This is a genomic window from Variovorax fucosicus (assembly GCF_030316825.1).
GTDB lineage: Bacteria > Pseudomonadota > Gammaproteobacteria > Burkholderiales > Burkholderiaceae_C > Variovorax > Variovorax fucosicus.
Genome location: NZ_JASZYU010000001.1, coordinates 1,242,162 through 1,297,066, shown reverse-complemented (window position 1 = coordinate 1,297,066; position 54,905 = coordinate 1,242,162). Strand labels below are relative to the sequence as shown.

Annotated in this window: 52 protein-coding genes (2 of these 52 cut by a window edge); 22 read left to right on the top strand and 30 right to left on the bottom strand. The window is 65.2% G+C overall.

Going from position 1 to position 54,905, the window contains the following annotated elements; all coding sequences use genetic code 11:
- On the bottom strand, positions 1-938 hold the 5' portion of the coding sequence (locus QTI05_RS06030) for a cytochrome P450 (RefSeq protein ID WP_286623398.1). The gene continues 223 nt to the left of window position 1, outside the view; 938 of the gene's 1,161 nt are visible here — the first part of the coding sequence; the start codon lies at positions 936-938; its stop codon lies beyond the left edge, outside the window.
- A gap of 51 nt (positions 939-989) precedes the next feature.
- Here QTI05_RS06030 and QTI05_RS06025 point away from each other — a divergent pair, with 51 nt between their 5' ends.
- From QTI05_RS06025 to QTI05_RS06015, 3 genes are all read left to right on the top strand, one after another.
- Positions 990-1,688, top strand: coding sequence for an ArsR/SmtB family transcription factor (locus QTI05_RS06025; RefSeq protein ID WP_286623397.1), 699 nt, complete (start codon positions 990-992; stop codon positions 1,686-1,688).
- 64 nt (positions 1,689-1,752) lie between these two features.
- Positions 1,753-3,018 carry a D-amino acid dehydrogenase gene (locus QTI05_RS06020; RefSeq protein ID WP_286623396.1) on the top strand — a complete coding sequence of 422 codons (1,266 nt, stop codon included), beginning with the start codon at positions 1,753-1,755 and terminating at the stop codon, positions 3,016-3,018.
- Positions 3,015-3,491, top strand: coding sequence for a hypothetical protein (locus tag QTI05_RS06015; RefSeq protein ID WP_286623395.1), 477 nt, complete (start codon positions 3,015-3,017; stop codon positions 3,489-3,491). Before QTI05_RS06020 ends, QTI05_RS06015 begins: the two co-directional genes overlap by 4 nt.
- Before the next feature lie 2 nt (positions 3,492-3,493).
- Here the strand turns inward: QTI05_RS06015 and QTI05_RS06010 are convergent, their stop codons facing one another.
- Together QTI05_RS06010 and QTI05_RS06005 are read right to left on the bottom strand one after the other, a co-directional pair.
- Positions 3,494-3,706 (bottom strand): DUF3820 family protein, encoded by a 213-nt coding sequence (locus QTI05_RS06010; RefSeq protein ID WP_286545359.1) that lies wholly within the window; start codon positions 3,704-3,706, stop codon positions 3,494-3,496.
- A gap of 7 nt (positions 3,707-3,713) precedes the next feature.
- Positions 3,714-4,079 carry a translation initiation factor Sui1 gene (locus QTI05_RS06005; protein WP_444812889.1) on the bottom strand — a complete coding sequence of 122 codons (366 nt, stop codon included), beginning with the start codon at positions 4,077-4,079 and terminating at the stop codon, positions 3,714-3,716.
- Positions 4,080-4,096: 17 nt separating this feature from the next.
- On the opposite strand from QTI05_RS06005, the gene QTI05_RS06000 reads away from it, so the two are divergent.
- The 3 genes from QTI05_RS06000 to QTI05_RS05990 all read left to right on the top strand — a co-directional run bounded on the left by QTI05_RS06000 (position 4,097) and on the right by QTI05_RS05990 (position 7,407).
- Complete coding sequence (locus QTI05_RS06000) at positions 4,097-5,350, top strand: DEAD/DEAH box helicase (protein WP_286623393.1); 1,254 nt, start codon at positions 4,097-4,099, stop codon at positions 5,348-5,350.
- The gene (locus tag QTI05_RS05995; RefSeq protein ID WP_286623392.1) at positions 5,350-5,661 is read left to right on the top strand and encodes a hypothetical protein; all 312 of its coding nucleotides are present in this window, start codon (positions 5,350-5,352) and stop codon (positions 5,659-5,661) included. The genes QTI05_RS06000 and QTI05_RS05995 overlap by 1 nt, the downstream gene beginning before the upstream one ends.
- A gap of 381 nt (positions 5,662-6,042) precedes the next feature.
- Positions 6,043-7,407 (top strand): homoserine dehydrogenase, encoded by a 1,365-nt coding sequence (locus tag QTI05_RS05990; protein WP_286624622.1) that lies wholly within the window; start codon positions 6,043-6,045, stop codon positions 7,405-7,407.
- A gap of 22 nt (positions 7,408-7,429) precedes the next feature.
- Here the strand turns inward: QTI05_RS05990 and QTI05_RS05985 are convergent, their stop codons facing one another.
- From QTI05_RS05985 to QTI05_RS05975, 3 genes are read right to left on the bottom strand one after another with little or no spacing between them, the layout of a single operon-like run.
- On the bottom strand, positions 7,430-8,947 hold the full coding sequence (locus QTI05_RS05985) for an AMP nucleosidase (RefSeq protein WP_286623390.1): 1,518 nt from the start codon (positions 8,945-8,947) through the stop codon (positions 7,430-7,432).
- Positions 8,948-8,962: 15 nt separating this feature from the next.
- Positions 8,963-10,333: a glutathione-disulfide reductase gene (gene gorA, locus QTI05_RS05980; protein WP_286623389.1), complete on the bottom strand. Its 1,371-nt coding sequence runs from the start codon at positions 10,331-10,333 to the stop codon at positions 8,963-8,965.
- Between the two features lie 57 nt (positions 10,334-10,390).
- Positions 10,391-12,397 (bottom strand): DUF6600 domain-containing protein, encoded by a 2,007-nt coding sequence (locus tag QTI05_RS05975; protein WP_286623387.1) that lies wholly within the window; start codon positions 12,395-12,397, stop codon positions 10,391-10,393.
- A gap of 158 nt (positions 12,398-12,555) precedes the next feature.
- On the opposite strand from QTI05_RS05975, the gene QTI05_RS05970 reads away from it, so the two are divergent.
- Entirely contained in the window at positions 12,556-14,577 is a 2,022-nt protein-coding gene (locus QTI05_RS05970; RefSeq protein WP_286623385.1) for a PEP/pyruvate-binding domain-containing protein, read from the top strand.
- A 4-nt stretch (positions 14,578-14,581) separates the two neighbouring features.
- Here QTI05_RS05970 and QTI05_RS05965 read toward each other — a convergent pair whose 3' ends face one another.
- The 5 genes from QTI05_RS05965 to QTI05_RS05945 all read right to left on the bottom strand — a co-directional run bounded on the left by QTI05_RS05965 (position 14,582) and on the right by QTI05_RS05945 (position 20,040).
- On the bottom strand, positions 14,582-15,727 hold the full coding sequence (locus tag QTI05_RS05965; RefSeq protein WP_286545350.1) for an extracellular catalytic domain type 1 short-chain-length polyhydroxyalkanoate depolymerase: 1,146 nt from the start codon (positions 15,725-15,727) through the stop codon (positions 14,582-14,584).
- Positions 15,728-15,740: 13 nt separating this feature from the next.
- On the bottom strand, positions 15,741-16,166 hold the full coding sequence (locus QTI05_RS05960) for a ribbon-helix-helix domain-containing protein (RefSeq protein ID WP_286623383.1): 426 nt from the start codon (positions 16,164-16,166) through the stop codon (positions 15,741-15,743).
- A gap of 46 nt (positions 16,167-16,212) precedes the next feature.
- A complete protein-coding gene (locus QTI05_RS05955; RefSeq protein ID WP_286623382.1) occupies positions 16,213-18,159 on the bottom strand; it encodes a TRAP transporter large permease in 1,947 nt (648 codons plus the stop codon).
- Positions 18,156-18,815, bottom strand: coding sequence for a TRAP transporter small permease subunit (locus tag QTI05_RS05950; protein ID WP_286623381.1), 660 nt, complete (start codon positions 18,813-18,815; stop codon positions 18,156-18,158). Before QTI05_RS05950 ends, QTI05_RS05955 begins: the two co-directional genes overlap by 4 nt.
- A 115-nt stretch (positions 18,816-18,930) precedes the next feature.
- A complete protein-coding gene (locus QTI05_RS05945) occupies positions 18,931-20,040 on the bottom strand; it encodes a TRAP transporter substrate-binding protein (RefSeq protein ID WP_286545344.1) in 1,110 nt (369 codons plus the stop codon).
- 179 nt (positions 20,041-20,219) lie between these two features.
- Here QTI05_RS05945 and QTI05_RS05940 point away from each other — a divergent pair, with 179 nt between their 5' ends.
- On the top strand, positions 20,220-20,636 hold the full coding sequence (locus tag QTI05_RS05940) for a rhodanese-like domain-containing protein (RefSeq protein WP_286623379.1): 417 nt from the start codon (positions 20,220-20,222) through the stop codon (positions 20,634-20,636).
- A gap of 19 nt (positions 20,637-20,655) precedes the next feature.
- On the opposite strand, the gene lysM is transcribed toward QTI05_RS05940, so the two are convergent.
- Both lysM and QTI05_RS05930 read right to left on the bottom strand, forming a co-directional pair.
- Complete coding sequence (gene lysM, locus QTI05_RS05935; RefSeq protein WP_286623378.1) at positions 20,656-21,126, bottom strand: peptidoglycan-binding protein LysM; 471 nt, start codon at positions 21,124-21,126, stop codon at positions 20,656-20,658.
- Positions 21,127-21,243: 117 nt separating this feature from the next.
- Positions 21,244-22,221, bottom strand: coding sequence for a zinc-binding dehydrogenase (locus tag QTI05_RS05930; protein WP_286623376.1), 978 nt, complete (start codon positions 22,219-22,221; stop codon positions 21,244-21,246).
- A 47-nt stretch (positions 22,222-22,268) separates the two neighbouring features.
- On the opposite strand from QTI05_RS05930, the gene QTI05_RS05925 reads away from it, so the two are divergent.
- Positions 22,269-23,042: a type III pantothenate kinase gene (locus tag QTI05_RS05925; RefSeq protein WP_286623374.1), complete on the top strand. Its 774-nt coding sequence runs from the start codon at positions 22,269-22,271 to the stop codon at positions 23,040-23,042.
- A 406-nt stretch (positions 23,043-23,448) separates the two neighbouring features.
- Here the strand turns inward: QTI05_RS05925 and QTI05_RS05920 are convergent, their stop codons facing one another.
- The 3 genes from QTI05_RS05920 to argE form a co-directional block, all read right to left on the bottom strand.
- Entirely contained in the window at positions 23,449-23,769 is a 321-nt protein-coding gene (locus tag QTI05_RS05920) for a hypothetical protein (protein ID WP_286541509.1), read from the bottom strand.
- Between the two features lie 85 nt (positions 23,770-23,854).
- The gene (locus QTI05_RS05915; protein WP_286623315.1) at positions 23,855-25,084 is read right to left on the bottom strand and encodes a DUF445 domain-containing protein; all 1,230 of its coding nucleotides are present in this window, start codon (positions 25,082-25,084) and stop codon (positions 23,855-23,857) included.
- Positions 25,084-26,295 (bottom strand): acetylornithine deacetylase, encoded by a 1,212-nt coding sequence (gene argE / locus QTI05_RS05910; protein WP_286541513.1) that lies wholly within the window; start codon positions 26,293-26,295, stop codon positions 25,084-25,086. The genes QTI05_RS05915 and argE overlap by 1 nt, the downstream gene beginning before the upstream one ends.
- Positions 26,296-26,451: 156 nt before the next feature.
- On the opposite strand from argE, the gene QTI05_RS05905 reads away from it, so the two are divergent.
- From QTI05_RS05905 to QTI05_RS05895, 3 genes are all read left to right on the top strand, one after another.
- Entirely contained in the window at positions 26,452-27,657 is a 1,206-nt protein-coding gene (locus QTI05_RS05905) for a glycerophosphodiester phosphodiesterase (RefSeq protein WP_286623314.1), read from the top strand.
- 115 nt (positions 27,658-27,772) lie between these two features.
- Positions 27,773-28,975, top strand: coding sequence for a M20 aminoacylase family protein (locus tag QTI05_RS05900; protein WP_286623312.1), 1,203 nt, complete (start codon positions 27,773-27,775; stop codon positions 28,973-28,975).
- The gene (locus tag QTI05_RS05895) at positions 28,972-30,072 is read left to right on the top strand and encodes a M14 family metallopeptidase (protein ID WP_286623311.1); all 1,101 of its coding nucleotides are present in this window, start codon (positions 28,972-28,974) and stop codon (positions 30,070-30,072) included. Before QTI05_RS05900 ends, QTI05_RS05895 begins: the two co-directional genes overlap by 4 nt.
- Here the strand turns inward: QTI05_RS05895 and QTI05_RS05890 are convergent.
- A complete protein-coding gene (locus QTI05_RS05890; RefSeq protein ID WP_286541518.1) occupies positions 30,062-31,186 on the bottom strand; it encodes an ABC transporter substrate-binding protein in 1,125 nt (374 codons plus the stop codon). The genes QTI05_RS05895 and QTI05_RS05890 overlap by 11 nt on opposite strands.
- Positions 31,187-31,236: 50 nt before the next feature.
- Between QTI05_RS05890 and QTI05_RS05885 the strand changes: the two genes are divergently transcribed.
- The 3 genes from QTI05_RS05885 to QTI05_RS05875 are packed head-to-tail and all read left to right on the top strand — an operon-like array spanning position 31,237 to position 34,692.
- Positions 31,237-33,300, top strand: a complete 2,064-nt coding sequence (locus QTI05_RS05885) for a molybdopterin-containing oxidoreductase family protein (RefSeq protein WP_286623309.1) — start codon at positions 31,237-31,239, stop codon at positions 33,298-33,300.
- Positions 33,297-34,406, top strand: coding sequence for an aminopeptidase (locus QTI05_RS05880; protein WP_286623307.1), 1,110 nt, complete (start codon positions 33,297-33,299; stop codon positions 34,404-34,406). Before QTI05_RS05885 ends, QTI05_RS05880 begins: the two co-directional genes overlap by 4 nt.
- A complete protein-coding gene (locus QTI05_RS05875) occupies positions 34,399-34,692 on the top strand; it encodes a polyhydroxyalkanoic acid system family protein (RefSeq protein WP_286541521.1) in 294 nt (97 codons plus the stop codon). The genes QTI05_RS05880 and QTI05_RS05875 overlap by 8 nt, the downstream gene beginning before the upstream one ends.
- On the opposite strand, the gene QTI05_RS05870 is transcribed toward QTI05_RS05875, so the two are convergent.
- From QTI05_RS05870 to QTI05_RS05850, 5 genes are all read right to left on the bottom strand, one after another.
- Positions 34,689-34,943 (bottom strand): acyl-CoA-binding protein, encoded by a 255-nt coding sequence (locus QTI05_RS05870; RefSeq protein WP_286541522.1) that lies wholly within the window; start codon positions 34,941-34,943, stop codon positions 34,689-34,691. The two genes, QTI05_RS05875 and QTI05_RS05870, sit on opposite strands and share 4 nt — an antisense overlap.
- 26 nt (positions 34,944-34,969) lie before the next feature.
- On the bottom strand, positions 34,970-35,806 hold the full coding sequence (locus tag QTI05_RS05865; protein WP_286623306.1) for a tetratricopeptide repeat protein: 837 nt from the start codon (positions 35,804-35,806) through the stop codon (positions 34,970-34,972).
- A gap of 2 nt (positions 35,807-35,808) precedes the next feature.
- Positions 35,809-36,480, bottom strand: a complete 672-nt coding sequence (locus QTI05_RS05860) for a TetR/AcrR family transcriptional regulator (protein WP_286623304.1) — start codon at positions 36,478-36,480, stop codon at positions 35,809-35,811.
- 67 nt (positions 36,481-36,547) lie between these two features.
- Entirely contained in the window at positions 36,548-37,045 is a 498-nt protein-coding gene (locus QTI05_RS05855; protein ID WP_286623303.1) for a phasin family protein, read from the bottom strand.
- A 72-nt stretch (positions 37,046-37,117) separates the two neighbouring features.
- Complete coding sequence (locus QTI05_RS05850) at positions 37,118-38,944, bottom strand: hypothetical protein (protein ID WP_286623302.1); 1,827 nt, start codon at positions 38,942-38,944, stop codon at positions 37,118-37,120.
- 217 nt (positions 38,945-39,161) lie between these two features.
- On the opposite strand from QTI05_RS05850, the gene rfbB reads away from it, so the two are divergent.
- The 6 genes from rfbB (at position 39,162) to QTI05_RS05820 (ending at position 44,438) form a co-directional block, all read left to right on the top strand.
- Positions 39,162-40,241 carry a dTDP-glucose 4,6-dehydratase gene (rfbB, locus tag QTI05_RS05845; protein WP_286541530.1) on the top strand — a complete coding sequence of 360 codons (1,080 nt, stop codon included), beginning with the start codon at positions 39,162-39,164 and terminating at the stop codon, positions 40,239-40,241.
- Positions 40,238-41,128: a dTDP-4-dehydrorhamnose reductase gene (gene rfbD, locus QTI05_RS05840; protein WP_286623301.1), complete on the top strand. Its 891-nt coding sequence runs from the start codon at positions 40,238-40,240 to the stop codon at positions 41,126-41,128. Before rfbB ends, rfbD begins: the two co-directional genes overlap by 4 nt.
- A 16-nt stretch (positions 41,129-41,144) precedes the next feature.
- Positions 41,145-42,032 (top strand): glucose-1-phosphate thymidylyltransferase RfbA, encoded by an 888-nt coding sequence (gene rfbA / locus QTI05_RS05835; RefSeq protein WP_286623299.1) that lies wholly within the window; start codon positions 41,145-41,147, stop codon positions 42,030-42,032.
- Positions 42,029-42,577, top strand: coding sequence for a dTDP-4-dehydrorhamnose 3,5-epimerase (rfbC, locus tag QTI05_RS05830; protein WP_286623298.1), 549 nt, complete (start codon positions 42,029-42,031; stop codon positions 42,575-42,577). The genes rfbA and rfbC overlap by 4 nt, the downstream gene beginning before the upstream one ends.
- A 23-nt stretch (positions 42,578-42,600) precedes the next feature.
- A complete protein-coding gene (locus QTI05_RS05825; protein ID WP_286623296.1) occupies positions 42,601-43,665 on the top strand; it encodes a class I SAM-dependent methyltransferase in 1,065 nt (354 codons plus the stop codon).
- A gap of 89 nt (positions 43,666-43,754) precedes the next feature.
- Positions 43,755-44,438, top strand: coding sequence for a class I SAM-dependent methyltransferase (locus tag QTI05_RS05820; RefSeq protein WP_286541539.1), 684 nt, complete (start codon positions 43,755-43,757; stop codon positions 44,436-44,438).
- Between the two features lie 73 nt (positions 44,439-44,511).
- On the opposite strand, the gene QTI05_RS05815 is transcribed toward QTI05_RS05820, so the two are convergent.
- Genes QTI05_RS05815 through QTI05_RS05785 form a run of 7 tightly spaced genes read right to left on the bottom strand, consistent with a single transcriptional unit; the run spans position 44,512 to position 51,410 of the window.
- The gene (locus QTI05_RS05815; RefSeq protein WP_286623295.1) at positions 44,512-46,788 is read right to left on the bottom strand and encodes a YfhO family protein; all 2,277 of its coding nucleotides are present in this window, start codon (positions 46,786-46,788) and stop codon (positions 44,512-44,514) included.
- Between the two features lie 49 nt (positions 46,789-46,837).
- On the bottom strand, positions 46,838-47,218 hold the full coding sequence (locus tag QTI05_RS05810) for a GtrA family protein (RefSeq protein ID WP_286541542.1): 381 nt from the start codon (positions 47,216-47,218) through the stop codon (positions 46,838-46,840).
- On the bottom strand, positions 47,215-47,898 hold the full coding sequence (locus QTI05_RS05805; protein WP_286623293.1) for a class I SAM-dependent methyltransferase: 684 nt from the start codon (positions 47,896-47,898) through the stop codon (positions 47,215-47,217). The genes QTI05_RS05810 and QTI05_RS05805 overlap by 4 nt, the downstream gene beginning before the upstream one ends.
- Entirely contained in the window at positions 47,891-48,835 is a 945-nt protein-coding gene (locus tag QTI05_RS05800; RefSeq protein WP_286541545.1) for a glycosyltransferase family 2 protein, read from the bottom strand. The genes QTI05_RS05805 and QTI05_RS05800 overlap by 8 nt, the downstream gene beginning before the upstream one ends.
- Position 48,836: 1 nt before the next feature.
- Complete coding sequence (locus QTI05_RS05795) at positions 48,837-49,685, bottom strand: NAD-dependent epimerase/dehydratase family protein (protein WP_286541546.1); 849 nt, start codon at positions 49,683-49,685, stop codon at positions 48,837-48,839.
- On the bottom strand, positions 49,682-50,395 hold the full coding sequence (locus QTI05_RS05790) for a nucleotidyltransferase family protein (RefSeq protein WP_286541547.1): 714 nt from the start codon (positions 50,393-50,395) through the stop codon (positions 49,682-49,684). The genes QTI05_RS05795 and QTI05_RS05790 overlap by 4 nt, the downstream gene beginning before the upstream one ends.
- 16 nt (positions 50,396-50,411) lie before the next feature.
- Positions 50,412-51,410, bottom strand: a complete 999-nt coding sequence (locus QTI05_RS05785) for an NAD-dependent 4,6-dehydratase LegB (protein WP_286623292.1) — start codon at positions 51,408-51,410, stop codon at positions 50,412-50,414.
- Between the two features lie 173 nt (positions 51,411-51,583).
- On the opposite strand from QTI05_RS05785, the gene QTI05_RS05780 reads away from it, so the two are divergent.
- Positions 51,584-52,579 carry a class I SAM-dependent methyltransferase gene (locus tag QTI05_RS05780; RefSeq protein ID WP_286541550.1) on the top strand — a complete coding sequence of 332 codons (996 nt, stop codon included), beginning with the start codon at positions 51,584-51,586 and terminating at the stop codon, positions 52,577-52,579.
- Between the two features lie 18 nt (positions 52,580-52,597).
- On the opposite strand, the gene QTI05_RS05775 is transcribed toward QTI05_RS05780, so the two are convergent.
- On the bottom strand, positions 52,598-54,905 hold the 3' portion of the coding sequence (locus QTI05_RS05775; protein ID WP_286623291.1) for a glycosyltransferase. It continues 704 nt past the right edge of the window; the window shows 2,308 of its 3,012 coding nt (coding positions 705-3,012); its start codon lies off the right edge, out of view; the stop codon is at positions 52,598-52,600.

The following is a 54,905-nucleotide window of genomic DNA, read 5'->3' as shown; positions in this document are numbered from 1 at the left end:
GCGGCATCGCGGTTCGCGGCGGCCAGCACCAGCAGGATTGCGTCGCCCGCTTGCAGATCGACGCCGGCCACGTTGCATGCCTCGGCCGCAAAACGGCGCGTGTTCTGCACCGACGCATCGTGCCGTGCGGCCTCTTGCGCCAGCAGCGCGAAGCCGTCCGGGCGCGCACGCACTGCATCCTGCAGACCGGGTTCGCGCGCCAGCGCCACCACGCCCTGGCCGATCAGCCCGGCCGTGCCGTCGCAGGTTTGCGAGAACAGGCCGACCAGGTTGGCCAGCAGCGTGTCGGCGTCGGTCTCGCCGCTGGCACGGGCTTGCGCATGCACGGCCGAAAGCAGGCTGTCGGGGGGCGCGCGCCCGGGTGCCAGCAGCGCGCCGAAGCGTGCGCGCAATGCCGACGCCGCGGCACTGGCCGCATCGAGCTGTGCGGCTGTGGACAACGGTGACAGGCAGGCGACGAAGGCGCGCACTTCCATCACGATGCCCGCCTGGTCTTCGTCCGCGAAGCCGAGCAGCTGCGCCAGCGCGCACAGGGGCATGGCGAACATCTGCTCGTTGAGCGGTATCGATGGCAGCCGTCGAGCCACCCGCAGCGCGTCGGCGTGTGCCGCCTGAAGGTCGAGCCCGGCCAGTGCGCGTTGCAGCACCGGCCGGTGCAACGCATGCAGCGGCCCGTCGTTCATGCGCACCAGGCGCGCGAAAATCTCGCCGGCCGGTGCACCTGCGATGGCGCGCGGCACCGGTTCGGCCGGCGGCCGCACGCGCAAGGCCGGGTGCGCGAGCACTTGCGCGACCACGTCGGCGCGGCTCGCCACCCACAGCTTCAGCGCGGGATGGAACGCGAGCGGCGGGCCGGCACGCAGGCTGGCGTAGTAGGGATAAGGGTCGGCATGCGTGACGGCGGCGACCGGGTCGGGCGGGATGTCTGCGGGGTTCATGGCGCGATTCTGCAGCTTCCGGACATTGCACACTTCGTCTACCATCGAAGCATGGATGCTGAACCGCAGGACGAAACCGAGCACCACCTGGCCCGCATCGCCGCGGCCATCGCCGAGCCGGCGCGCGCGCGCATGCTGTGCTGCCTGATGGACGGCCACGCCCGCACCGCGACCGAGCTGGCCGCCGTCGGCGGCGTGGCCGCTTCGACCGCCAGCGTGCACCTGGCGCGGCTGCGCGATCAGAAGCTGGTCGAGTCGGTGGCGCAGGGCAAGCACCGCTACTTCCGTCTGGGCGGCAGCGATGTCGCGGCCGCGCTCGAAGGCCTGCTGGTGGTTGCCGGCGCAGGGCGCAGCGCGTTTCGCCCGAGCACGCCGAACCGGCTGCGTGCCGCCCGCACCTGCTACGACCACATGGCCGGCGCGGCCGGCGTCGCGTTGCACGACCAGTTGCATGCGCAGGGCTGGCTCAGCGGGTTGGCGAGCGGCTCTTACGAACTCACGGCCGAGGGCGCGTTCGCGCTCGAGAGCCTGGGGCTCGATGTCGCCGCGGCGCGCGCCATGCGCCGCCGCTTCGCCTGCCCGTGCCTGGACTGGAGCGAGCGCCGGCCGCACCTGGGCGGCGCGCTCGGCGCGGCCTGCCTGCAGTTGGCGCTGCGCCGCGGCTGGGCCCGGCAGGCGCTCGACGGCCGGGCGCTCAGCCTCACGCCGAAGGCACAGCGCGAAATGCCGGAGCTGTTCGGCCTGGCCTGAAACCAGGCCGAAGTGTGCCCGTACACTGCCCGGCAGCGCCCGCGAGGGCATTGCGAGGTTCGTGATGAAGGTTCTTGTTCTCGGCAGTGGCGTGATCGGCGTGACGGCGGCCTACCAGCTTGCAGTGGCGGGCCACGAGGTCACGGTGGTCGACCGGCAGCCGGCGGCCGCGCTGGAAACCAGCTATGGCAACGCGGGCGAAGTCTCGCCGGGCTATTCGGCGCCCTGGGCCGGCCCCGGCGTGCCGATCAAGGCGATCAAGTGGCTGCTGATGCAGCACCGGCCGCTGGTGGTGCGCCCGCATCTCGACCTGGGCATGGTGCGCTGGGGTTTGTCGATGCTGCGCAACTGCACCGCGGCCCGCTACGAAATCAACAAGGGCCGCATGGTGCGTCTCGCCGAGTACAGCCGCGATTGCCTGAAAGAGCTGCGCGCGCAAACCGGCATCGAGTACGACCAGCGTATGCAGGGCACGCTGCAGCTCTTTCGCACCCAGGCCCAGTTCGACGGCACCGCGGCCGACATCGCCATCCTGAAGCGCTACGGCGTCGGCTTCGAGCTGCTCGACCGCGACGGCTGCATCCGCCACGAACCCGCGCTCGCGGCCGTGCGTGACAAGTTCGTCGGCGGCCTGCTGTTGCCGGGCGATGAAACCGGCGACTGCTTCAAGTTCACCCAGCGCCTGGCCGCCATGGCGGTGCGGCAGGGCGTGCAGTTCCGCTACGGCACGCGCATCCAGCGGCTCAAGCTCGCCGGCCAGCAGATCGACGGCGTGGTCACCGATGCCGGCACGCTCAAGGCCGACGCCTACCTTGTCGCGCTCGGCAGCTATTCGCCGTTGCTGCTCGAGCCGATCGGCATCCGCATTCCGGTCTACCCGGTCAAGGGCTACTCGATCACCGTGCCCATCACCGATGCCGTGGGCGCACCTGAATCGACCGTGATGGACGAATCGCACAAGGTTGCTGTCACCCGCCTGGGCGACCGCATCCGCGTCGGCGGCACGGCCGAGCTGGCCGGCTACACCCTGAAGCTGCACGATGCGCGCCGCCACACGCTGGAGCACGTGGTGACCGACCTGTTCCCGCGCGGCGGCGATGTCAAGCGCGCCGAGTTCTGGTGCGGCCTGCGCCCGATGACGCCCGACGGCACGCCCGTGGTCGGCGGCACGCGGCTGCCCAACCTGTACCTCGCCACCGGCCACGGCACGCTCGGCTGGACGATGGCTGCCGGCACCGGCCGCGTGATGGCCGACGTGATCTCGGGCCGCAAGCCTGGCATCGACCTCAAGGGTCTGACGGTCGATCGCTACCCGGGGGCTTACCGATGAGCGCGATCCGCAAGGCACTGGTGGTGCTGGGCGCTGCACTGCTCGCGGCCTGCGCCGCGCCGCAGATGACGCCCGAACTGGTGAGCCAGCTCGCCTACGAATCGCTCGGCCCCGAAATGCAGATGGGCGACCAGATGCTGACCGTGTGGGTGCCGGCTGCACCCAAGCCGGCCGACGGCACGGCGCCGTTGTCGCCCGAGGCGACGGTCGCGCTCGCCGCGGCCTCGTCGCCGATGGTGACCGACCTGGCTCAGGTGATGGCGCGCGGATCGCGCGAGCCGCTCAACCTGGCCGTCGGCGGCCCGGACAGCGCGCTCACCGCCCAGGTGCTGATCCGCGCCCTGCGCGTGGTGCCGGTCGAGGTGCCGTACCTGCGCATCGCCTTCATCGGCCAGCGCGCCGACCTGCCCGGGCTCGCGGCTGCGGCGCAACAGCGGCGGGCCACGCTGCATTTCGAGCCGGCGCCGAAGTAGGGTCAGCGCCGGCGCAACGGCGCCAGCAGCCCCTTCAGCCCGTTGTGGTCGATCTCGTGCATCAGCTGCAGCAGGCGGCCGATTTCGCCCTTGGGGAAGCCCTCGCGCGCGAACCAGCCGAGGTAGTTGGCAGGCAGGTCGGCGATCACGGTGCCCTTGTGCTTGCCGAAGGGCATCGGCATCGAGACGAGCTTGTCGAGGTCTTCGGGATTCATCGCGTGCTCAGCCTCCCGCGCGCTTGACGGTCATGCCCTGCTTCTGCAGCGCCGCGATCACGGTGTCGCGGTGGTCGCCCTGGATTTCGATCACGTCGTCTTTCGTCGTGCCGCCCGATCCGCAGCTCGCCTTGAGCTGCTTGCCGAGCAGCGCGAGCGCCGCCGGATCGAGCGCCACGCCTTTGACCACGGTCACGCCCTTGCCTTTGCGGCCCTTGGTTTCCAGCGACACCCGCACAATGCCGTCAGTCGCGGGCGCGGCAGTCTTGTTCAGTTTGCAGGTGCAGGCCGCCACCGGCTGGCCGCAATCAGGGCAGACTCTGCCGGTTTCGGTGGAATACACCAGGCGGCTGCCGTCGCCCCATTTCTTCATCGTCATCATTGCCCTTCATGCCATTTCCATCGCTCGGCCTCGCGCCGGCCCTCGCACTCGCCGCCACCGACGCCGGTTACCTCGCGCCGACCGCCATTCAACTGGCCGCCGTGCCCGCCGTGCTGCGCGGACAGGACGTGCTGGGCCTGGCGCAAACCGGCTCGGGCAAGACCGCCGCATTTTCGCTGCCGCTGCTGCAGCGCTGGGCAGAGGCGCCGCGGCACCGGTCGCGCCGCGCGGTGCACACGCTGGTGCTGGTGCCCACGCGCGAACTCGCCGCGCAGGTCGGCGAAACGCTGCGAATCCTGGCGCAGCACCTGAACGAGCGGCCCAAGATCGTGGTGCTGTTCGGCGGCGTCTCGGTCAACCCGCAGATGATGGCCTTGCGCGGCGGTGCCGACATCGTGGTCGCCACGCCGGGCCGGCTGCTCGACCTGCTCGACCACAACGCGCTGAAGATCGGCGACGTGGCCGCGCTGGTGCTCGACGAAGCCGACCGCCTGCTCGACCTCGGCTTTGCCGAAGAGCTGGGCCGCATCCTCGCGTTGCTGCCGGCGCAGCGGCAGAACCTGTTCTTCTCGGCCACCTTCGTGCCGGCGGTCGAGGCGCTGGCCGCGCAGCTGCTGCGCGATCCGCTGCGCATCGAAGTCGAATCCACCGATGCCACCGAGCCCGACATCGCCCAGCGCGCCATCGAGGTCGACGCCAGCCGGCGCACGCAGTTGCTGCGCCACCTGGTGCAGGAGCAGAAGTGGACGCGCGTGCTGGCCTTCGTCGCCACCAAGCACGCGGCCGAGATCGTGGCCGACAAGCTGCGCAAGGCCGGCATCGAGGCCGAGCCTTTCCACGGCCTGCTGAGCCAGGGCAAGCGCACCCAGGTGGTGGCCGACTTCAAGGCCAGCCGCGTGCAGGTGGTGGTGGCGACTGACCTGGCAGCGCGCGGCATCGACATCGCGCAACTGCCCGTGGTGGTGAACTACGACCTGCCGCGCTCCGCCACCGACTACGTGCACCGCATCGGCCGCACCGGCCGCGCCGGCGAGAGCGGGCTGGCCGTGAGCTTCATTCCGGCCGAGAGCGAGGCGCACTTCCGTCTGATCGAAAAGCGCCAGGGCCTGAGCGTGCCGCGCGAACGCATCGCGGGCTTCGAGCCCGTCGAAGTGGCCGTGGCGCCACAGGCGATCGAATCGCCCGCCAACGGCGGCATCAAGGGCAAGCGCCCGAGCAAGAAAGACAAGCTGCGCGCTGCGGCCGCCAACAAACAGCCGTGATGCCGCTGCGCTGGCTCGACTTCGACTACAGCGAAGGCACCGACGACACCGGCGTGTTCGACGCCATGGCGTCGGTCGCACCGCAGCATGCGGCTGCGGTGGAGGCTGAGATTGCGCAGGTGCTGGCTTGGGCTGAAGCGACCTTTCCCGGAGGACGCGGGCCGGTGGAAGAGGGGGGTGAGTGGGACAGTGATCTGCAGGTGGTGGAGGAAAACGATGGCACGCCGCGCCAGACCTTCAGCCTTGCGATCGGCGGGTCGACCGCTTTCTGCGAAGCATTTCGCATGCAGTTCGGCGAGGCGATCTCTTAAGGAAAAAGACTCGCGGCGTCCGTGGGGTCGTGGACGGTTTCGATCGCCTCTCAAGTTGGCTTTTCGGGGCTGCCTCCGAAGAGGGGATGAAGACACGCATGGCCGCGCCCCAATCCAGACCTGTACACTTCCACCCCATGTCGTGCAATTTCCTCCCCATCGCATCCTGCGCCGCCCGCAGCAGCCGCTTGGCGCTGCCCGCGTTCGCATGTGCGACGAAGAAGAGTGCACGAATGATTACCACCATTACCGCCGCGGCCACCTGAGCACGCGCAGGTGGCCGCTCCGGCAGCCACCTGGTGTACTCCTCGGTTCCTCCTCCGAATGAATGAGACCCAGCTCTGGCAGCTGGGTTTTTTGTTTGTTCATCCGGAGTTGTTCATGTACCGCGATCCCGTCCCCGCATTTCATCAACCTCATCACAGCCGGCCTTCGGCGATCCGTCCGCTGCGTGTCGGCATGATCGGCATCGGCACGGTGGGCGAGGGCACCTTCCGCGTGCTGGCCCGCAACCAGATGGAGATTTCCGGGCGGGCCGGGCGGTCGATCGAGTTGAAGGTGGTCGCCGCCCGCAACCTCACCCGGGCCGCCGGCATCGTGGGCGAATCGATCGAGTTGACGGGCGACCCGATGCACGTCGCCGCCCATCCCGATGTCGACGTGGTGGTGGAAGTGGCCGGCGGCACCGGGCCGGCGCGCGACTGGGTGCTTGCTGCCATTGCGCACGGCAAGCACGTGGTAACGGCCAACAAGGCATTGCTGGCGGTGCACGGCACCGAGATCTTCGACGCCGCGCGGCGGCATGACGTGATCGTGGCGTACGAGGGCGCCGTGGCCGTGAGCATTCCCATCATCAAGGCGCTGCGCGAGGGGCTCTCGGCCAACCGCATCGCGTCGGTGGTGGGCGTCGTCAACGGAACCACCAACTTCATCCTGAGCAAGATGCGCGACGAGGGCCTGGATTTCGGCAGCGCGCTCGCGCAGGCGCAGACACTGGGCTACGCCGAGGCCGACCCCACGTTCGATATCGAGGGCATCGACGCTGCGCACAAGATGGCGCTGCTGGCCGCCAATGCGTTCGGCACGCCGGTGCAGTTTGCCGCCGTGAACGTACAGGGCATCTCTGCCGTGCAGCGGCTCGACATGCTGTGCGCTGAACAGCTCGGCTATCGCATCAAGCTGCTGGGTGTGGCGCGTCGCGCGGCGCAAGGCGTCGAGCTCGGGGTGCAGCCCGCCTTGATCCCCGCCACGCACCTGATGGCGCACGTGAACGGATCGATGAACGCGATCCTGGTCAACAGCGATGCGGCCGGCGTGACGATGTACTACGGCGCGGGAGCCGGCTCGGAGCAGACGGCTTCGGCGGTGATCGCCGACCTCATCGACGTGGCACGGCTGGCCGGTACTTCGGCCGCGCAACGGGTTCCCCACCTGGGCTTTCATGCGGATGCGATGAGCGCGCTGCCGGCGCTGCCCCATGCCGCGGTGCGTGCCGCCCGCTACGTGCGGGTGCCGGTGCGCGATCCGGCGCAAATGGCGCCGCTGAGCGCATGGCTCGCGCAGCAGGGGCTGCCCGTGCGGCAGATGACGCTCGCATCACTGCCGCTTGAAGCAGGCCCGCAGCTGCTGGTGCTGACCGATCCGGTCGTCCAGGCCGACTTCGATCGGATCCTGCATGCGCTGGCAACGCACGCGGGCGTCTCGGCGGCGCCGACAGCGTTGCGGGTGGAGCCACTGGCAGGCTGAAACGCCTGCGCAGCGTCGGCTGCTACTGGAACGCCACTTCCGCAAAGCTCCTGAGCTTGCGGCTGTGGAGCCGGCTCGAGCCTTCGCTGCGCAGGATGTCGATCGCCGCCATGCCGATGCGCAGGTGCTGCTCGACGCGCTCGCGGTAGAAATGGTTGGCCATGCCGGGCAGCTTGATCTCACCGTGCAGCGGCTTGTCGCTCACGCACAGCAGCGTGCCGTAGGGCACCCGAAAGCGGAAGCCGTTGGCCGCGATGGTCGCGCTCTCCATATCGAGCGCGACCGCGCGGCTCTGGCTGAAGCGGCGCTGCGGCGTGTTGTTCGGCAGCAGCTCCCAGTTGCGGTTGTCGGTGCTGGCCACGGTGCCGGTGCGCATGATGGTCTTGAGCTCGGGCCCCTGGAAGCCGGTGACGTCGGCCACGGCTTTTTCAAGTGCGAGCTGGATCTCCGACAGCGCCGGAATCGGCACCCACAGCGGCAGCTCTTCGTCGAGCACATGGTCTTCGCGCACGTAGGCATGGGCCAGCACGTAGTCGCCGAGCTGCTGGCTCGGGCGCAGGCCGGCGCAGTGGCCCAGCATCATCCATGCGTGCGGGCGCAGCACGGCGATGTGGTCGGTGATGGTCTTGGCATTGGCTGGGCCGACGCCGATGTTCACCATCGTGATGCCGCTGTGGTCTTCCCGCACCAGGTGGTAGGCCGGCATCTGCGGCAGCCGCGGCGGCGGCGTGCCCTGGCTGCCGTCGAGCAGCGTGCTGAAGAAGCCGGCCTTGCCGGGGGGCAGCCCGCGCCGGCGCGTGACCACGTTGCCGGGCTCGATGAACGCGATGTACTCGCTGTTCTCGTCCATCATGGCCTCGTGGCCGAGCCGCACGAACTCGTCGATGTAGAACTGGTAGTTGGTGAACAGCACGAAATTCTGGAACCACTCGGGCGCGGTGCCGGTGTAGTGGCGCAGCCGGTGCAGCGAGTAGTCGACCCGCGCCGCGGTGAACAGCGCCAGCGGCTGCATCTCGCCCGGACGGGCTTCGTGCGTGCCGTTGGCAATGCCGTCGTCCATGGCGTGCAGATCGGGCAGGTCGAACACGTCGCGCATCAGTGCGCGGCGGTCGGCGCTCATCGTGCCTTCGATGTGGTCGTTCTCGGCAAACGAGAAGTGGATCGGAATCGGCTGGCTGCTGGTGCCGACTTCGAGTTCGATCTGGTGGTTTTCGAGCAGCAGCCGGAACTGCTCGGCGTAGTAGCGGCTGAACAGGTCGGGCCGCGTCAGCGTGGTTTCGTAGCGGCCCGGCCCGGCCACGAAGCCATAGCTCAGGCCGGCGTTGGCCGGCACCGTTTGCCGCGACACGGTGTGCGTGTGCACGCGCACGAACGGGTAGCAGGCCCGCATGCGGCCCGGCAGCGACTCGCCGGCCACGAAGCGCAGCATCGCGTCGCGCAGGTGCGCCAGGCCTTCGTCGTAGATGGTGCGCACCCGGTCGAGTGCTTCGGCTGCATTGGTGTAGTTGGCAGGCGGGGCGAAAGGAGGCATGTAGGGCATGGTGGATTGTGCCGTTCAGCGCGAGGTGGCCACCCGCATGGTCACGAACTCCTCGGCCGCGGTCGGATGGATGCCGATGGTGCTGTCGAACACGGCCTTGGTCGCGCCGGCGCGCATGGCCACCGCAAAGCCCTGCACGATCTCGCCGGCATCGGCGCCGACCATGTGGATGCCGACCACGCGGTCGGTCTTGGTCTCGACCACCAGCTTCATGAAGGTGCGCTCGCTGCGGCCCGACAGCGTGTGGCGCAGCGCCTTGAACTCGCTCGAGAAGATGGTGATGTCGCCGAACTTCTGCCGCGCCCCGGCTTCGGTATAGCCGCAGGTGCCGACGCCGGGATGGGTGAACACGGCCGTCGGCACGAACTCGTAGTCGACCTTGCGGCGCCGTGCGGGCTGCTTCGGGTCGGGGAACAGTGCGTCGACCACCACCATCGCTTCGGCCAGCGCCACCGGCGTCAGCTGCATCCGGGTCGACACATCGCCGACTGCATGGATCGACGGCACCGAGCTGCGGTAGTGCGCGTCGACCACGATCGCGCCCTTGTCGTCGAGCGCCACGCCCGCGTTCTCGAGGCCCAGGCCCTGCGTGTTGGCCACGCGGCCGGTGGCGAACAGCACGGCATCGGCCTGCAGGTGGGTGCCGCGTTCGAGCATGACGTCGAGCCCGTCGGCGCCGCGCCGGATCGACGCGATCTCGGTATTGAAACGGATGTCGACGCCGGCCTTCTGCATCTCGACCGCCAGGAACTGGCGCACGTCTTCGTCGAACTCGCTGAGGATGTGCGACTTGCGCTGCAGCTGCGTGACCTTCGCGCCGAGCCCGTTGAAGATCGAGGCGAACTCGCAGGCGATGTAGCCACCGCCGACCACCAGCAGCCGCCGGGGGAAGGGCTCCAGGTCGAATATTGCGTCCGACACCAGCCCATGCTCGCGGCCGACGAACTCGGGCACGAAGGGCATGCCGCCGGTTGCCACGATGATGTGCCTGGCGCGGTGCCGCTGGCCGTCGATGTCGACCGTGTGCGGGTCGACCAGCGCCGCCCAGCCTTGCAACGTGGTCACGCCGGGCCCATCTAGCAGCGCACGGTAGGCGCCGTTGAGCCGCTTGATTTCCTTGGCGCGCTGGGTCTTGAGGTGCTGCCAGTCGAAGCGTGGCTCGCCGAGTTGCCAGCCGTAGCCGGCCGCCTCCTCGAACGCCTCGGCATAGCCGGCTGCGTAGCTGTAGAGCTTCTTGGGGATGCAGCCGACGTTGACGCAGGTGCCGCCCAGCTCGGCCACCTCGGCCAGCGCCACGCGGGCACCCCGCGCAGCGGCCATGCGCGCGGCGCGCACGCCGCCGCTGCCGCCGCCGATCACGAACAGGTCGAAGTCAAAAGTGGGCATCGGGGAAACCTCCGCTGCCGACTTTAGCCGGCCTGCGGAGTGTCCGAGCCCCGATGCTCAGGGGCGGTCGACCGGCGGCCCGCCATTGCCGAGCGAGCGGCGAGGCTGCGGCGCGCCAGGGTCTTGCGGCGTGGCGCGCTGCTGTTGCTGCTGCTGGGCGCGCTGTTGCAACTGCTGTTGTTGTTGCTGGGCCTGCATTTGCTGGGCTTGTTGCTGTTGGCGCATGGCCTGTTGTTGTTGCTGCTGCGCCTGCTGAATCGCCTGGGCCTGCGCGGCGCGTTGCTGTTGAAGCTGCTGCTGCTCCAGGTGCATTTGCTGCTGCGCTTGCGCTTGCGCCTGGGCCTGCGCCGCGCGTTGCTGCATGGCTTGCTGTTGCAACTGCATCTGTTGCTGCTGCTGTGCCTGCGCGGCCCGCTGTTGCATCTCCTGCTGCTGGCGCATCGCTTGTTGTTGCTGCTGCATTTGCATTTGCTGCTGTGCCTGACCATGTGCCGCGCGCTGCTGCATGTCCTGTTGTTGGCGAAGCGCCTCTTGCTGCTGCAGTTGTTGCATCTGGATCTGCTGCTGCTGCTGCTGCGCACCCGGGAAGCCGCGCTGCGGCAGTTGCTGTTGGGGTTGCGGTTGAAACTCCCGCTGCGCGCGCGGCGACTGCTGTTGCTGGAACGCGGCTTGCGCCTGCTGCCGCTGCTGCCATTGCGAGGGCGGCAGCGCGGTCGCCGGCCGGCCCACGAAGCCCGACGGAGCATTGCCGATGCCCGGCGCGAAGCGAGGCAGCGGAATCGCCGGCGTGTTGGCGACCGCGACACCGCTGAATGCGGCGTCGGGCAAGCGCACTCGGTCGCGCCGGCCGATCGGGCCGCGGCCGAACACGTCGGCCGGCACCACGGTCACGGCCTGCTGCCGCTGGTTGACGTAGCCGCTGTTGCGCAGCGGCGCCTGGTTGAAGAACGCCATGCGGTTGGCCTGCTCCACATAGCGCGAACTGGTGCGGTAGCCCGGCCGCCAGGCTTCGCCCGGTGCCAGCGGAAACCACCCCACGCCGTTGCGACCGCTGCCGATGGCGACCTGCGCGCTGCCGCCCGGCCCACCGCCGATGAAGCCCACCAGCGCCGGCGAGTAGACGGGCCGGCTCTGCTGCCGTCCCGGCACCCAGGCCCAGCGCGGGCCGACCTGCGTCCAGCGGCCGTAATGGAAGGGCGCGAAGCCCCAGGGTGCGTTGTCGACCCAGGTCCAGCCCCACGGCGCGATGTTGGCCCAATGGCCGTCGCTGTAGGGCGCCCAGTCGGCCTCCACGTTGCGCGGGAACCAGACCGGGCCGTAGGTGCTGTCGTTCCGCCAGTCGCCGAAGTTGTCGAGCTGCTGGTAGCCCACCACCTCGCGCGAGACGTAGCGCGCCGACACCGAGGCGTCCTCGGCGCGGTTGCGTTCGGCCACCCAGCGCTCGAAGCCGTCGTTCAGCGCGGGTGGCGCAGCGCCTGTGTTGGCCAGGCCGCGGCCGGTCACGGCAAGCTGCTGGCGGTTCGACACGGGCAGCGACTCGCCGTTTTCGCCGTAGGCCGTGCCCGAGCCGCTGGCCACCATGATGTGCGTCAGGTCGGACTGCGGATCGGCCTGCACGCGGTAGTCGCCGGGCTGCTGGACCACGAAGGCGAGGTTGGCGGTATCGAGTTCGACGCGCTGGCCCGCCAGGTCGTCGCGCACGCGCAACTGCACGCTGCCCTGCTGCACCGTGATGCGCACGGTCTGGTCGTCAAGCTCGGAAAACTCGATGGCGGTGTTGCCGTCGAGCCGCAGCGCGGCGGATCCGACGAACAGCTCGGCGCGCGCGTTGCGGTCAGCCCAGAGCCGGTCGCCGGTGGTCAGGGGGCGGTTCGGCACCGCGTCATACCAGCTGTCGTCGCCGGCCGGCGAGAAGCTCACCGTGCCCTGTTGCGCATTGAGGCGCGCCACGCGGCCGGGCGGATCTTCTTGCGCTACAGCCTGCAGGCCGACGCAGACCAGCGCCAGGCCGACCAGCCAGCGGCCGATGCGGGAAGAAAAGGGGTGTTGGATAGAGCGTGTCATGTTTTGGCTTGTCTCGTCGATGGCGTTCGTGCGTCATCCCTCAACGCGCGAACCCCGCGCCCGGCTGGCAGTCGCCGTGCAAAGTTATGTCAGATTGCATCCGATCGGGTCACCGGATGTAGGCGATCTGCCCGAATGCCGGAGATACAGTCGCGGCCATGACATTTCGCTTCAGTCTCCGGATCGCGCTGCTGGCACTCGGCGCCACCCTCTTGCCGGGGTTGCCGGCGCAGGCGCAACTGGCGCGCAAGCCTTCGTTCTACGACCAGCGCAACGAAGCGCAGTCCGGCCTGGTGGCGCGTGATCCGCTGGCAAACCCGGTACGCCCCGCCCGGGGGGCGGCCTCGCTGCCCGCGCTGCGCAGCCAGGCCGAGTTCGACGCACTGGCCCGTGTCTACGACCCCGGCACGCCGATGCAGCTGGCCCACGTGCTGTTCGTGATCGACCGGCAGGCCGAGCCGGCGCGCATGTACTACCTCGACACGCCGCGTTTCCAGCTGCATGTGCGCTTCGTGCGCGACACCGGGCTGGCGCCTCATGCCGGCAAGCGCGCCATCGACCAGAACTACCTGCGGCCGGATCGGCGCTTTCTGTTTGGCACCTTGAGCTGGCAGCAGAACATCGGCGCCTTCACCTACGAGTTCTGGGAGGGCGACCAGCTCACCGCGCCGCTGCTGAAAGAGGCCGACCGCGTGGTCAAGGCCACGTTCCAGTTCGCGCCGGTCAAACTCAAGACCAACTCCACGCTGCACGAGCGCCGCGCCCGGGAAACCGGCACCGACTTCGTGAGCCAGGAGGCGCTGATCCGCGAGCAGCCCTACCTGCCGCTCAACATCGGCCGTGCGATCGGGCGCGTGCGCATCGTCGAGCAGGCATCCGGCGTCAACGCGCTCACGCCCGACGACATCGCCGTGCTGAAGCAGGTGCCGATCAGCCTCCCGCCGGTGGCCGGCGTGGTGACCGAGCGGCCATCGACCGCGCTGTCTCATGTGAACCTGCTGGCCAAGGGCTGGGGCATTCCGAATGCCTACCTGCGCGATGCGGCCAGCGCACTGCGGCCCTACGAAGGCCGATGGATCGAACTGCAGGTGAACGCCGCAGGCCACACGGTGCGGGTGCTGTCGGCCGACGAGGTCGCGGCCCGGCCACCGCGCAGTGCACCTGCGACACCGCCGCCGACCGTGCTGACCCTGCGGCCCGACCTGCGCGAGCAACGCCTGCTGCCGCTGGCGGCGCTGCGCGCGCGCAGCAGCACGCATTGCGGCGTCAAGGCCGCCAACCTGGGTGCGATGCAGGCAGCGAAGATCCCGATGACCTCGGTGCCCGACGGTTTCTGCATCCCGTTTGCGCAGTACGACCGTTTCATGCGCGACAACGGCCTGGCCGCACGGCTCACGAAGCTTCAGCGGCAGCCGGGCTTCGCGACCGATCCGCAGGCGCGCCAGAAGGCGCTCGCGCAACTGCGCGACGAAATCGTCCAGTGGCCGGTCGATGCCGCCACGTCGGCGGCCTGGCGCGCGCGCTGGCAGTCTCAGCTCGGCGGTGGCGGGGTGTTCGTGCGCAGCTCGTCGAACTCGGAAGACCTGCCGGGCTTCAGCGGCGCCGGCCTCTATACCACTGTGCCGAACGTCAAGACCGGCGACGCGCTCGAGCTCGCGGTCAAGAAGGTCTGGGCTTCGGTGTTCAACCCCGAGGCTTGGGAAGCGCGCGCGGCCGCCGGTTTCGGCGCCGACGCAGTGCTGATGGGCGTCTTCGTGCAAACCGCGATCGATTCGACCAACGCCGGCGTGCTGATCACGCGCGACCCGTTCGACGCCCGGCACTACCACGTGACCTACATCTCCGCCAAACGCGGCATCGGCATCCGCGTGGTCGAGGGCCAGCGCGTGGCCGAGCAGGTGATGTACTCGAGCTGGTCGAAGGCGATCCAGGTGCTGAGCCGCTCCGCCGAGAACACCGCGCTGCAGCTCGACCAGGGCGGCGGCGTGAAGGAAGTGCCGGTCGAGCCCGGCCGCAATGTGCTCACCGACGAACTGGTGCTGAAGCTGGCCGGCGTCGGTGCGGCCGTCAAGCGCGTGTTCAACGGCGTCGACCAGGACATCGAATGGGCCACGGTCGGCGACCGCGTGGTGCTGCTGCAGGCCCGGCCGTATGTGGAGCGCAGCGCGCCGCCACGCTGAAGCGTCAGCGGGCGCGCGGGTGCGCGAGAAAGAAGCGCAGCATTTCCGCACTCGCATCGACACCATTCGGCTCGGTGTAGCTGCCCTGGCTGCTGCCGCCGGACCACGCGTGGCCGGTGCCGTGCAGCAACCAGTGCTCGACCGTGTTGCGGCCTTCGCCGGCCGGGTAGTCGGAGCGCGTGAAGGCGCGGCCGGCGGCCGAGCGGCCTTCGGAGACCTGGCCAACGCTGGTGTCGGTACCCCGCGCCGCGCTCACCACGGCCGCGCCATTGCGCGGGTGCACGGTCGAATCCGCATCGCCGTGGAACACGATCACCGGCGGCATCGCGCCGTCCCTGGCCGGCCGCTGGGCCGCGCCGTTGCGCATCGCACCCAGCGCCGACATCACGTCGGTGGCCGCGCCGGTCGGCAGGCCCGAATGCACGCCGACCGCGGCGAACAGTTCGGGGTAGCAGCGGCCCAGGATGTCGGCCATTGCACCGCCTGCCGACAGGCCGGCAACGTAGACGCGCGCCGGATCGATCGCCTCGCTCGCCATCACGAACTGGGTCAGCGCCGCTAGCAAGGCCGGCTCGCCACGGCCGCGCTGCTGGTGTTGCGGCTTGAACCAGTTCCAGCAGCCCTGCGCGTTGGCATGCTGCGTCTGTGCCGGGTAGAGCACCGCGAAACCCTGGGCGCGCGCCAGATCGTTCATGCGCGTGCCGGCGGCGAAATCGGCCGGATTCTGGGTGCAGCCGTGCAGCATCAGCACGAGCGGCATCGGCGTGGCCGTTGCGCCCGGCGCACGCGGCGGCAGGTAGAGCTTGTAGGCCAGCGTGCGGCCGCCATGGGCAAAGCTGCCGTCGCGCCACTGCTCCGGCCCGGCTTCGCCGGCCTCCGAGGCCTCGGCCGGTTCGACATAGGCGAATTCGGCGTCGGCATCGGCCGGGGTCGTGTCGACCACGCGGACTTCGGCTTCGATCACATCGGCCTCGTGCGCAGCGGGGGTGGCCGCTGGCGCTGGTTGCGCTGGCGGCGCGGGTTGCGGGCGAGCCGTCTGCGGCGTGCCGATGTGCAGCGCACGCTGGATCGCCTCGGTTGCGGCTTGCAGGTTGCCGTTGCGGGTGAGCCGGGTGGCTTCTTTCATCAGGCGTTGGAGAAGGGGGTTCATGGGGGATTTGCTTTCAATGGATTCGGCCGGCCAGCGCGGCCTTGACCGCGGGGCTGGCCTGGAGTGCGCCCAGCACGGTGATGGACTGGATCGTGGCGAGCGCGAGTTCGGGTGGCACATCGGTGGCGATGCTGGCCAGCCCGAGCACGCGGATGTCGAGGGCCTGGCCGGCCGCGCGCGCCGCCTCGAGTTCCGCGACGCCGAAGCTCTGCAGCCCCAGCACAAGCGTTTTTCGGGCCACCACCTGCTTCACAGCGTCGCTGTGCGTGGTGAGCTGGTTGCGGATCGCGGTCCGGATGAAGTCGGTGCGGTTCGAGTAGAAGCCTTCGGCCACGAGCAGGTCGATCTGCCCGAGATCGACGTAGCCGAGGTTGATGGTGATCTTTTCGGCCTCTGGCGGCTTGGCGCGCTGAACGGCAGGAAGGGTGGAGGTTGGCATGTCACCATCCTAACACCATCCAGGTGGATGGTGGTTGGATGGTTTTTTAACCGTAGAGGTATTTCGGCAGCCAGAGCGTGAGGCCGGGCCAGATGTACATGAACACCATGCAGAGGATCACGATCAGCATGTACGGCATCATCCCCGCGAAGATCTGGTTGAGCGTCACGTGCGGCGGCGACACCCCCTTCAGATAGAAGGCCGACATCGCGACCGGCGGCGAAAGGAACGCGGCCTGCAGGTTCACGAACACCAGCACGCCGAACAGCAGCGGGTCGATCTGGAAGTGCGCCAGCAGCGGCAAGAAGATCGGCACGAAGATCACGATGATCTCGGTCCATTCGAGCGGCCAGCCGAGCACGAAGATGAGGGCCTGCGACAGCAGCAGGAACTGCAGCGGCGTCAGGTTCATGCTCAGTACCCATTCCTCGATGATGCGCTGTCCGCCCAGCAGTGCGAACACGGCCGAGAACAGCGCCGAGCCCACGAACAGCCAGCACACCATCGAGGTGGTCTTGAGCGTGAGGAACACCGCCTCCTTGGTCTTCTGGAAGTTGATCGTGCCGGCCTGCCAGGCCATCAGGAAGGCGCCGGCCGCCCCCACCGCGGCCGATTCCGTGGCGGTGGTGATGCCGAACAGGATCACGCCCAGCACCACCAGCGTGAGCGTGGCGAGCGGCATCACCGACGACACCAGCATGCGCAGGATCTCGAACTGCTCCGCGTCCATGCGCCAGTAGTACCAGGCCAGCAGCGCCAGCGTGAACAGGCTGGCGAGCAGGAATCCGGTGTAGAAGGCCTCGGGCACCGCGGCGGTTTTGGGCGCGTCGACGGCTTCGCCGAGCTGTTGCAAGCCGCTCTCTGCAGCCGGGGCCGCCGCCGTCTCGCTGCCAGGCGGTTCTTCGACGCCACCGGGCGGCTCCTGCAGGCCAACGTCCGATCCAGCTTCCTTCGGCGCGTCGTCGGTGGGCGGTTCGGCAAGGCCAGTGCCGCTGCCGGACGAAGAAGATGAGGACGCCTCGGGCAGCGTCGCGGCCGCGCCCGCAGTCTTCTGTGTCGTCTGCTGTTGCTCCGCCACCGGCGCGTTGCTGTCCTTCTGGGAGTAGATCGTCACATACCACCACACCGACCCCAGCGTCGCCGCGGCCAGTGCCAGCGGCACCAGCGCATTCAGCAGACTGCGCAGCAGCATCCACCAGGTGATGCGCACGCCCTCGGCCGCGCCGCGCAGCGCGCGCCCCGGCGCCAGTACCGCCGCGAACAGTGCCGGCAGCATGCGCGGCGAATAGCTGGCCGCGATGTGCGCCACCCAGGGCGAGATCGGCGCGCGCTGCTGCTCGGGCGGGAGCTTGGGCGCGACCTTCGGCTGCAGCACGGCCCAGCCGATCACGTAGATCAGGTACAGAAAGGCGAGAAAGAAGCCCGGGAACATCGCCGCCGCATACAGCTTGACCACCGACTGGCCGGCCACGGCCGCGTACACGATGATCATCACCGAGGGCGGAATCAGGATGCCCAGTGTGCCGCCGGCCGTGATGACGCCGGCCGCCAGCCGGGTGTCGTAGCCGGCATTGAGCATCGGCCGCATCGCGATCACGCCCATCAGCACCACCACGGCACCGACCAGCCCGCTCGCAATGCCCCAGAAGGTGCAGACGATCAGCGTGGTCACCGCGAGCGAGCCGGGCACGCGGCGGAACGCCAGTTGCACGCTGTGGAACATCTTGTCGACCAGCGCGCCGCGCTCCATCACGTAGCCCATCAGCACAAAGAGCGGAATGGACAGCAGCGTCTCGTTGGTCATGGCGCCGAAGGCGCGCTGCACCATCAGGTCGAACACCTTGTTGTCGAGCCAGTGCGCGCTCGGGTCGTAGAAGGCGATGAAGCCAAAGAACATGCCCAGCCCCATGAGCGTGAACGCCGTGGGAAAGCCCAGCATGATCACCACCACGATCAGGCCGAGCATCAGCATGCCGAGTGCCGGCTGGCTCATTGGGAAATCCCCGCGTTGCGTTGCTGGGCCGCCTGTTCGATGTCCTTCGCCTTGCCGATCACCTCGCGCTTGTCGGCTTCATCGACGTAGCTGCTGCCTGCGAGTTGGTCGCCGACCACGTCCATCTCCTGGGCGTCGTTCAGCCGCGGCGTCCACGCGCCCGTCTTCAGGCACAGCACGCAACGCACCATCTCTGCCACGCCCTGGATCAGCAGCACCAGCCCGGCCACCGGGATCACGAACTTGAACGGGTACAGCGGCAGCGGGTCGGCGTTGAAAGTCTGCTCGCGCATGGCGAGCGACTCGTTGAAGTAGGTCCAGCCCGACCAGGTGAGCGCCACCACGCCGGGCAGGAAGAACAGCGCGAACAACGCCAGGTCGAGCGCGGCCTGCGTGCGCGCCTTCATGCTGCCGTAGAAGAAGTCGCCGCGCACGTGGCCAGCCTGGGCCAGCGTGTAGGCGCCACCCATCATGAACAGCGTGCCGTAGAGCATGTTGTTGGCGTCGAAGATCCAGGCGGTCGGCGCGTTGAGCGCGTAGCGCTTGAAGACCTCGCCGCAGACCACCAGCATCAGCACCACGATGAGCCATGCAAAGGTCTTGCCCACGACCATGCTGAACCGGTCGACGGCGTGGAGAAAGCGTTGGACATTCATGTTGTTTTTGGCAAGTCCATTGGTGAAACACCGCGGAACCGGCTCAGCCGGGCCGCAGGTGTTGCCCCCTGGAAGGGGGTAGGAGAAGCGACACGAAGTGCGCGAAGCCTGGGGGTCAGGCCTTCTTTTTGCTGAAGTAGTGGTTGTAGGCCATCTTGAAATCGACGCCGTAGTCGTTTTGCCACTGCAGCGCCTGCTCGGCGAACGCTCTCTGCGAATCGAGCACCTTCTTGAACAGCGGGTTCTCGCCGGCCTTCTTGGCCGTGATCTTGTCCCACGAGGCGAGTTGCGCGCGCAGCACCGCATCGGGCGTCTTGTAGAACTTGATGCCCTGCTTCTTCATGTCGGCATAGTCCTGCGAGTTGCGCTGAACCGCCTTCCAACTCATGTCGGCGCTTGCGGCCTGCACTGCGTAGTCGATGATCGACTTCAGTTCCTGCGGCAGCGCGGTGTACTTGGGCTTGTTGAACAGGATCTCGAACTGTTCGCCCGACTGGTGAAAGCTCTGCAGCATGCAGTTCTTCACCACGTCGGGGAAGCCGAGCACGCGGTCGCTCGATGCGTTGTTGAACTCGGCCGCGTCGATCAGGCCGCGGTCCAGCGCCGGCACGATCTCGCCACCCGGCAGCGGGTTCACCGCGGTGCCCATGTCGGTGAACACGTCGACCGCGAGGCCCACGGTGCGGAACTTGAGCCCTTTCATGTCCTCCACCTTGGCCACCGGCTTCTTGAACCAGCCCAGCGGTTGCGTCGGCATCGGGCCATAGAGGTACGACACCGTGTCCATGTTCAGGCTCTTGTAGATTTCATCGAGCAACGCCTTGCCGCCGCCGTAGTAGTGCCACGCCAGCACGGTGTTGGCGTCCATGCCGAAGCCGGGGCCCGAACCCCAGAGCGCGAGCGCCGAATTCTTGCCGTAGTGGTAGGCGACCACGCCGTGCCCGCCGTCCAGCGTGCCCTTGCTCACCGCTTCGAGCAGCTGGAATGCAGGCACTACCGCGCCGGAGGGCAGCACTTCGATCTTCAGGCGGCTGCCGGCCATGTCGTTGACCTTCTTCGCGAAGTCCTGCGCGTACTCGTGGAAGATGTCCTTGGCCGGCCATGTGCTCTGGAAGCGCAGCGAGGTTGTCTGCGCCATGCTGATCATGGGCGCGGACATTGCGCCGGCCGCCACTGCTGCGCCCTTCAACAGGCTGCGGCGGCGGTTCGGTGTGTTGTCTGTCATTGCGTTGTCTCCGTTGTGGTGCCTGGAAAATCCAGACTCCCATCTTTGACAGGGGAAGATGCACTCCTCAGAGGGTTTCCACGAACTGTTGAAAATTGTGTCGTGAATCGGGCTGTTTCTCACTGAGTACAACCTGACGAAGAACCCGCAACCATTTCGACCGAAGAATTGATCCGACCATGACTGCCCCCGAATTCCTCCCCGCCGACGGCTACGCCGGCGACATCACCCCCGACCAGGCTGCCCGGTGGGTTGCGAGCGGCGATGCCGTGCTGGTCGATGTGCGCAGCGACGCCGAGCGCGAATGGGTGGGCTATGTGCCGGGCGCGGTGCCGCTGGCATGGAAGCAGTGGCCCGGCATGGCGCTGAACGCCGGTTTCGACGAAGGCCTGCGCGCCGCGGTGCCGGCGGGGCAGAAGGCGTTGCTGCTGTGCCGCAGCGGCGTGCGCTCGATCGCGGCGGCCAGGCGCGCGACCGAACTGGGCATCGAGGCCTACAACATCCTCGAAGGTTTCGAGGGCAACCCCGACGAAAACGGCCAGCGCGGCCACACCGGCGGCTGGCGGCATCGGGGCCTGCCGTGGAAGCAGAACTAGGCTGCTTCCAGCGCCCGCTTCACTTCAGCGGGGGAATGCGCAGCTTCTGGCCCGGGTAGATCTTGTCCGGGTGGCTCAGCATCGGTTTGTTGGCTTCGAAGATCGCGTTGTACTTGTTGGCGTCGCCGTAGTACTTCTTGGAAATGGCCGAGAGCGTGTCACCCTTGACCACGTCGTGGTACTGCGCGGGGTCGGCCGCAGGCGCGGTGAGGTTGTTGTCGACATCGGTCACGTTGGCCACGTTGCCGGCCGCGAGCGCGGCTTTTTCGCTGGCCTCCTGCGAGGGTGCTGCGCCTGCGAGCGTCACCTTGCCGCTGGCGCCGTCATAGGTCACGGCGAGGTTGGTCAGCCCGAGGTTCTGCTTCTCGATGTAGGTCTTGATGGCTGCTGCCGCGGTGGCATTGGCATCGGCCGGCGCCGTGGCGGCCTGGGCCGACGAACCGCCGAACAGCTTTTCGCCGGCTTCCTTGATGAAACTGAGCAATCCCATGCTTCTCTCCTTCGTATGTTGGGAGGGCTGAGGATCGTCGAATTCAGCGGCCCGGGCTGTCGGCCGGCGCGCCGTTCGCGCAAGCAAATGCAAGCGGCAAGCGCCGCGCAGCCGGCTTCAGGCCGTCAGAACGATCTTGCCCGCGCGTCCGGGCTTGTCGCTCGCGGTCGCGGCCTCGGCCGCACGGGCGATGTCGAATGCGGCCTCGACCGGGAGCTTCAGCGCGCCGGTGGCAACCGCTTTCATCAGCTCGCCGATCAGCCGGCCGAGTTCAGCCGGCGGCGTGCTCTCGCTGCGCTTGGCGCCCCAGAAGCCCTTGACCGTGGCCTGCTTGAAGATCAGGTTGTCGGCGCCGATGACCAGCGGCTTGCCCGACATGGCACCGAACGAGATCAGCGTGCCGCCCACGGCCATCACGTTGGCCACCTGGTTCGCCGCGTCGCCACCGATCGAATCGACGGCGCGCAGGATCGGCGCGCCTCCGGTGATCTCGGCAACACACTTTTCCCAGCCCGGCTGTTCGGTCGACACGCCGTTGGCGATGCCCAGCGCCTCCAGTTCCGCCACGCCGGCGTCGCGCCGCACCAGGTTCACGACGCGGATGCCGCGCGCCTGCGCGAGACCGGCCACGGTCTTGCCGACCGCGCCGTTGGCGGTGTTCTGCACCATCCATTCGCCCGCCTTCAGCTGCAGATCCTCCAGCAACATCGCGGCGCTCAGCGGCATCGCGATGAGCTGGCAGGCCGCTTCGTCGGGCAGCGCGTCGGGCACGGCGATGAGCTTGGCCGCGGGGGCCAGGAAGAACTCGGCCCAGGTCGCGCTGGCACCAGCCATCATCACGCGCTGGCCCTTGGCCGGCGTGGTCACGCCATCGCCCAGTGCATCGACGACCCCGACTGCCTCGGTGCCCGGCGTGGCCGGCAGCGGGGGCTTGTAGCCGTAGACGCCGCGCACGATGGCCAGGTCGTGGTTGTGGATCGGCGACATGGTCATGCGCACGCGCACCTGGCCCGGGCCGGGCTCGGGCAGCGGCCGCTCGGCCAGAGTGAGCACTTCGCCCGGGTTGCCGAATTTTTCGATGACGACGCTTCGCATGGAATGTCCCTGTGGTGAAGTGAAGGGGCGTCAGCATAATGCGCCGCATGGCATTCCTCGCGATCGATATCGGCAACACGCGCCTCAAGTGGGCCATGTACGAGGCGCCGCGTCCCGGCGCCGCCTTGCTGGGGCACGGGGCGGAGTTCCTCGACCACATCGAGCGCCTGGCCGAGGGCCCGTGGGCCGAGCTGCCGCAGCCCGGTGCGATGCTCGGCTGCGTGGTGGCCGGCGATGCGGTGCGCCGCCGTGCCGAGGAGCAGGTGACGGAGTGCTTCGACTGCACCGCGCGCTGGGTGGTGTCGAGTACGGCCGAGGCCGGCATCGTGAATGGCTACGACCATCCCACGCGGCTGGGCGCCGATCGCTGGGTGGCGATGATCGGTGCGCGGCACCGCATGCTGGCCGAGGGGCCGGCGCGGCCGATGGTGGTGGTGCTGATCGGCACGGCGGTGACGGTCGAGGCGGTCGACACGCACGGCAAGTTCCTGGGCGGCCTGATCCTGCCGGGCCACGGCATCATGCTGCGCGCACTGGAGTCGGGCACTGCCGGCCTGCACGTGCCCACCGGCGAGGTGAGCGACTTTCCGACCAACACCAGCGATGCGCTCACGAGCGGCGGCACGTATGCGATCGCAGGCGCAGTCGAGCGCATGGTCGAGCATGTGCGCAAGCATTGTGGCGCCGAGCCGGTGCGCTACATGACGGGCGGGGCGGGCTGGAAGATGGCGCCGTCGATGGTGTCGCCGTTTGAGCTGGTCGACAGTCTGATCATGGACGGGCTGCTGGTGATTGCGCAGGAGCGGTTGCTGGCGAATTGAACCTGAATCGGCTGTGGTGAGAGCGCCCGGTGAGCGGTACGGGCCGTCCGACCCTGCTGCGCCGGCCGCTTCGCGGCTGCCCTGCGGTGCTCGCGCTTTGCGGGGTCTCGCAGAACTCGCTTCGCTCAAACAGCTGCGAGCCCTGATCCGCAAAACGCTGCGCTCCTCGGCGGCGCAGAAGGGATCGGCCAGCCCGTACCGCTCACCGGGCTTGGGGGTGGTGCGGAGGTCGCGCCTTCCGGATGCAACCCCCCGCGTCCACGTCGGTGGGTGGTATGCGCTGGGGCGGCCGTTGAGGCACCGCCGAGCAGCGCAGGGGCAGGCGGATCAGGGCCGCGCATACCGCCCGCCGACGCCCCCGGGTACGACGCACACCCCGGGGCCTCCGGCTCGTACTGAAGAAGCCCTACGCCGACTCCGGCCCCCGACGATGCACCTGTTGCGACGCCTTGCGCAGGCTCAACACCCACAGGCGCGCGTGCCGCTGCTCCTTGTTTTCGAAGCGTTCGGCAAAGCGCCGCATCGTGGGGCGTTCGATCGCCGCCATCGTCATCCAGTCGGTGCTGCGGAACCCCTCCGAGTCGACGCTGCGGCCAACCAGCGCAGGCCGCAGGGCCATGATCCATTCGGTTGGGATGCGCGGGTCGCCATCGAGCATGCGCAATGCGATCTTGGCGGCCTTGGGCGTCAGCGCATCGATCTTGTGTACGTGAAAGTCCAAGTCCATCGGGCAGGCCTTTGTTGATACAGAAGGATACAACTCACCTGCACGATCGTGCAACTACGCCGGAAGTACTCTGTGGCCGCGCCGCTCAGGCTCGCGCCCACTGCGTCACCGCGTGGATCGCCAGGCCCACCAGCCCACCCACCAGCGTGCCGTTGATGCGGATGAACTGCAGATCCCGCCCGATGTGCCGCTCCAGCTCGTCGGTCATCTCGTCGGCGTTCCACTGGCCCACGCGCTCGACGATGTAGACGCGGATGTCCTCGCGGTAGCGTTCGATGGCCAGCGGGGCCGCGGCCTCGATCTGCTCGTTTATCCAGTGGCGGATTTCGGCATCGGCCTGCAGCCGGGTGCCCAGCGCGCCGGCGAGTTTCGCGATGCGCTGCGCGATGCTGGAGTCCGGCCGCGCGAGGTCGTCATGCAGCCAGGCCAGCAGCTCGCCCCACAGGCCGTGCAGGTAGTCGCCCAGCGCCGGGTGCGCCATCAGCTCGGCGCGGATCTCTTCGCCGCGCTGCTGGAACGCCGGGTCGAGCTGTAGCCGTGCGATGAAGTCGGCCATGAAGCCGTCGAAGCGCGCGCGCAGCGGGTGGCCGGGCTCGGCCGCGAGTTCGGCCACGCTGTTGGCGACGGCGGCCACGATCTTCTTCGTGGCCATGCGTGCGGCCACTTGGTCGAGCCCGACGTAGCGCAGCGTCCTGATCTCGCGCGCGATAGCTTCGGTGATCTGCGCCTGCGCGGTTTCGCCTTCGAGCAGTTCGGCCACCTGCGCCAGCGCTTCGTCGAGCAGCGCCTGGTGCCGGCCGCCCGCGGTCAGTGCCTCCAGCGCCTGGCCGGCCACGCGCGAGATGTCGACCTGCGCCAGGCCCGCGCTTGCGATGCGGCCGAGGAAGTCGCGCACGCGCGCATCGTCGAAAGCGCTCAGGCCGTAGCGCGCCGCCATCACCCCCCAGCCCCCCATCCTTTCGGCGCTGGCCGGGCGTGCGAGCCAGTCGGCCAGTCGGCCCGCGGTATCGAACTCGCGCAGCTTGGCCAGTACCTGCTCGGTGCTCAGGAAGTTGTTGCAGATGAAGCCGGCGAGCTTGGCGCCGATGCGATCCTTGTTGCTCGGGATGATGGCCGTGTGCGGAATCGGCAGGCCGAGCGGATGGCGAAACAGCGCCACCACGGCGAACCAGTCGGCAATGGCGCCGACCATCGCGGCTTCGGCAAACGCCGCGAGATAGCCCCAGCCCGGATGCGGAAGGCGCCCCTCCATCGCGATGGCCAGCGCATAGAGCAGCGCCGCGCCGCACAGCAGGCCGAGCGCGATGCGCTTCATCAGCCGATCTGGGGTGCGCTGGCCAGGCCCTGCAGAAAAAGTTCGCAGCGCGCCAGCTGCTCCAGCGTCACGTACTCGTCAGGCTGGTGCGCCTGCTGGATGCTGCCGGGGCCGCACACCACGGTCGGGATGCCGGCGTTCTTGAAGAGGCCGGCTTCGGTGCCGAACGCGACCTGCGTCACGCCCGACTCGCCCGACAGGCGCTGCGCCAGCCGCGTCACCGGGTCGGTCGCCGAGCCGAGGAAGCTCGGGATCTCGCAGATGGTCTCGAACTTGAAGCCGGCCTCGGGCGCCACCCTTTTCATGGCAGGCTCTACGCGGCTGGCGTAGGCCAGCACTTCTTTTTGCATCGCCACGGCGTCGGCCGTCGGCAGGTTGCGGAATTCGTAGCGGAACTCGGCATCGCGCGGCACCACGTTGTCGGCAATGCCGCCCTGGAACTGGCCCACGCTCGCGGTGCTGAACGGCACGTCGAAGCCTTCGTAGCGCGCCTCGTTCTGCTCGAAGCCCTCGGCCATGTCGCGCACCTTGCCGATCACGCGCGCGGCCATCTCGATTGCGTTGACCGATTGCGGCGTGAGCGACGAGTGCGCCTCCTTGCCGCGCACGCAGCACCGGTAGCGGTACACGCCCTTGTGCGCGATCGCCGGAACCATGAGGGTCGGCTCGCCGATGATGCAGGCCACCGGCTTGACGTTGGCGTCCTTCATGTCGGCGATCAGTTCCCTCACGCCGAAGCAGCCGACCTCCTCGTCGTAGCTGAACGCGAAGTGCACCGCGAACGGCGACGCGCTTTCAAGGAACAGTTCGGCATTGGCCACCGCGATCGCGATGAAGCTTTTCATGTCGGCCGAGCCACGCCCGTACAGGCGCGGCTCGACGCGTTCGATCTCGCCGTCCTGGCCGACGGCCTCGGGCCAGGCCTGCACGCTGGCCGAAAGGGGGTCGACGCTCCACTCCTGCCCATCCCACGGCACCGTGTCGGTGTGGCCGGAGACGATCACGCCGGCCGGCTTGCCGGCACCGAGCGTGGCGAACAGGTTGGCCTTCCTGCGGTCGGCGCTGCGTGTGATGCGGCTGCGCACGCCGAGTCCGGCCAGGTGGTCCCGCACGAAGTCGATCAGCTCGAGATTGCTGTGGGCGCTGACGGTGTTCATGCGCACCAGCGTCTGCGCAAAACTGAGACTGCGGCTGGAGAGAATGTGTGACATGCCGTCATTCTCCCGGAAGTCCGGGCAGCGCATCGGCGCTGTCGAACATGCAACGAGATGTTCTGCGCGGCCGACGCACTGTGACGGCAGCGTGACAGGAAACAGTCATGCAGCCGGGGTAGGCTCGCGACTTTCAACCCGGAGAGGAAAAGCACCATGACCTTGTCGCACGCCCGTTGCGCCCGCCACGCCCTGTCTGCCGCCGCCCTGCTCGCGCTCGCCGCCTGCAGCATGCCCGGTGCCGGCCCGACGCCCCTGCTCACGCTCGACGGCCGCGCCCCGCTCGTGGTGGCGCACCGCGGTGCCTCCGGCTACATCCCCGAAGAAACGATCGAGGCCTACACCCGCGCGATCGAGCTCGGTGCCGATGTGATCGAAATGGACCTGGTGGTCACCAAGGACGGCGTGCTCATCACCCGCCACGACCCGAATCTCGCCCTGAGCACCGACGTGGCCACCAAGCCGCAGTTCGCGTCGCGCAAGAAGACCATGCAGGTCGACGGCGAAACGCAGACCGGCTGGTTCAGCCAGGACTTCACGCTGGCCGAGATCAAGACGCTGGGCGCCATCAGCACTGACGCCGAGCGGCCGCAGCAGTTCAACGGCCGCTACAAGATCCCGACCTTCCAGGAGGTTCTGGACCTGGCTGCCGCCCAGTCGAAGGCGACCGGCCGCGCGATCGCGATCTATCCCGAAACCAAGAACCCGACCTTCTTCCGCGACATGGGCCTGCCGATGGAAGACAAGCTCATCGCCATGCTCGAGCGTGCCGGCCTCAACAGCAAGACCGCGCCGGTGTTCGTGCAGTCGTTCGAGCCGGGCAGCCTCAAGTACATGAAGAGCAAGGGCCTGAAGACCAAGCTGATCCAGCTGATCGACGGCGACGGCATCGACATGAAAACCGGCGCCATGACCTATGCCGTGCCGGTCGACCGCCCCTACGAGTGGACGAAGGCCGGCGACAAGCGCAACTTCGACGTGATGGTCACGCCGGCCGGCCTGGCCGAGATCGCGAAGTACGCCGATGGCATCGGGCCGTGGAAGCGCTACATCATCAGCATCAAGGGCACCATCGGTGCCGACGGCAAGCCGGTCGACCTCAACAAGGACGGCAAGATCAACGATGCCGATGCAAGCTCGATGACGCCCACCACGCTGGTCGCCGACGCGCACAAGGCCGGCCTGTTCGTGCATCCGTTCACCTTCCGCAACGAGAACCGGCGCCTGGCGACCGACTACAAGGGCGACGCGAAGAACGAGTACCTGGCCTATTACCGGCTCGGCGTGGACGGTGTCTTCACCGATTTCACCGACACCGCACTGGCGGCCCGCAGCGCCTGGCTGAAGGAAACCGGCCGCTGAACTGGGCTCGCCCCCAGGCTTCGCGCACTGCGTGTCGCGCGCGCCAACCCCCTTCCGGGGGCAACACCAGCGGCCCGGCTAAGCCGGTTCCGCGGTGTTCTGGTAGAAAACGGGGATGAAACTCATTGATTCCCTGGTCACGCAGGCGGCCGGCATTGCTGCTGTGCGGCGCGACCTGCATGCACATCCCGAACTCTGCTTTCAGGAGGTGCGCACGGCCGACGTGGTTGCGGCCAAGCTCACCGAATGGGGCATTCCGATCCATCGCGGCCTGGGCACCACCGGCGTGATCGGCATCGTGAAGAACGGCACCAGCCACCGTGCCGTCGGCCTGCGCGCCGACATGGACGCGCTGCCGGTGACCGAGCTCAACACCTTTGCCCACGCCAGCACCCACCCGGGCAAGATGCACGCCTGCGGCCACGATGGCCACACCGCCATGCTGCTGGCTGCCGCGCAGCACCTGGCGAAGCATCGCAATTTCGACGGCACCGTCTACCTGATCTTCCAGCCGGCCGAAGAGGGCGGCGGCGGTGCACGCGAGATGGTCAAGGAAGGGCTGTTCGAGCAGTTCCCGATGGACGCCGTGTTCGGCATGCACAACTGGCCGGGCATGAAGGCGGGCCAGTTCGCCGTGAGCCCGGGGCCTGCGATGGCGTCGAGCAACGAGTTCACCATCACCATCCGCGGCAAGGGTGGCCATGCCGCGCTGCCGCACACGGGCATCGATCCGGTGCCGATCGGCTGCGAGATGGTGCAGGCGTTCCAGACCATCCTGACGCGCAACAAGAAGCCGACCGATGCCGGCGTGATCTCGGTGTCGATGTTCCACGCGGGCGAGGCGGTCAACGTGATCCCGAACAATGCCGAGCTGCGCGGCACGGTGCGAACCTTCACGCTCGAGGTGCTCGACCTGATCGAATCGCGCATGAAGCAGATCGCGACGCACATCTGCGCGGCGCACGACGCCGAATGCGACTTCGAGTTCATCCGCAACTACCCACCCACCATCAACACGGCCAACGAAGCCGACTTTGCGCGCCGCGTGATGGCCGGCATCGTCGGCGCAGACAACGTGCTGGTGCAGGAACCTGCGATGACCGCCGAAGACTTCTCTTTCATGCTGCTGGCCAAGCCGGGCGCCTATGCATTCATCGGCAACGGCGACGGTGCGCACCGCGACATGCACCACGGTGCCGGCCCGTGCACGCTGCACAACGCGAGCTACGACTTCAACGACGAGCTGATTCCCCTCGGCGCGACCTGCTGGGTGAGCCTGGCAGAGCAATTTCTGAAACCGGGCGGGGCCGCCGCATGATCGGGGTGGCCGAGGCGTTTTCTCCAGGCTACGCCGAGGCGCGCCGCAAATTCCTGCAAGGCTGCGTCGCCGCCGGCCTGAAGGTCGACACCCACCCGCATCCGCTCAAGGGCCGTGACGGCGAAGCGCTGGCGATGGACGTGGCGCTCGATGGCCCCGCCGATGCGAAGCACCTGCTGATCGTCACCAGCGCCTGCCACGGCATCGAGGGCCATTGCGGCAGCGGCGTGCAGGTGTTTGCGCTGCACGATGCCGAGTGGCGCGACAAGGCACGCGCGGCCGGCGTCGCCGTGCTGTACGTGCATGCGCTCAATCCGCACGGCTTTTCCCACGGCCGGCGCGTGACGCAGGAAAACGTCGACCTGAACCGCAACTTTGTCGACTACACGCAGCCGCTGCCCGTCAACGAGGCGTATGCCGGCCTGCACGCGCTGCTGCTGCCGACCGAGTGGCCTCCGTCGCCGAACAACCAGGCCCAGATCGCCGCCTGGATCGACACGCACGGCGTCGCCGCCTACCAGGCCGCGATCAGCGGCGGCCAGTACCAGTTCGACGACGGCCTGTTCTTCGGCGGCAAGGCGCCGACCTGGAGCAACCGCACCTTCCGCCAGGTGCTGCGGGCGCACGGGCAGGCCGCGCAGCGGCTGGCCTGGATCGACCTGCACACGGGGCTCGGGCCCAACGGCATCGGCGAACGCATCTTTGCCTGCCGCGACGACCGGGCCGCCTACGCGCGCGCCAACGCCTGGTGGGGCACGCCCGAGGCGCCGGTCACGTCGATCTACGACGGCTCGTCGACCTCGGCCTTGCTGACCGGCCTGATGTGCACCGCCATGTATGAGGAATGCCCGCAGGCCGAGTACACCGCAATCGCGCTCGAATACGGCACGCAGCCGATCCTCGAGGTGATGGGCGCACTGCGCGCCGACCACTGGCTGCACGCCCATCCGGAAGCCGCACCCGAGCTGGCCGACGCCATCCATGCGCAGATGCTGGAGGCGTTCTACACCGACACCGATGCCTGGAAAGGCCAGGTCATCAGCCAGGCGCGGCAGGCGATGTTCCAGGCCGTGGACGGCCTGGCCGCTAGGTCCTGATACGCCCGTCGCCCGTGATCATCGACAGCTCGACGAACTTCGACGCCACATGGTTGCGGGCCGAGAACGACACGTCGAAACCGCCGAACTGCTGCTTGTCGATGCTTTCCAGCCCGGCGATCAGGCTGTCGCGCGAAGGCTTGCCGGGGGCGCGCTTGAGACCTTCGGTCAGCACCTTGGCAGCCAGGTAGCCCTCCATGCTCGAGAAGTTGGCCTTGGTGTTGCCGCCGCTCTTGCGCACCGCATCGCTGAACTCGCGCGTGATGCCGTTGGCCGCGTTGTAGGGCGAGGGCACCACCTGCGTGACCACCACGCCAGCGCCTTCCTTGCCGAGCTCGTCGGCCAGCGCCTGCGTACCGACGAACGACACGTTGTAGAACGTGCCGCCGTAGCCCGCCTTGCGCGCTTCGCGAATGAACGCGGCGCAGGCCTTGTAGGCGCCGATCTGCACCACCGCGTCGGGCTTCGTGGCAATGATCGTTTTCACCGCGCCCGCCACTTCGACCGAATTGCGTTCCACCGTGGCCTGCGCCAGCGGCTTGAGATCCTGCTGCGACAACGCCAGCGTGACGCCGTCGAGCCCGGCCTTGCCGTACGCGTCGTTCTGATAGAACACCGCGATCTTCTTCAGCCCGAGGTGGGTGAGCTGCTTCACGATCACTGCGGTCTCGTCGTTGTAAGAGGCGCGCAGATGGAAGACGTTCTTGTGGAACGGCTCGCGCAGCGCCATCGCGCCGGTGAAGGGCGCGATGAACGGAACCTTGTCTTTCACGGCCAGCGGCAGCGCGGCCAGGCTGGTCGGCGTGCCGATGTAGCCGAACAGCGCAAAGACGTCGTCGTCGATCAGCTTGCGGGTGTTGGCCGCGCAGCGGTCGGGCTCGTAGCCGTCGTCCAGAAAGCGCAGCTCGATGTCGCGCCCCGGCTGGGCGTTGTAGCCGTCGAGGAACAGCTTGGCGCCCTGGTAGAACTGGATTCCCAACTGTGCTGCGGGGCCCGAGAACGGGGCGGATTGGCCCAGCACGATCGGCGTTTCACTTTGCGCGCGCGCGATCTGGAAGTTGCCGAGCATTGCCGCACCTGCGGCCGCGACGGAAAACTGTCTGCGATTCATCATTGAGGAAACCCCTCCACGCGCACATGCCGCGCGCAAACTAGACTTGGCCGATGGTCATTGCCACGGCGTTATCAACAACTCCCCAAACCACGGTGCTCGGCGCCTGCCCGCACGACTGCCCCGACACCTGTGCACTGGTCACGACCGTCCAGGACGGCCGGGCGGTCAAGTTGCAGGGCAACCCGAACCATCCGCACACCGGTGGCGTGCTGTGCACGAAGGTGTCGCGCTACATCGAGCGCAACGACCACGCAGAGCGGCTCACCACTCCGTTGCGTCGGGTCGGGCCCAAGGGCGCCGGCCGGTTCGAGCCGGTGTCGTGGGACATTGCTCTCGACGCGATCATTGCTCGCTTCAAGGCGCTGAAACATTCAGAAACTATTTTGCCCTACAGCTACGCCGGAACCATGGGTTTGGTGCAGGGTGAATCGATGGATCGTCGTTTTTTTCACAGGCTGGGCGCCTCGCTGCTCGATCGGACGATCTGCTCCACCGCTGGGGGTGAGGCCTTAAGTTTTACATTGGGTGGCAAGGTCGGCATGCGGGTCGAGTTTTTTGCCGAGTCGAAGCTGATCCTGATCTGGGGCAGCAACTCGATCGGCAGCAACCTGCACTTCTGGCGCCACGCGCAAGCGGCCAAACGCAACGGCGCACGGCTGGTTTGCATCGACCCGCGCAAGACTGAAACCGCCGACAAGTGCGACGAGCACATCGCGCTGCTGCCGGGCACCGATGCGGCGCTGGCCCTGGCGCTGATGCACGAACTCATCGTGCACGACTGGCTCGACCACGACTACATTGCCAATCACACGCTCGGGTGGGAGCAGCTGCGCGAGCGCGCGCTGCAATGGCCACCCGCGCGGGCGGCGCAAGTCTGCGGCGTGCCCGAAGCGCAGATCGTGGCGCTCGCGCAGGCCTGGGGCACCACGAAGCCGGCGGCGATCCGGCTCAACTACGGCATGCAGCGCGTGCGCGGCGGCGGCAACGCGGCCCGGGCGATCGCCTGCCTGCCGGCGCTGGTGGGCGCCTGGCGGCATCGTGCCGGCGGCTTGCTGCTGAGTGCGTCGGGCCATTTTCCAGTCGACCGCGCGGCGCTGCAGCGGCCGGATCTGCTGGCCGGGCGCAGGCCGCGCACCATCAACATGAGCACGATCGGCGATGCCTTGCTCGACACGGCCAACCCGGTCGAGGCGATCGTGGTCTACAACAGCAATCCGGTGGCGGTGGCGCCCGATTCCGGCAAGGTGGTGGCCGGCTTTGCGCGCGAAGACCTGTTCACCGTGGTGCTCGAGCAGTTCCAGACCGACACTGCCGACTACGCCGACTTCGTGCTGCCCGCGACCACGCAGCTCGAACATTGGGACATCCACACCAGCTACGGCCACACCGATGTTCTGCTGAACCGGCCGGCCGTGGCGCCGCGTGGCGAGGCGCGCAGCAACGCCTGGGTGTTTCGCGAACTGGCGCGGCGCATGGGCTTCACCGAGCCCTGCTTTGCCGACGACGACGAAGCGCTGTGCCGCAGCGCCTTTGCACCCGGCGTGGTCGACTTTGCGCAACTCGAGGCGCAAGGGTTCACCAGCCTCGCGCTGCCCGAGGCGCCCTTCGCCGACGGCAAGTTCCCGACGCCTTCGGGCCGCTGCGAATTCTTCAGCGCCCGGCTCGCCGCGCAGGGTCAGGACGGGCTGCCCGACCATGTGCCCAACTACGAAGCGGCCGGCAGTTCGCGCGAATTTCCGCTGGCCATGATCTCGCCGCCGGCGCGCAACTTCCTCAACTCCACCTTTGTGAACGTGAAGAGCCTGCGGGCGATCGAAGGCGAGCCACTGCTCGAAATCCACACCGACGACGCGGCCGCGCGTGGCATTGCCGACGGTGCAACGGTGAGGGTCTTCAACGCACGCGGCGAACACCGCTGCCGCGCCGAGGTGTCGCGCCGCGCGCGACCGGGCGTGGTGCACGGGCTCGGCATATGGTGGCGCAAGCTCGGAATGGACGGCACCAACGTCAACCAGCTCACCAGCCAGCGCCTGACCGACATCGGCCGCGGCCCGACGTTCTACGACTGCCTGGTGCAGGTGGAAGTCGACGACAGGAGCGCTGCCGCATCATGACGCGGCGCCGCAAGGCCGCGTGGCTGCTGGCCCTGGCCGCCGTCGGCGCGCTCGCGCTCACGGGCTGCAGCAACCTCGGCTACTACTGGCAATCGGCTCGTGGCCACGTGAACCTGATGCGCGCGGCCCGGCCGGTGCCGGAGTGGCTTGGCGATCCCGCGACGCCCGCCGTGCTCAAGGCCAGGCTCGAACTCACCCAGCGCATCCGCCGCTTTGCCGTGACCGACCTCAGCCTGCCCGACAACGCCAGCTACACCGCCTATGCGGAACTGCATCGCAGTGCGGCCGTATGGAACGTGGTCGCGGCACCGGAATATTCGCTCACGCTCAAGACCTGGTGCTTCCCGGTGGCGGGCTGCGTCGGCTACCGCGGCTACTACGACAGCGCCGACGCCAACGCCGAGGCGGCCGCGCAACGCTCGACCGGGCTGGAGGCCGCCGTGTACCCGGTGCCTGCCTACTCGACGCTGGGCTGGTTGAACTGGGCCGGCGGCGACCCGTTGCTGTCCACCTTCATCGGCTACCCCGAGGGCGAGCTGGCGCGGTTGATCTTCCACGAGCTGGCGCACCAGGTGCTCTACGTGCCGGACGACACGGTGTTCAACGAGTCCTACGCCACGGCGGTCGAGCGGATCGGTGGCGCGCGATGGCTCGCCACGCAGGCGGGGGAGCCGGCACGCACCGAATACGCGCAGTTCGACGCGCGGCGCCAGCAGTTTCGCCAACTCATGCTCGAAACGCGCCGGCAACTGCAGCGGATCTATGATTCCAAAGAGGCCGCGGCGCACGACTGGCGGGCGGTGGATGCGATGAAAAAGTCAGCAATGGACGGTTTTCGCGAGCGCTACGGCGCCTTGCGCGCCGGCTGGCCCGGCCCGCGCCAGGGCGCATACGATGCCTGGGTGGCGCGCGCCAACAATGCGACTTTCGGCGCGCAGGCCGCTTACGATGAGCTGGTGCCCGCCTTCGAGGCGCTGTACGAACGCGAAGGGCGCGACTGGCCGCGCTTCTACGCAGCCGTCAAGCGGATCGCCGTACTGCCCAAGGGCGAACGCGAGCGGGCGCTGAAGAACATTCCTCAAGAGAACGGAAAGCCTGGTGTCTGACATCCACATCGAACGCAATCACACGCTCGGCATCGAGCGGGCCCGCGAAGTCGCGCAGCAATGGGTCGACCAGGTCGAGCGCGACTACGGCATGGAGTGCCGCTATTCCGAAGGCTGGGAGTGCGACGTGGCGCAGTTCGCGCGGCCGGGCGCCGAGGGCACCCTGCGCGTGACGGCCGACTCCTTCGAGCTGCACATGACGCTGGGCTTCCTGATGGACGCGTTCAGCAGCCAGATCGAGGCCAAGGTGTCGCGCAACCTCGACGAACTGCTGGGCGCGGCTTAGCGCAGCGACTCGATGAGATCGATGTAGCCTTGCTTGGCTGCGTCGGCGTCGATGCCCTTGTTCGCCGTCCAGGCGTCCCACTTGGCGCGCGCAACGAAGTCGCTGAAGCTTGGCTTCTTCTCGGTGTTGTCGCCGAGCGTCGCCTGTTTGAACAGGCCGTAGATCTTCAGCAGGGTGGGGTTGTCGGGGCGCTCGGCCAGCAGCTTGGAGTTGGCTTGGGCGGCTTCGAAAAGGGCGTTCAGGTCGGTCATGCCGGGATTGTCTCAGCCTGCCGGACTCAGTCCGAAAGACCGGCGCGTGCCAGTTCGACGTCGAGCCGTTCGCGCGCGTCGACCGGCTCGAGCGCCGCCGCCCGCTGGTAGAGCCGGGTTGCTTCGCCCATGCGTGCGTCGCCATACAGCATCAGCAAGCCGCGCCCGTACTCCATCAGTCCACTGGCCGATTCGGGATGCAATTCCAGGCCGCGCTCGAACAGCTCGATGGCAGTTTCTGCCCGGACGCCGTAGGTCATGCGGGCCACCAGCGGCCCGACCTTGTCGATCACCTCGGCATGGAAAGCGGCCAGCGCGATGTGGGCGTCGGCATGGTGCGGCTGCAACGCGATCACGCGCTCGAGCGCGGTCTTGACCTTGCCGCCCAGCCCCTGCGCCAGCGCGCGCGCCACGCTGATGCCCTGGCTGTAGCGGCCCAGCGCATAGGCTTCCCAGTAGAGCGCCTGGCAGTTGTCCGGCTCGTTGCCGGCCTGTGTGGCGGCCCGCTCCGCCACCTGGCGGAACAGCGTGAGCCGGATCGCCTCGCGCGGCTCGATGTAGTTGGCATAGATCGCGGTTGCCTGGTTGACCAGTGCGGAGCCTTCACGGCCATGCAGCAGGCCCACGGCAGCGGCGCGCTCGAACTCGCCGCTGTGATACAGCGCCCAGCCCTCGGCCAGCGGCCCCGGTGCAGGCGGCTGCAGACCCTGGCCGGCATGCAGCCTGTTCCAGTGCGCCAGCAGGCTGACCGTGTCGAAGCGGGTGACGTCGGAGTAGGGCAACGGTGTCCATGGCGCCGTCATCGGGTTGGCGCCAGTGGGTGCCAGCAGCGATTGGGGGGTCGTGAAATTGGAGACAGGCATGGTCAGGCGACGGCCTCATCTTCGCTCGCATAGGCGTCGCTCAGTGTCAGAAGATGCCGACGTTGTGCCGACACCAGGTACGGCGCCAGCAGATGCAGCGTGTGCTGGCCCCCGCGCAGCAGCGCGCCTTGCGCATGGGCTGGCTCAAGCGCCTCGCGCGGGTTGCGCACGTACTCGTAGCTGAGCCAGTAGGTCAGCACCACCACCATGCTCTGGGCCAGTGCGTCGACCTCCCGCGCGTCGATCTCGAGGTGGCCGGCGCGGGCCATGCCGGCCAGCAGCGTGCGAATGGCGCGCACCTTGTTCTTGAGCACGGCCTGGAAGCGGGTCTCGAGCAGACGGTTCTTGCTCAGCAGGTCGTTCAGGTCGCGATACAGAAAGCGGTGGCGCCAGATCAGCTCGAACAGGCTGTGCATGAAGAACCAGGCATCTTCCACATCGTGCACGCCTTCACTGGCATGCAGCAGTTCGTCGAGCTCGGCTTCGTAGGCCTCGTAGAGCCGGTTGATCAGCTCGTCCTTGGCGGGATAGTGGTAGTAGAGATTGCCGGGGCTGATGCCCAGTTCGGCCGCGACCAGCGTGGTCGACACGTTCGGCTCGCCGAAACGGTTGAACAGGTCGAGCGCCGTCTCGAGGATGCGTTGTGCAGTGCGGCGTGGCGCTTTCTTGGCCATGACGTAGCCCCGGTTTTTGTCTCTGGGGCCACTCTAGCGCAACTGTGCTGACGCAGGGCGACGTAGATCAAAGTTTCGGTCGCCGCCGTGAGGGCTTCTTGGCCGGGGCTTCATCGGCCTTGCGCGTTGCTGCCGTCTTGCGCGCGGGGTGCGGTGCGCTGCCGGCCGGTGATTGCGATGCGAGCCGGGCCTCGAGTTCGGTGACGCGCGCCTTGAGCGCCTGGATCTCGGCGGCCGATGGCACGCCGATTTTTTCGAGCGCCTTTGCCACGCGCTCCTCGAAGATGTTTTCGAGCTTGCCCCATTGGCCGACCGCCTTGGCGCCGAACTCGCTGGCGAAGCCGCTCATGCGGGCTTGCGCCTGCGCGAGCGTCTCTTCGGCCGCCTGCTGCGTCTTCTTCTGCATGCCGGCGCCGTCCTTCACCAGCGACTCGAACACCTTGCTGCCCTCTTGCTGGGCCTTGGCAAAAGCGCCGAGACCGGCAAGCCAGATTTGCTGGGCGGAGTCCTTGATGCGGTCGCCAGCGGCAGCTGCCTCATCGTTCTTGGGCGTTGGCTTTTCCATGGATTGATCTCCGGAGTGAACAGCGAAACCGCAGGGTACAGCACAGGGATGATGCGTGATGCATGAGCGGTGTTAACCATGATGCAGCAGGGTGTGGATGTCGTCGCGGATCACGCCCAATCCCATGGCCAGGGTGTGCTGGAGCCGGTGCCAGCGCGAGGCGCTCACCGAACTCTGCGCCGGTTCCTCGGCACGCGTCGGGGGAAGCGACGCGACCAACGCGCCGACGCAGACCGCGGCTGCGATCACCACCTGGACGGCGTGCCGCACGGGACGTGCGGCAGGGGTATGAAGGGGCGTTGCCGGAGATTCGACATCGGGCGCCACCGCCTCCGCAGAGACGCAAAGCCACTCGAGGGAAAGCCGCTGGAGATGAAATCCCAGGCGCCGCGCGTCAGCACCGAGCCCGCAATCGCAGGGCCGCAGGGGATCGGTGATGTCGAACTCCAGCACGAGCACCCGCGCCTTCGGCATGTCGGTAGAAGGTGCCTTCAGGACGAAGCGCACTTCGGTTTCGCCGGTGGTGCCGCCTGCCGTCTGCACGTCTGCCTGCCGCCCACCGATCCAGGCGCGAACGATCGGATTTCGGCTGGACGTTCCCACGAAGAGAAGGCCCTCGATCCGCGCGCGCAATTCGGTTGCGTTGGCCGGGGCGCTGCTGGCCAGCGGAATGACGAGGCACGCGCGTGTTCCGCCGGTCCAGACGCCCGTGCCCTCCGGGGCGCTCCAGCCGAAGCTGAGCCAGGCGGTCGCAGGCTGGCCCGCCTGAAAATCGTAGACGCGGCCCGGGGCCAGTTCGGGTGCGGCGTGCAGTCCGGGGCTCTGCGCATCCCATCCCCAGCGGACGGCGAAAGCGCGATCCAGTGCATCGTCGGGGAAACGGGCGGGGCGCTGCGTCAAGCCGTCCGTGCGGCCGCAGATCTTTGACAGTGCTTGCATCGACAGGATCCCGGGCTCCGTGATCTGCCAGTCCGAGCAGGCTGCCGGCAGCTTGTTGCGCCGGTTGCGGTCGGCTTCGATCAAAGGCACGGCGGGCTTCATGAAGTAAGCCGCTTCGCGCAGTGCGCCGGACGAAAGTCCGCAGACGAAGCTCAGGTTGTCCGCACACATCAGCGCATAGATGTTGCTGTCAGTCCAGGCCACGTTGGAGATCTGGCTCGCCAGCCGTGTGAGATGCCGAAGGTCGGATTCATAAGGGTGCGGCTTGATCAGGAGCAGATCCACGCTGCTGGCGAGCTCCCGAATTTCATCGAGGCCGTCGATCGGGTGGGCAATCTCGCCGTCACGGATCAGCGCCAGATCCACAGCGGTCTGACCGCAGAACAACCCGACAGTCATGTCGCGATCGAACAGGAGCGAGGGGCCGCGGCGTGAGAAGTAGCCCTCCAGAACGATCGCTTCGTTCCAGAACAGCTCTTCGTCGATGTGCCACCCACCGAGCGCTGCCTCGATCTGCCGGTCGTTCGTTCGTGCACAGAAGGCCAGGTGCGAAGTGAAGCGGATCGGTGAAATTTCCAGATCGACGAACGCGGCGCCGCTGCGTTCGATGAAATGCATCAGCGACGGCGTCAGGCCCCAGCCGATCACCAGCGTTCGCGGCGTGAGCATGGGCATCAATCCCATTTCCGCCACTGGCGTCAGATCCGCAGCGCTCGCCTTTGCCCACCCCGCAGGCGTGGGCGCGAGCCCGAGCGCCTTCATCATCGCGGCGACATCGAGCCGGCCGCCATCGGATCGCGCATATTCTTCCCGGCAGACAATGCCCAGTCGGCTGGCCGAGTGGCGGAACGCTTTGTGAAGAAACCGCCGGTTCGCAGGATGCGATGGCAGGGAGTTGTCAGACGAGCGAAAGAAATCGTCCATGAACACGATCTCGTCGAAACGTGTGGCGTTCGCCATTTTTATTGTTCCGGTAGCCAGGCTGAGGCATTCAGACGCGCGGCTGGTCACCCCGGTTCCGGAGCTTTACCGCGGCTTCACAAAATCGTTGTTCTGGACGGCTGGCAGGGGCGTCGGCGCGCCCCCGAGCCATCGACAAATCCGTGTTGCGCGGCACGCGGGATAATCTCTCCTGCCTTCCGCTTGTGAGGGTGCATTTCGAAGCAAGAGGAGACCCATGATCCTGGTTACCGGCGGCGCCGGCTTTATTGGTGCCAATTTCGTACTCGACTGGCTCGCGCAGAGCGGCGAAGCGGTCGTCAATCTCGACAAGCTGACCTACGCAGGCAACCTGGAGACGCTGGCCTCGCTCAAGGCCAACCCGGGCCATGTCTTCGTGCAGGGCGATATCGGCGACAGCACGCTGGTTGACCGCCTGCTGGCCGAACACAAGCCGCGCGCAGTGGTCAACTTCGCGGCCGAGTCGCATGTCGATCGTTCGATCCACGGCCCCGAGGATTTCGTGCAGACCAATGTGCTGGGCACGTTCAGGTTGCTCGAATCCGTGCGTGGCTACTGGAGCGCGCTGCCCGCAGAGCAGAAAGCGCAGTTCCGCTTCCTGCATGTGTCGACGGACGAGGTCTATGGTTCACTTTCAGCAAGCGACCCGGCGTTTACCGAAGAGAACAAATACGAGCCCAACAGCCCGTACTCGGCCAGCAAGGCGGCCAGCGACCACCTCGTTCGGTCATGGCATCACACCTACGGCCTGCCGGTGCTGACAACCAATTGTTCCAACAATTACGGTCCGTTCCATTTCCCCGAAAAGCTCATCCCGCTGATGATCGTCAATGCGCTCGCCGGCAAGCCGCTGCCGGTGTATGGCGACGGCATGCAGGTGCGCGACTGGCTCTACGTCAAAGACCACTGCAGCGCCATCCGCCGCGTGCTCGAAGCGGGCCGGCTCGGCGAAACCTACAACGTCGGCGGCTGGAACGAGAAGCCCAACATCGAGATCGTCAACACCGTGTGTGCCCTGCTCGACGAGTTGCGGCCCAAGGCCGACGGCAAGAGCTACCGCGAGCAGATCAGCTACGTGACCGACCGCCCCGGGCATGACCGTCGCTATGCGATCGACGCGCGCAAGCTCGAGAAAGAGCTGGGCTGGAAGCCGGCCGAAACCTTCGACACCGGCATCCGCAAGACCGTCGAGTGGTACCTGGCCAACGGCGAATGGGTGCGCAACGTCCAGAGCGGTGCCTACCGCGAATGGGTCGAGAAGCAATACGACGCCACGCCCGCAAAGGCAGCCGCATGAAGTTGCTGCTGCTGGGCAAGGGTGGTCAGGTAGGCTGGGAACTGCAGCGCAGCCTGGCGCCGTTGGGCGAAGTGGTGGCGCTGGATTTCGACAGCAGCGACTTCCACGCGGACTTCAGTCGCCCCGAGCAACTGGCAGAAACCGTGCTCAAGGTGCGCCCCGACGTGATCGTCAATTCGGCGGCCCACACGGCGGTGGACAAGGCCGAGGGCGAGCCCGATTTCGCGCGCAGGCTCAATGCCACCTCACCCGGCGTCGTCGCCGAAGCCGCGCAGCAGATCGGCGCGCTGATGGTTCACTACTCGACCGACTACGTGTTCGACGGCAGCGGCACGAAGCCCTGGCTGGAAGACGACGCAACCGGGCCGCTGAGCGTGTACGGTCGTACCAAGCTGGAGGGCGAGCAACTGGTGGCAAAGCACTGTGCCCGGCATCTGATCTTTCGCACCAGCTGGGTCTATGCGGCCCGCGGCGGCAACTTCGCCAAGACCATGCTGCGGCTGGCGAAGGAGCGCGACCGCCTGACCGTGATCGACGACCAGTTCGGCGCGCCTACGGGGGCCGAGCTGTTGGCCGACGTTACTGCACACGCCATCCGCGACACGCTGCGCGAACCGGCCAAGGCGGGGCTCTACCACCTGGTCGCCGGCGGCGAAACCACTTGGCACGGTTATGCGAAGTTCGTGCTGGAGCAGGCGCGCGCTGCCGGGGTCGAGCTGAAAGCCGCGCCCGAGGCCGTGGATCCCGTGCCGACCAGTGCGTTTCCGACGCCAGCGACACGCCCCCACAATTCGCGGCTGAACACGTCAAAGCTCCAATCCGCTTTCGGCCTTGTGCTGCCGCAATGGCAGACCGGCGTGGCCCGCATGCTGCGCGAGACTTTTTAGAAGAGGGACAACAACGATGACGCAACGCAAGGGGATCATCCTCGCGGGGGGCTCCGGCACCCGCCTGCATCCGGCCACGCTCGCCATGAGCAAGCAACTGCTGCCGGTGTACGACAAGCCCATGATCTATTACCCGCTGAGCACGTTGATGCTCGGCGGCATGCGCGACATTTTGATCATCAGCACGCCGCAGGACACGCCACGCTTTCAGCAGTTGCTGGGCGACGGCAGCCAGTGGGGCATCAACCTGGAGTACGCGGTGCAGCCGAGTCCGGACGGCTTGGCGCAGGCGTTCATCATCGGCGACAAGTTCGTCGGGAATGCGCCGAGCGCGCTGGTGCTGGGCGACAACATCTTTTACGGTCATGACCTGCAGCACCTGCTGGGCGATGCAGATGCGCAAACCAGCGGCGCCACGGTATTCGCGTACCACGTGCACGACCCGGAGCGCTATGGCGTGGTGGCGTTCGACGCAAATGGCAAGGCCAGCAGCATCGAAGAGAAGCCGGCCAAGCCCAAAAGCAGCTATGCGGTGACAGGCCTGTACTTCTACGACAACCAAGTCGTCGACATCGCCAAGGCCGTGAAGCCCAGCGGGCGCGGCGAATTGGAGATCACCGCGGTCAACCAGGCTTACCTGGATCTCGGGCAACTCAACGTGCAGATCATGCAGCGCGGCTATGCGTGGCTCGACACGGGCACGCATGAGAGCCTGCTTGAAGCGGGGCAGTTCATCGCCACGCTGGAGCATCGGCAGGGGCTGAAGATCGCCTGCCCGGAAGAGATTGCGTGGCGGCACGGCTTCATCGATCGGGAGCAGTTGGCCAAACTGGCCGCGCCGCTGGAAAAAAGCGGATACGGCAAATACCTGAATCATCTGCTGGCCGAGGAGATGCGCTCATGAAGGTCACGCCGACTGCGATTCCCGATGTGCTCGTGATCGAGCCCAAGGTATTTGGCGATGCGCGTGGATTCTTCTTCGAGAGCTTCAACAACAAGGCTTTCGATGACGCGGTCGGCAAGCATGTCGAGTTTGTCCAGGACAATCATTCGCGTTCGGTCAAGGGCGTACTCCGGGGACTTCACTATCAGATAGAGCAGCCGCAGGGGAAATTGGTGCGGGCGGTTCGCGGTGCAGTGTTTGACGTGGCCGTGGACATTCGCAAGTCGTCTGCGACGTTTGGACAGTGGGTGGGAGCCGAACTCAGCGACGAAAACCACAAGCAGTTGTGGGTGCCGCCGGGTTTCGCGCACGCCTTTCTGGTGCTGACCGATTCCGCGGACTTCCTGTACAAGACTACAAGCTACTACGCTCCGGCCCATGAGCGCGCGATCGCCTGGAACGACCCCGAACTGGGCATTCGCTGGCCGGATACCGGCGGGGATCCAAAGCTTTCCGCCAAGGATGCGGCCGCCGTCCCGTTCCGCTCGGCGGAAGTGTTTGACTGAAAAATTGTTGAAAAGACCCTGCAATGCTTGAATTCACCGGCGAAAGATTCATCCCCACAGAAAGCGGTGAAATCAGGTACGAGCACATGCACCGGTACGGTTGGGCTCAGTCGTTGTGCAGTGGGAAGGCAGTTCTCGATATCGCTTGCGGCGAAGGCTATGGTTCGGCATTGCTCGCGAAAGTGGCGCAATCAGTCATCGGGGTCGATATTTCGAAGGATGCCGTAGATCACGCGGCGCGCAACTACGCGGGCCGCGCGAACTTGCGCTTCGTTCAGGGCAGCGCAACGCACATCCCCGTCGATGACGCGAGCGTCGACGTCGTGGTTTCGTTCGAGACGCTGGAGCATCTCTCGGAGCAGGAGCAGATGCTCGCCGAATTGCGGCGCGTGCTCAAGGCCACCGGTGTTCTCGTCATCTCTTCGCCCAACAAGAAGGTCTATTCGGACGATCGGAACTACGCGAACGAGTTTCACGTCAAGGAGCTCTATTTCGCCGCACTGGAGCAACTTTTGCGTCGGCACTTCGGGGCCACGCGTTATTTCGGGCAGCGCTTCCTGACGGCGTCCGCGTTGTTGCCTCTCGACGGGCCAGCGAACCGATATGACGCGATCCTCATGAGGGACGATCAGGTCACGGCTCAAACACACCTCTCGGATCAGAACATGTACTTCGTTGCTGTGTGTGCAGCCAGCGAGGGGCTGTTGCCGGATTTGAGTCCAAACCTCTTCGTTGAAAGCAGCAATGATCTGTATGCGGATCAGCAAAAGGTGATGCACTGGGCATCGGGGTTGGATCAGGAGCATCAGGCGCTGTCTGTGGCTTATTTGAAGCTGCAGGCGGAGTCTGACGAGCGCAGCGCGCATGCGCTGAAGCTGAACGCGGAGCGTGTTCAACAGGCTTCGGCGCACGACCAATTGCAACAGCGGCTTGAAGCCAGTACCCGGAAGATCGAGGCGGCGGAGATGAATTTGACCGAAGCACGCGCCAGCGCCGCCGAAGCTCGGCGCGAGATCGATGAACTGAAGAACTCCCGGTCGTGGAGATGGATGGCTCCCTTGCGGTGGCTGGCTCGGAGATTGGCGTAGGAAGCCTGCTCATCAGGCGTCCGACGATGGATCCGCCCGGCCATTGATATACGCTCTGCGCCTTCCCCATCTTCACTAAGACACGCACGATGCAATGTACTGTTTGCGGCGGCCAAGAATTCTCTTCCCGGGCGATTCTCTGGCAAGGACTCATTGACGAATGGCAGATCTCACGCGCTGAGGCTGACTACATTGACCGACAGCAGGGTGAGCAGTGCACAGCTTGCGGGGCCAATCTGCGCTCCATCGCGCTCGCCGAGGCCATACTTTCCTGTCTCGGTACGCCCGGTACGCTACGCGAAGCCGCAGCTGTCACCGCGGGCCGCGAGCTTCGCATTCTTGAACTGAACGAGGCCGGCACGTTGACCTCTACCCTTCAAGGGTTCAGCGGGTATCAGTTTGGCAAATACCCAGAAGTCGACATGCATGCGTTGCCCTATGCAGACGGCACTTTCGACCTGGTGATCCACTCGGACACGCTCGAACATGTGCCGAATCCGGTGCATGGCCTCAAGGAGTGCAGGCGGGTGCTGCGGGCCGGCGGAGCCCTCTGTTTCACTGTCCCGATCATTGTCGGAAGAATGACCAGGGATCGAACGGGATTGCCAAAGAGCTTTCACGGAGATGCCGCAACCGCTACCGATGATCTGATCGTACAAACTGAATTCGGTGCGGACGCATGGACTTTCATGATGGAAGCAGGCTTTCGACGCGTCACAACCCATGCAGTCCAGTATCCGGCCGCTACGGCCTTTGCAGCGTTCAATAGTTGAGAGAGATGCGGCCACGGCCGCTCTGGCATCGCGGCTGGCGAGTCAAGCGCTCCCGGCGCTAGATCATGACTTGCTAGACACCCTGGCCAAGAACAGATGCCTTGGAGCGGGCACGGCCCCTTCTTCGTAGGATCAATGCCAAGACGGCAAGCCCCGCTCCTGCAATGCCAATGGGGACCGAGACCAGAAAGGTTACTGGTCGGTATCGAAGATCCACTACATGCTGGCCCGGCGGTAACGGAATTGCCATCTGGCTGCTGTTGACGCGAACAATCCTTGCTGCCTTGCCGTCGATCTTCGCCTTCCAGGACGGGTCAAAGAACTCGTTTACGACCAGTGCGGCTTTCGCGGGGCAGGTGCTTGTCACGCGCATACGTTCGGCGGAGCGCCGCGTTTCCTCGCTCGTGCACCCATCTTGTGAAGCCGTGCCGGCGATATCGGCGTCGCCGGGCGAAACGAAGAGCAGGCCTTTCGACAGATCGGCGCCGGCGAGCTTTGCCGCAAAATCGTTCAGACCCGAATAGGTGCCGTCGACGGTCGTCATCAACTGGCTATGAGGCAACGCATGCTTGGCTTCATAGATGCTGAAACCAGCAGTGCGATCGAGAAGCTCGTAGCCGCGAACGGCATCGGCCGCGCATGAATCACAGACGAGATACCTTGCGCCGAGTGCCTGAAAGTAGTTGGGCGAGCGCTGAGCATGGTAGTAAAGCTCCTCGAACTGACGGTATGGCGCAGGGTTGAAGTACGCGTTGAGCGTGCGAATGCCCTTGTACGAGGCCAGCATCGCAGCCATTTGCTTGTCGATCGTCCCGTCGAAGACAACCCGATATCGACGCTTCGGGTCGAGTGCGACGAGCCGATCGAAGACTTGGTCGAGTTCGTGCCCACCGTCTCGGTTGTATTTGCTGGCAGAAATAGGCGCGGGCACCCATCGAACGTCGGCGGCCAGAAGAACCAAGGCCACTGCTGCCCACAGCAAGCCGACAAACATGCCCGCAGAATTCGAAGGCTTGCGCATGCACAGCATGGTCAGGGCAATCAACGACACCAACGCCAGCACGGACACCCAAGGGGAGAGGGTCGATATGGTTTTCGCCTGGATTGCCGGCATCAGCATCAGCACCAGTCCCAATACAGCCACGACCCAAAGTGCGGCGATCTCCCGGCGCGGGTTTCGCACTGCGAGGTCACGATCTGCCCTTAGAACTCGGCGAAGCTGGTCGATTCCCAAGGCGGCGAGCGCTGCGATCGCGAACTGGAACAGAACCAGGAAGCGGCTTGGTTCCCGGATCTTGTTGAGAACGGGGACGAGATAGTTGAAGTGCGCCAGACCGAGATTGCTGCCGGTCGCCGAGATGATCGAGTAGAGCGCGATGAACAGAAGCGCGCGCGCGATCCATGAACGCATGGACGATACGGCCGCGACTGCGGCCAATGCCACGCCGATCACGCCGACATAGGGGCTGCCAACTGCTGCGCCCTCCTGTCTGAAAAGAATGCCGGCCAGACTCGACACCGAAAGCTGATCGACCTGGAACGCAGCAAAAGGGATGCGCGCATTGCCGATCACGGGCGGGAAGGAGCCGATCCAGCGAATCATGTCCTTGAATTCGAGAGCCGTCGGAATGACGATGGGCGCGACGATCAGGAAAGCCAGCACACCCACTGCCCCCAATACCGCGAGAGGGCGGCGGGTTTCTTTCCACCCGTCGACGAATCCGTTGCCTCTCCAGCAGTGCGCGACGACGAAAACAATGGACACCATGACTGCATGGATCAAGGGCTGCGCGGGCGATGCCAGTGCCAGCAACACGACTGCGACCAAGGCGACGACGGGAAAGATGACGCGATCCGGAGCACGGAAGATGCCGATCAGCCCGGCGAGATACAGCGGAAACCAGGCATAGGGCGCCGTGATGTTCAACCAGGCTGCGTAGGTAAGACTATTCGCGCTGAAAGCGAACAACGCAGCGCCGGCGACAGCGGCGATTCGGGATACGCCGACCACTCTCAGGAACACGAAGGTGTTGATCTCGAGGATCAGCAGGTGACCGACAGTGAGCCAGTGCATCGAGTGCACGACGTCGCCGGGCGTGCGAAAGATCGGAAGCGAGGCGAAATAGAACGGGTAAAGAGGCGACAGCTGCGGAAAGTTGTAGAGCGGCACGCCACCAAGTACCGTGTCCATCCTGAGGGGCCACTCGCCATGCGACAAGGAGGCAGAAATGGCAGAAAGCACTGTGCCGACGAAGAATTCGTTGTCCATGTCCAGCGCGAACGATCGTCCTGCGTCAAAGGTGTTTCTCAGAAAGAAGCACCAGAGAGCTGTCAGGATCAGAAGGGTCACGACTCCAGGCAATCGCGCTGAACGTATGTGGCGAGTAGCCCCCTCTCGATCAGTCGGCATCGGCATTCCTGAAGACATAGAACTTGTTCATTGCATAAGACGCAAGCACGTAGACGGCGCCGGCCAGAATTTGGCTTGCACCTTCATGTATGCCAAGTTGTCGAATGAATACGAGCAGAGCCAGAAAATTGGCTCCATAAGCGATCGCGAAGACACTGACGAAGCGCAGAACCTCGGTTCCGCTCCGCTGCGTGCTTCTGAACGTGTAGTTCCTGTTCAACAGGTAAGAGGTCGTCAGGCCCACTCCGTAGCCGATGACATTGCTGAGTTCTGCCGACAGGCCTGCGAGATACATGCAGGCGAAGATGATGCAGTAGCCAAAGACCGTATTTATGACTCCAACGGTCAGAAACCGGAGAAATTGCCTCATGCCGGTCGAAGGCCCCTGACCCAGTACTGCCCGCCCAGCGGCAGCCAGCCAAGGACGTTTTCCAGCCATGTGAGCGCGGACAGCTTGGGCGGAACGAAGAGGCAGTAGCCTGCCCCTTCGAGGGTCAACGACGCGTCTCGCATGAGCGACTTGAGTTCTGCAGGTCTCAGGAGAACCGCATCTTCGTCGTACGGGCAGTTGTCAACGATCCGTCGCGTCACGGGGTTGAACGGATTGTGTTCGAAAACGAAGAGTTCACCGCCGGGTGACAGGCGACTGAAAAGCTTCCTCGTTACCGCGGCACGCTGGGACACGGGGATGTGATGAAACACGCCGGCCACGAAAATCAGATCTACCGGCTCGCCTTGCTGTACATCGCCATCCTCGACGAAGAAGTTGACCGCCGGGTTGTCCCGGCGGGCAATCTCCAGGCTTGCTGCAGAGATGTCGGAGCCCTCGATCTGGGCGTCCGGGAATGCGGAGCGCAGAAACGGGATGTTCCGGCCAATTCCGCAACCATATTCCAGGATGCGCTTCGGCGACCGATCGATCATCTTGCGCACGAGTTCGATCTTGTAGCGCGCGAAGTACTCTTCGCTGGCCGAAAAGAATCCCGTGCTTTCTCGGAGCAACTGGTTGTAGTTATCGGTGTAGTTGTCGAAGTCGACCTTGTTACTCATGTGAGATCTCCTCTGCCACGATGTAGCGCGGCCGACCCTTTACCTCTTCGTAGATGCCACCGACATACGCACCCATGATGCCGAGCACGATCAACTGGATACCGCTGAAAAGGAGCAACAAAACAACCAGCGTCGTCCAACCGTTCGGAATTGACTGGACGAGAAAGAACTTGATGATCGAGACGATGATCAGCAGAAAGGCCAGCAGGGCGAAAGATGCACCGACGAAGATGCTCAACTGCAAAGGCTTGGTGCTGAACGAGAGGATGCCCGCCATCGCGAGCTTGATCATCCGTGACAAGGAGTACTTCGATTGGCCGGCGAAGCGCTTTTCGGCCGTGTACTCGACACTCGTCTGATTGAAGCCAATCCAGGAGAAGAGGCCACGCAGGAACATGTTGCGCTCGCGGAAGCCGCTTGCCAATGCTTGCGCAACCCGATTGGAAATCAATCGAAAATCGGCCGCGTTGGGATTGATCGGCACCTGCGATATCTTGCCCAGCGTGAAATAGAACATATTGCCTGCGCTCTTGCGCAAGAAACTCGCGTCTTCGGTATCGCGTCTTACCGTGTAGACGACGTCGTAACCTTGGCGGTGTTTGTCGAGCAGTTCAGGTATGAGCTCGGGAGGATGTTGCAGATCGCTGTCCATCATGATGATGGCGTCGGCATCGAGCGAGTGCTCAATGCCTGCCAGCAGCGACATCTGGTGACCAAATCGCGAAGACAATGCGATGACTCGTGCACGGGGGTCGGCTGCGACGATGCCGCGAAGCACCTCGAGGGTGTTGTCAGTGCAGCGATCCACGACGTAGACGATGGTCGCTGCGACGTTGTCCAGGCGATCCAGCACACCCGTCGTACGCTCGTGAAAATGTGCGATCACCTGCTCTTCATTGAACACAGGCGTGAGGACAGTGAGTTTGAGTTGCGGCACTTCAGGTTCTTTGCTGTATGAGCTCTTGCGTGCGCGTGGTATCTGCGTAGATGACTGGCACGTCGTAGCCGATTCGATTGCTGAGTTCGCTGGATTCACGCACGCCAATGTGATCGAGGCCGCTTGCAGCCAACATGGATTGGAGCAACTCCCGCATTGTGACCGGCGTTCCGCTCGCTATGTGATACGCACGTCCTGCCTGACCATGAATGGCAACGGCAATGAGTTGCTTTGCGGCATCGGCTGCGCTGACATAGTCCCGAACCGCAGTCAGCGCCCCCAGTTCGAGCTCTGTCCTTAGGCCGCCAAGCACTTCTTGAATCTGTTTTTGCACTCGGCCGACGAACAGGCGCTCGGACAGGCCGGGTGCATCGAGGTTGAACAGCCGGGCCACCACAACGTCTACGCCGCGTTTGGCGTAAAGCCCCGCGAGCTGGGTTTGCCAAGTCTTGCTGAGGCCATAGATCGAAACAGGGTTCAATGCGTGGTCTTCGCGAATCGGGTTTTCTTCAGGGCGCACCGCGCCATACTCTGCAGCGGATCCGACCAGAAGGATTCTCGGGCGGGGGCTGGAGTCTTGCGCCGCTTCGAGCAGACGCCGTGTCGCCTCCACGTTGACCGCATACGCCTCATCGAACTCGTTTGAAAAGGTTGCGGCAAGGTGAAGGATCAGATCAGGGCGCGTCTGATCGAGCAGGCACCGAAAATCCGGCGCCTCCTTCATATCCAGGTGCAGCTTTTCGCTGCGCCGACCGGCCGTCTCGATTACATACTGCGAATCCCTTCGCAGTGCTGCCAGAACCGCCTGGCCCAGCGCGCCTTCCGCGCCGGTCATCAGCACCTTTTTCATTGATCAATGCCAAGTTTGGCGGACAGCTCCTCGAAATTCTCGTCTGCAAACTCATAGTCGTCCGGACGTCCGATGTCCAGCCAGTAACCGTCGAACGAGCGAATGTCAATCGCCTGCTTGTTCTTCAGGCCATCGATCATCAAGTTGTCGAATCCGTACTTCATGCCTTTGGGAAGGCCTTCGATGATCGATCGGTTGATGCAGTAGATGCCCATACTCACATCGAAATCGTAGGACGGCTTCTCTTGGAACTCGGTCAGTTTGCCGTTCGCGTCGTATCGGAGCACTCCAAAATCGATCTTGACTTGACGGCGATAGGACGAGACCGAAATCATGCTTTCCGATGCGACATGAGCCTCGAAGAACTTCCTGTAGTCGAGGTCGCAGAGGATGTCTCCGTTCATTACCAGAAAGTTCTCGGGCAGATCACTGATGAGCGTCAACGGACCAATGGTGCTGAGTTCGCCATCCTCAAGCGAATAGTCGAGCTGAACGCCAAGACGAGATCCGTCGCCGAAGTACGCCATGATCAACTGGGAAAGGTGATTTACTGCAAGCGTGATGTGCGTGAAGCCCGAGCGCTTCAGTTGCATGATGATGATCTCGAGGATCGAGTACTTTCCGCCCAGCGGCACAAGTGGCTTGGGTATGAGCGTGGTGTAAGGCCGAAGTCGGGTGCCTTTACCCCCCGCCAGAATGACTGCTCGCATGATGTGATGCTTTCCCTTAGACGTTGTACAGCCAGGCCTTGTATCTCGAAAGATTGTCGGGCTGCTTGAACCACGCGATCGTGTCGCGCAGACCGGCATCCAGATCGAAACCAGGGCGCCAATCAGTGAGCGTTGTGATCAAGGTGTTGTCACCCATCAGGCGGAAGACCTCGGAGGCGTCAGGCCTCAGGCGTTGATCCTCGGTGACGATCCGTGCGCCAGGATTCAGTTCGGATATCAGAATCTCTGCCACATTCCCGATGGTGAACTCCTTGCCGGTCGCAATGTTGATCTCTTTGCCCACCGCTTCGTCAGCTTCGGCAAGTGCAATGAAACCCTGCGCGGTGTCTTTCACGTAGTTGAAATCCCGGGTTGGCGTGAGACTGCCGAGTCGCAACTCTTCTTCGCCAAGAATCAGTTGGGTGATGATCGTCGGGATGACGGCCCGCGCGGATTGACGTGGCCCGTAGGTATTGAAAGGTCTCACGATCACCACAGGCGTGCCGAAAGATCTGAAGAAGGACTCGGCCAATCGATCGGCGCCGATTTTGGTTGCGCTATACGGCGACTGCCCCTGGAAGGGGTGCTTTTCGTCGATCGGGGCATATTGGGCGGTTCCGTAAACCTCCGACGTGGACGTGATCATGATCCGCTCGGTGCCCAGGCGCTTGGCAGCCTGGAGGACATTCAATGTTCCCTTGATGTTGGTATCCACGTACGAGTCGGGCGAGTGGTACGAAAACGGAATCGCGATGAGCGCCGCGAGGTGGAACACGACGTCGCAACCTTGCATCGCCTCAAGCACACCGTTGGGATCTCGTATGTCGCCGGCGAAGACGTCCAGGCTCTTGAGCAGATCGGCCGGGAAGGTGTCCAGCCATCCCCAGCTGTTGAACGAGTTGTAGTAGACGAACGCGCGCACGTCACATCCCTTTGCCAGAAGCGCCTCCACCAGATGGCTACCGATAAAGCCATCCGCACCGGTGACCAATACCTTCTTGCCCTTCAGATTCATGATTCAAGCCTAAGCACGTGTTGACTGGGATGGGTTCGGGCGACCTGGCGGCCACGCCAAGCCCGAAAATGGTGAGTGACCGACGAGGACTCTGATCCCGCCTGCGTCTGCCGAGCACCGCCGGAAAGCAAGCGTGCGCGTGACATGATCAGGTCGGCGGGAGTGAAGATTTTATGTCACGCGTACTGGGCGCCACCGCTATACAGTGCAGTGCCGTCAGCCGTGCATGGCGCGAGTCAGCAATCAGCACCCGGCTCGCAACACCGGGAGTCGTGCATGTGGCGGATTTGTCAAACGAATCTGGAGCGCAGGTGAGAAATATTCTTCAAGCAATGTTTGGCAAGCGCAGCGTTGTCGTGTCGTCGCCAACTGCTGTTCGAGCCACCTTGCCCATGTTTCCCTTCGCGGCTCAGCCGGAGGATGCCTATCCGGGACAAGTGAGCAGCGCGGAACCGTTGCAGGGCGTGTGTCCGGTCTGCGGCATGCCTTGCAGCTTTGAGCGATTTACCGAGAATCTGCGGGAATCCGGATTTTGCTCGTCGTGTGGCTCGTTCAACCGGCAGAGGCAGCTTGCACACGTGTTGCGTAGACAGTGCGGGTTGCGAGCGGCCGGGGCAATGGTTTTTCCGCAAGACTTTGTGATCTACAACACCGAGTCCAACGGGGCGATGCACACGCAACTGTCGGTTGCGTCAGGCTACCTGTGCTCCGAATATTTCGGTGAAGAATACGAGCGTGGGCAGGACGTAGATGGGCGCCGCCATGAAGATCTGCAGAACCTTTCGTTCGGCGATGCCTCGATCGATCTGGTGCTGTCAAGTGACGTGCTGGAACACATGCCCGATCCTTACCGGGCGCACAGCGAGATTTTTCGGGTTCTTCGGCCCGGCGGTCGGCACATCTTCACGGTGCCGTTCAATGCGCAAGCCGCGCACGACGACATCAGGGCAAAGTTTGTCGATGGACAGATCGTGTACCTGGCGGACAAGCAGTTCCACGGGGATCCCGTGCGGCCCGACGAGGGCATTCTGGTTTGGACAATCTTCGGATTGGAAATGCTGGTGAGGCTGGCCGACATCGGCTTCCAGCCCTTTGCATGGAACCTGTTTCAGCCTGACGAAGGCATCGTCGGCTCTTACTCGCTCGTTTTCGAGGCGCGCAAGGCCTGAGTGTTCAGGCCTCGGTCATCAGGGCCGGTCGCCTTGTTGCTGCAATATCTTTGCGAGCGCTGCAACACGTTTGTGTTCATACCTGCGTGTCCAGATTCGACCGGCAACGTCGTATCCCTTGAGGCACAGTTCTTCGGCTTGCGCACGGGAGTAGCTTTTTTCCAGATACGAAAAGGCGGCCTTTTGCATGACGCTCCATTCGTCCTCATTGAAGTAAAGCTTCAATGCGGCGCGCGCGAACGATTCGACATCGCCCTCCACCGCGATGTGTGGATCGTGGTCCGAGCCGATGCCTTCGGCGGCAACAGGTGTCGCAACGCACGGAACACCATGCGCAAACGCGGTCACGATCTTGCCTTTGATGCCTGCTCCATAGCGCAGCGGCGCCAGGAACACGCGCGACTTCTCGAAGTAGGGTGTCATATCCTCCACGAAGCCGGTGACCACGATTCGATCCGAGCCCAAGGCGGTGACCTCCGGCGTGGGCATGTTGCCAACGATGTAGAGCTTGGCATGTGCCGGTAGCTTGCTTTCAAGCAATGGCCAGATTTGCTTGACAAGATAGATGGCCGAATCAATGTTGGGCACATGCATGAAGTTGCCCAGAAACATAAGGTCATGCCGCTGGTCGAACTTGTTGGCAGCACCGACGATCTCTGCGAGCCACGGGAAAACAATGATGTTGTCGAGATTCACCGGCAACTCGGATGCGATGATCTCGCGCTCTGCGGCGGTATGCACGAATGCTGCATCGGCCTTCACGAACATTCCCAGTTCGCTGGTTTTTGTGAATTGGGCGCGGTTCAATGCCCGTTGATCTCCGCTCACCTCCGCGCCTCTCATTTCCCGCAGGTAGTGCAAATCGACGTTTGCAAATATGACACGGGCTTCCGGCATCCTCTTTCGAATTTTGTCGTAAACGAGTTGGGCTACGTCGTGTCTGTAAATCAATGCTAATTCAAAGGCGCCCGTCGATCGTGCGATGGATCCTACACCAGGGGAAAATGGGGCGTAATGACAGCAGGTGCCGTTCCGCTGCAACTCATAAGAATACTTTTCAAGCCACTGCGGAAAACAGGCAGAAACAAAATGCTGTTCGAATCCCAGCTTCCGATACGTACGCATCACTTCTGATGTCATGATGGAGCCAGAGTCCCGATCGGGTGTTGGCGTCAATGCGTCCACCACCAGCATGCGTTTTTTCAAACGAAAAGTGGCGGCCTCATGCGGCGAGGTTGCAGCCGGCGCATGATCGGCGAGCTCCGTACCATAACGGATGAGAATTTTTCTCAGATTTTCAATCTGGTAAGCCTTTGTGCCTGAATTGACATCCCTACCATGAGTGATGCCTTCGTAATGGACAACACGCGAGAAGGGTTGATACCAAACTTTGTACCCGGCCTGTCGAACCTTGAATGCCAGATCCACGTCCTCGCAGTAAGCGGGGAAAAAGTGGCGATCAAAGCCGCCAAGTGTTTCCCACAGTTCGCGAGTAATGCCGATAGACGCACCGGATATATAGTCAGCTTGCCGAGAAAAGCAATAACGGGGGTCATTGGAGTCTTGGCCGCGCCCGTAGTTGTGAGCGGCGCCACTCTGGAAAATGATCCCTCCAGCCTCTTGAAGAGTACCGTCCGCGTTCAATAGCTTCGAACCCACCAGGCCCGCATTCTCCAGGTTGTCAAACCCCCAAACCAACTCATCGAGCCAACCCTCGACGACGCGCGTATCGCTGTTCAGGAAGATCAAAATCTCTCCCGTGGCTTGCGAAGCAGCATAATTGCAGCAATCGATAAATCCGCCGTTTTGCGCGCGCCGCAGATATTTGATCCAAGGAATGTCTGAAAGCAACGTCATTTCATTCGCGTCGGGCGAAGCGTCGTCGCATACGATGATTTCGCACAAATGGATCGATCGGTGTTTGCTCAACGAGTCAAGACAACTTAGCACGTAGTCGATTTGCCCATATACGGGAATGATGACAGAAACACGAGCGCCAACGCCTGTTCTACCTGTTGGCAGGGTCGCGCGCGACAGATCGCTAATACACCTGGTGACGTAGCCTTTGACATTCCTGTTGACGAAGTCAAAGCCGTAACCGCGAAAGAATGCTTGACCGGCAATCAGTTCGAACTTCACACAATCGTCTGGAAGCGGAAAATTGCGGTTCGTCTCTTCCCATACTGGAGCCAGATCGCGATTCGGCAGGTCCCGGTGCTCGATTCTTCCGGAATCCAACCAATGAAGCAGAGGATTGGCGCAGGCCGCTCGCAGGTCAGGGTATTTGGCGAGATAACCAATCAATGAGAACTTTGAATTCACTTCC

What these genes read in the sequence shown, in the direction of transcription:
- lysM (WP_286623378.1), bottom strand. Translation starts at nt 21,126, where the DNA reads ATGGGATTGCTCAGTTTCATCAAGGAAGCCGGCGAAAAGCTGTTCGGC.
- gorA (WP_286623389.1), bottom strand. Translation starts at nt 10,333, where the DNA reads ATGCCCACTTTTGACTTCGACCTGTTCGTGATCGGCGGCGGCAGCGGC.
- QTI05_RS06025 (WP_286623397.1), top strand. Translation starts at nt 990, where the DNA reads ATGGATGCTGAACCGCAGGACGAAACCGAGCACCACCTGGCCCGCATC.
- QTI05_RS05790 (WP_286541547.1), bottom strand. Translation starts at nt 50,395, where the DNA reads ATGCGAGCAGTCATTCTGGCGGGGGGTAAAGGCACCCGACTTCGGCCT.
- QTI05_RS05985 (WP_286623390.1), bottom strand. Translation starts at nt 8,947, where the DNA reads ATGCCCTACATGCCTCCTTTCGCCCCGCCTGCCAACTACACCAATGCA.
- QTI05_RS05825 (WP_286623296.1), top strand. Translation starts at nt 42,601, where the DNA reads ATGCTTGAATTCACCGGCGAAAGATTCATCCCCACAGAAAGCGGTGAA.
- QTI05_RS05805 (WP_286623293.1), bottom strand. Translation starts at nt 47,898, where the DNA reads ATGAGTAACAAGGTCGACTTCGACAACTACACCGATAACTACAACCAG.
- QTI05_RS05920 (WP_286541509.1), bottom strand. Translation starts at nt 23,769, where the DNA reads ATGGACTTGGACTTTCACGTACACAAGATCGATGCGCTGACGCCCAAG.
- QTI05_RS05940 (WP_286623379.1), top strand. Translation starts at nt 20,220, where the DNA reads ATGACTGCCCCCGAATTCCTCCCCGCCGACGGCTACGCCGGCGACATC.
- rfbD (WP_286623301.1), top strand. Translation starts at nt 40,238, where the DNA reads ATGAAGTTGCTGCTGCTGGGCAAGGGTGGTCAGGTAGGCTGGGAACTG.
- QTI05_RS05810 (WP_286541542.1), bottom strand. Translation starts at nt 47,218, where the DNA reads ATGAGGCAATTTCTCCGGTTTCTGACCGTTGGAGTCATAAATACGGTC.
- QTI05_RS05820 (WP_286541539.1), top strand. Translation starts at nt 43,755, where the DNA reads ATGCAATGTACTGTTTGCGGCGGCCAAGAATTCTCTTCCCGGGCGATT.
- QTI05_RS06005 (WP_444812889.1), bottom strand. Translation starts at nt 4,079, where the DNA reads ATGAAGAAATGGGGCGACGGCAGCCGCCTGGTGTATTCCACCGAAACC.
- QTI05_RS05945 (WP_286545344.1), bottom strand. Translation starts at nt 20,040, where the DNA reads ATGACAGACAACACACCGAACCGCCGCCGCAGCCTGTTGAAGGGCGCA.
- rfbA (WP_286623299.1), top strand. Translation starts at nt 41,145, where the DNA reads ATGACGCAACGCAAGGGGATCATCCTCGCGGGGGGCTCCGGCACCCGC.
- QTI05_RS06010 (WP_286545359.1), bottom strand. Translation starts at nt 3,706, where the DNA reads ATGAATCCCGAAGACCTCGACAAGCTCGTCTCGATGCCGATGCCCTTC.
- QTI05_RS05915 (WP_286623315.1), bottom strand. Translation starts at nt 25,084, where the DNA reads ATGAAGCGCATCGCGCTCGGCCTGCTGTGCGGCGCGGCGCTGCTCTAT.
- QTI05_RS05850 (WP_286623302.1), bottom strand. Translation starts at nt 38,944, where the DNA reads ATGGCGAACGCCACACGTTTCGACGAGATCGTGTTCATGGACGATTTC.
- QTI05_RS05860 (WP_286623304.1), bottom strand. Translation starts at nt 36,480, where the DNA reads ATGGCCAAGAAAGCGCCACGCCGCACTGCACAACGCATCCTCGAGACG.
- argE (WP_286541513.1), bottom strand. Translation starts at nt 26,295, where the DNA reads ATGTCACACATTCTCTCCAGCCGCAGTCTCAGTTTTGCGCAGACGCTG.
- QTI05_RS06000 (WP_286623393.1), top strand. Translation starts at nt 4,097, where the DNA reads ATGCCATTTCCATCGCTCGGCCTCGCGCCGGCCCTCGCACTCGCCGCC.
- QTI05_RS05795 (WP_286541546.1), bottom strand. Translation starts at nt 49,685, where the DNA reads ATGAAAAAGGTGCTGATGACCGGCGCGGAAGGCGCGCTGGGCCAGGCG.
- QTI05_RS05870 (WP_286541522.1), bottom strand. Translation starts at nt 34,943, where the DNA reads ATGACCGACCTGAACGCCCTTTTCGAAGCCGCCCAAGCCAACTCCAAG.
- QTI05_RS05785 (WP_286623292.1), bottom strand. Translation starts at nt 51,410, where the DNA reads ATGAATCTGAAGGGCAAGAAGGTATTGGTCACCGGTGCGGATGGCTTT.
- QTI05_RS05855 (WP_286623303.1), bottom strand. Translation starts at nt 37,045, where the DNA reads ATGGAAAAGCCAACGCCCAAGAACGATGAGGCAGCTGCCGCTGGCGAC.
- QTI05_RS05890 (WP_286541518.1), bottom strand. Translation starts at nt 31,186, where the DNA reads ATGATGAATCGCAGACAGTTTTCCGTCGCGGCCGCAGGTGCGGCAATG.
- QTI05_RS05900 (WP_286623312.1), top strand. Translation starts at nt 27,773, where the DNA reads ATGAAACTCATTGATTCCCTGGTCACGCAGGCGGCCGGCATTGCTGCT.
- QTI05_RS06015 (WP_286623395.1), top strand. Translation starts at nt 3,015, where the DNA reads ATGAGCGCGATCCGCAAGGCACTGGTGGTGCTGGGCGCTGCACTGCTC.
- rfbB (WP_286541530.1), top strand. Translation starts at nt 39,162, where the DNA reads ATGATCCTGGTTACCGGCGGCGCCGGCTTTATTGGTGCCAATTTCGTA.
- QTI05_RS05925 (WP_286623374.1), top strand. Translation starts at nt 22,269, where the DNA reads ATGGCATTCCTCGCGATCGATATCGGCAACACGCGCCTCAAGTGGGCC.
- QTI05_RS05780 (WP_286541550.1), top strand. Translation starts at nt 51,584, where the DNA reads ATGTCACGCGTACTGGGCGCCACCGCTATACAGTGCAGTGCCGTCAGC.
- QTI05_RS05975 (WP_286623387.1), bottom strand. Translation starts at nt 12,397, where the DNA reads ATGACACGCTCTATCCAACACCCCTTTTCTTCCCGCATCGGCCGCTGG.
- QTI05_RS05885 (WP_286623309.1), top strand. Translation starts at nt 31,237, where the DNA reads ATGGTCATTGCCACGGCGTTATCAACAACTCCCCAAACCACGGTGCTC.
- QTI05_RS05905 (WP_286623314.1), top strand. Translation starts at nt 26,452, where the DNA reads ATGACCTTGTCGCACGCCCGTTGCGCCCGCCACGCCCTGTCTGCCGCC.
- QTI05_RS05995 (WP_286623392.1), top strand. Translation starts at nt 5,350, where the DNA reads ATGCCGCTGCGCTGGCTCGACTTCGACTACAGCGAAGGCACCGACGAC.
- QTI05_RS06020 (WP_286623396.1), top strand. Translation starts at nt 1,753, where the DNA reads ATGAAGGTTCTTGTTCTCGGCAGTGGCGTGATCGGCGTGACGGCGGCC.
- rfbC (WP_286623298.1), top strand. Translation starts at nt 42,029, where the DNA reads ATGAAGGTCACGCCGACTGCGATTCCCGATGTGCTCGTGATCGAGCCC.
- QTI05_RS05970 (WP_286623385.1), top strand. Translation starts at nt 12,556, where the DNA reads ATGACATTTCGCTTCAGTCTCCGGATCGCGCTGCTGGCACTCGGCGCC.
- QTI05_RS05865 (WP_286623306.1), bottom strand. Translation starts at nt 35,806, where the DNA reads ATGCCTGTCTCCAATTTCACGACCCCCCAATCGCTGCTGGCACCCACT.
- QTI05_RS05955 (WP_286623382.1), bottom strand. Translation starts at nt 18,159, where the DNA reads ATGAGCCAGCCGGCACTCGGCATGCTGATGCTCGGCCTGATCGTGGTG.
- QTI05_RS05930 (WP_286623376.1), bottom strand. Translation starts at nt 22,221, where the DNA reads ATGCGAAGCGTCGTCATCGAAAAATTCGGCAACCCGGGCGAAGTGCTC.
- QTI05_RS05965 (WP_286545350.1), bottom strand. Translation starts at nt 15,727, where the DNA reads ATGAACCCCCTTCTCCAACGCCTGATGAAAGAAGCCACCCGGCTCACC.
- QTI05_RS05950 (WP_286623381.1), bottom strand. Translation starts at nt 18,815, where the DNA reads ATGAATGTCCAACGCTTTCTCCACGCCGTCGACCGGTTCAGCATGGTC.
- QTI05_RS05895 (WP_286623311.1), top strand. Translation starts at nt 28,972, where the DNA reads ATGATCGGGGTGGCCGAGGCGTTTTCTCCAGGCTACGCCGAGGCGCGC.
- QTI05_RS05880 (WP_286623307.1), top strand. Translation starts at nt 33,297, where the DNA reads ATGACGCGGCGCCGCAAGGCCGCGTGGCTGCTGGCCCTGGCCGCCGTC.
- QTI05_RS05990 (WP_286624622.1), top strand. Translation starts at nt 6,043, where the DNA reads ATGTACCGCGATCCCGTCCCCGCATTTCATCAACCTCATCACAGCCGG.
- QTI05_RS05960 (WP_286623383.1), bottom strand. Translation starts at nt 16,166, where the DNA reads ATGCCAACCTCCACCCTTCCTGCCGTTCAGCGCGCCAAGCCGCCAGAG.